This is a genomic window from Mycobacterium sp. ABE4_509, from assembly GCF_056160785.1.
Genome location: NZ_JBSWXU010000020.1, coordinates 1 through 55,420, shown reverse-complemented (window position 1 = coordinate 55,420; position 55,420 = coordinate 1). Strand labels below are relative to the sequence as shown.

Genomic DNA, 55,420 nt, shown 5'->3' with positions numbered 1-55,420 from the left:
GGGTGCGATGTACGAGCCGCCGAGCATCTCCGGGTCGGTCGCGGCGCGCAGCATGGCCCAGGCTCCCTCGATCGGCGGCTTACCGATCAGAGCACCGATGACGCGAAACACGCTGCGCCACAGTGCACCGCGACCTTCGTTCGCCCCGCCGAGCAGCACGTTGGTCGGCGAGTAGCCGCCCGGGACCGCGACGAGGCTGCGCAGCGGACTGCCGTGCAGTGCCGCCCGCCGCTGCAGCTCACGACCGAAGTAGAGGTTCGCCTTCTTCGATCGCCAGTAGGGGGCGGCCGGGTTGTAGCGGTATCCGGTGTTGAGTTTGTCGAAGTCGAGGTCGACGAAGTGGTGCCCTTCGCTGGTCACCGTCACCACGCGGGGCTCCGGCGCCGAGAGCAGATGGGGAAGCAACCGGCCGGTGAGGGCGAACGTACCGAGATGGTTGACGCCGAAGTCGGATTCGAACCCATCGCGTGTCTGCCGGTAGGGGCCCAGCGCAATGCCGGCGTTGTTGATCAGCACGTCGATCGGGCCTGCGTCCCAATCGGCGGCGAACGCCTCGATCGTCGACAGGTCGCCCAGGTCGAGGCATCGAATCTCGAGTGCGGCGGCGGGAATCTCGGTCAGGATCTGCGCCTTGGCCGCCGCGGCCTTGCACGCGGAGCGGCACGCCATCACAACCGTGGCGCCGCGGCGCGCCAGTTCGCGGGCGCTGAGCAGGCCCAGACCGCTGTTGGCGCCGGTGACCACCACGGTCTTGCCGGTGAGGTCGGGGATGTCGTCGAGCGTCCAAGCTTGTTCGGGCGTAGGGGACACGTCGATACTCCATTCCGTACAACGTACGATTATCTGATGTCGTACAATGTACGAAATTGAGTCGCGTAGGTCAAGGGAGCGCGGAGTGGCGGCGCGGAGGAAGTTCACGGTCGACGAGTTGGAGTCGGCGGCACTGCGGATCGTCGACGGCGACGGGTTGGCGGCGCTGACGATGCGGTCGCTCGCGGCCGCCCTCGGCACCGCGCCGATGACGCTGTACGGCTACGTCGACGGGCGCGACGGCCTCGAGGAACTCCTGGTGCGGGCGGTCATGGGAAGGGTGGAACTTCCTGAACCCGACCCGGCGGACTGGCGCCGGGAAGTCCGCGCCATCGTCACGGCCAGCTGGCGCGCGGTCAGGGAACACCCACACGTCATCCCGCTGGTGCTGTCCCGCAGGACGATCGACGCCGTGACCCTGGACTGGGCCGAGGCACTGCTGACCGCGCTGGCCCGCAGCGGACGGTCGGGGCTGGAACTCTACGCGGCCTTTCGAACGCTCTCGGGCCTGGTGACGGCCTACGCGCAGGCCGAGTTGGCGGCCTCGCCGCGGGCAGAATCGGCTACCGGCACCGACAACGCGCTACAGCGGGCGTTGTCGCTGCCGGCCGACCACAACCCGAGGATGACCGAAATAGCCATGGCCGCAGCGATGTCCAGCCCGGCGGACGCCTTCGGCGCCGGACTGGACATCGTCATGGCCGGGTTGGACGCCGACCTGCGATAGTGCCGGTGGCGCAGCCGCGAAAGTGAGACGCTGATTCTGTGAGTACGGAGCGCCGCACCATTCCGATGGGCAGGGTCGAGGCTTTCTCCGACGGTGTGTACGCGATCGTCATCACGCTGCTCGTGCTGGAACTCGCGGTGCCCGAAGACTCACGCCGACTGGTCGAGGACCTGCTCGAGGCGTGGCCGGCATTCCTCGGGTACCTGATCAGTTTCGTGTTCATCGGCGCCTCCTGGATCTCGCATACGAAACTGACGCCGTCACTGTCGGCCTGCGACGACCTGTTCGTCGGGCTCAATCTGCTCAAGCTGCTGTTCGTCAGCTTCCTGCCGTTCACCAGCAGCCTGCTGGCCACCCACCTCGGCGACGATGCCCAGCGGGTGGCTGCAGTGGTGTTCGGGGCGAACCTGACCCTGGCCACGGCGATGAGCGCCGTGCTCTACGGGTTCGCAGTCCGCAACGAACAGCTGCTCCGCGACGGCGAGCGCCCGCATCTGCAGGCACGCACCCGCGAGCTGTGGCATTCCGCGGCGCTGCTGCTCGCAGCGACCGTCGTCGCCGCGTTCTTCCCAGGCGTGGCGGTGGGCTTCTACCTGGCGATCTCGGCGTTGATGCTCGTCCGGCCGCTGGTCCGCTGGAGTGGCCTGGGCAGGCGAAACCGCCGGGAGCGCAGCGCCCGATAGCCGACCGTGGCAGGCCGGCGGATCAGGTCGCGTCCGATGCGGCGGTGCCCAGGTGATCGAGGATGGCGTCGATGGCATTGAGGACGAACTGGTCGGCGTCGGGGTCGGATGACACGGGCTGGGACGATTGCTTGACGACCGCGACTCCGCGCCGGCGGTCGACATAGATCCATTGACCGTGAACACCGATGGCGGAGAAGGCTTCCCGGCCGGGTGTGTGGCGGATCCACCACTGCGCCCGGTAGCTCCAGTCGCCGCCGGCCATCATGGCGACCGCCTCCGGCCCCCGCGAGAACGCCGCGCGGTCCCCGCCGCCCGCGATCGTGTCGATGACGGTCACCGGGACGATCTGCCGGTCGCCGACCTTGCCGTCGTTGAGCATCGCCATGGCGAACCGGGCCAGATCATGGGGCGCGGCATTGAGCCCACCGCCGGCGACCAGGGTGCCGTTGCGATCCAGCAGCACATAGGCTTCGGCGTCGGTGCCCAGCTTCGACCACAACCGCTCCGACATGTGGTCCTGGAAGGATCTGCCCGTGACGCGGTTGGTGACCCAGTTGACGACGTCGGTCTTGGGAGTCTGGTAGTTGAACACCTCACCGTGTGGGCGTTGCGGATCCATTTGCAGGGTGACCAGGAAGTCATACAGGTTGTCCGGCGCCGGTTCGTCCGGCGGGGCGGGCATCCAGCCCAGGGCTCGTCCGTAACGGACGATCCCGGAGTCCGGACCCGTTCAGATACGTCTCGTACACCAACCGGTCCGGCGTCACCACCAGCAGCGCGTCGGTGTAGGTCTCGCGCAGGAAAGCGGCGAAGTCGGCGGGGCTGCCGTCGGGTCGGGGCACCGTCAACCCGGCGATGGTGCGATCCGCCTCGACGTCGACGGGGCGGGCGGTTTCGCTGGCGCGCAGCGGCGCCGACGGATACACCGTCCGCATGTTCTGGTAGGACCACCTGTTGAACGGAGGTGTCATCAGTGCGTTGGACACGTTGACCCGCTTGTCCGGCGGAGGCGGGAAGCCCTGCATCAGGCCCAGTTCCTGCGCGGTCGCATACGGGTCCTCGACCATCACGCCATCGTAGAAGTGGCGACGGGCCTCGTTCCCGATTCTCGCGAACCGGGAGGCAGCCCAGCGCCGGAGCTACGTGGCCTCCGGCAGCGGTTGTGCGGCCGACCGAGATTTCGAGGCCCTTGCTGCCCACGGGCTGTCCTATCAGCCGTAGCGCGGGACGAACTCCGCCAGAACCACGTCGAGGCCCAGACCCTCGCCGCTTCCCAGGAGGGCCGGCGTGCCCGCCTGCTGCTGTGGGTCGAGGACATAGGGAATCCGCAACTGGCCCAGTGAGGTTGCCACATGAGCCGTCGACCCGACAACAGAGACACCGGCGACCTCGACGTCGGCGGGCACGGCGTCTCGCACGCCGGTACCGCGCGCCTGGACGGCGGTAGGGCGGGTGTGTTGCTCACCGTCGACGGTGAATTCCAGACCTGCCGAGGTGCGGCCTTCCACGATCGCCCGGATGAACTCCGCGACCAGGACCGGGTCGGCGATGCCGTCATACACCCACCGCCGGCCCAGGACCGAATGGGTCATGGTGGTCAACAGCGCCTGTTCGGCGCCGTGCAGAGGCGCCTCGCGGTAGGTCAGCGGAACCTGGATCAGCCGATCCCGATCGCGGACCACCATCGACTCGATGCCGACCTCGCCTGCAGGGTCGTCGAACCGATAGGAGAAGCGGAACGGAGCTTCGACGAGGTCAGCATCGCCGTCGAACCACGCTGCGGCGGAGAGCCAGGCGCACGCCAGTTCCGCCTTGGTCGGGCTGATGGAGGCCTCGGGATGGACCTGGGCCATGCGCTCCCCTCCGTCGGGCGGCGCTCAGACCGTCATCTCGAGGATCTTGTCGCCCGCCACGTTGCCCTCGAAGTATCCCAGACCGTAGTCGCCCTTGATGGTGGTGCGATGCATGATGCGGGCCTCGTCCGGATCGTGACCGGTCACCGCGTGCAGCATCCGGATGTTGTCCCAGATGACCATGTCGGTGGGGCGCCACGTGTGGGTGTAGGCGGTGATCTTGGCCAGGATCTCCTTGCACACAGCCTCGAGCAACTCGTCACCTCCGGGTGTCTCGTCGCCCTCCACGCCTTCGGCCATCCACGGGGAGACGTGCAGGACCTTCTCTCCGGTGGGGCGGGTCCACACCGCGGGATGGACGGCGCGCGGCAGCTTCTTGCCGTAGTCGATGGTCTCCTGCAGCGCGGCATGCGGTTGGACCTCGCGGAATCCATCGGTCAGACCGAAGCGCATGTCCCGGAAGCGCAGGTTCAGGCTGTAGAGGATGTTGCGGTCCTCGATCTGCTGGCGCAGTTGTGGGGACAACGCCCGGTAGAGGTCGATCCCGTCGGCGAACTGGGTTTCGCCGCCCTCGCTGACGCCGGTCACGCAGCGCAGCACGCCGGCCCGGTTCAATTCGCTGTTGTAGCAGTGGTCGAAGTGCCACGGCAGCCAGGAGGTGACCTCCTTGCCGTCGACCATCACGATGTTGCCCTGGCGGGGGGCCTGGCCGATCTCGACGACACCGGGGTGCAGGGCGCCCTCGGCGCGCGGCACGGTGGGCACCGGGTGGTCCTTCAGCGGACCGAACACCTTGCTGAGCTCGACCTGCAGCCTGCCGTCGGGTTCGACGCCTTCGAACAGGATCATGCCGCGCTCGTCGAAGGCCTGCCGCAGCTGGTCGCGGACCTGCTGGTCCTCGAGTGTGTTGAGGGTGACCCCGGTGACCCGCGCGCCGAACGAGAGGTCGTCACGGAGCGGACTGACGTGGATGGATGACATGGCTGCAACCTCCCGGCTCGCCGAACGAATGCGTTGACTCTGTATCAATAACTGATACAGTAAATCACTATTTAACACTAAATGAGGTTGCAGATGGCCGTCAAGGGCAGTTCCACCGCTGCGCGCGTGCTCGTCGTGTTCGAAGCGGTCGCTGCGCACCAGCCGGTCGGCGTCGCGGCGTTGTCGCGAATGCTGGACATGGACAAGAGCGCGGTGCAGCGCGCCCTGGTGACGCTCGCCGAGCAGGGCTGGATCCAGGCGCGCGAAGACCAGATGACCCGGTGGGAGACCACCGTGCGCATTTTCAACATCGCGCACAGCTCGCGCGCCAAATCCGATCTGCGCCACTCCATCCAGCTGGCGCTCGACCAGCTGGCCGGCCAGACCGGTGAGACCGCGATCTTCAGCGAGCCCGACGGTGCCCAGCTGGTGGTGTCGCTGGTGGCCGAAAGCCGCCAGCCGCTGCGCATGGTGCCGCGCGTCGGCACGATCGTCCCCGCCCGCGACAGCGCCACCGGCCGCGTCCTGCTGCCCCTTCTCAGCGCCAAGCGGCGGGCCGAGTTTCTCGGCGAACAGCCCGACGCCGCGTTCCTCGCTCTCCTCGATGCCTGTCGCGCGCGCGGATATGCCGCCAGCAGCGATGTCACCGCCCCCACCACGACCATCGCCGCGCCGGTATTCGAAGCGGACGGCCGACCGATCGGCGCGGTGGCGATCAGCGGCCCGACCGAGCGTATGCCGCCCGAGAGCCACCCTCGACTTGCCGAGCTGGTGTGCCAGGCCGCCGGCCAGTTGTCGCGTGGCGCACCACGCACCGCCGATTCGTGACACCTGGTCCGGACGCGCGCCGCGTTCCCCGGGCCGCCCGCAGTTACGGTGAGGGGATGGCCGACAACGAGGTGATGGACTTCGACGGCGATGCGCAGCGCGGGTCGCGTTCCCCGCGCGGCGTGTACGACGTGGGCCGCGAACCCGACCCCCTCTACACCCTGGCCAACGAGCGCACCTACCTGTCGTGGCTGCGGCTGGCCGTGACATTGCTCGCGGGCGCGGTCGCCATCGACCGGTTGTTCCTCGAGCACCGCTGGCTGGGCAGCGAGATCATGGCCCTCGGTCTCGTCGCGCTCGCCTTCGCGACCTGCGGGCTCGGCGTGCGGCGGTGGTGGCTCACCGAGCGCGCAATCCGGTTGCGCCAGCCGTTGCCGGGCTTCGGCGCTCCGCTGCTGAGCATCCTGGCCATCCTGCTCGCGGGGGCCGGCGTCCTCGTCATCGTCCTGACACCGCGGGGCTGAGTGCCGATGCGATCCGAGCCCGGCAACCTGTGGGGCGACCAGTACCCGTTCGAGCGAAACCACTTGCAGCGCACGATGACGCTGACCGCGCTGGCCGGCTTGTTCGTCGTCACCGCCATCCTGCTGGTCCGCACCGACGTCACCGCCGTGGCGGGGATCGCGTTGATCTGCGCCGGTGCGGTATCCGCCCTGGCCGCCGCGTCGCGACATCGCTACGTGCAGGAGAGCCGCCTCGGTTTCGTGATCCTGCGAACCCGGGGCGGGCGGTTCGTGTTCGGCTCAGCGGCCGCAGTGGCCGTCGTCGGGGTGCTCGTGACCCTGCTCATCGTGCTGCCGTGACCGTCCGCGCCGTCGCGCGCAGATCGGCGCAGGTGCAGACATAATCGGCTGATCCGAGTACGAGGAGATGCCCATGACGGCGCCGCCGATCGAGTTCACCGAACAGATGCTGCGGCGGCGGCCCATCATCGGGGCGCCGGTCGCCCACGGTGCGTCCCAACGCCTCGAACGCACCATCGGCACCTTCCAGCTGACCATGTTCGGCGTCGGATCCACCGTCGGCACGGGCATCTTCTTCGTGCTCTCCGAGGCGGTCCCGCAAGCCGGGCCCGGCGTCGTCGTCTCGTTCCTGATCGCCGGCATCGCGGCCGGGCTGGCTGCGCTGTGCTATGCCGAACTGGCCTCAGCGGTACCGGTTTCGGGGTCGACCTACTCCTACGCCTACACCACCCTCGGTGAACTCGTGGCCATGGGTGTCGCCGCGTGCCTGCTTCTGGAGTACGGGGTGTCCACCGCGGCGGTGTCCGTCGGCTGGAGCCAGTACGTCAACAAGTTGCTCGACAACTTCTTCGGTGGTCATCTGCCGCAGGCACTCTCGGCCGCGCCCTGGGATTCCGCGCCGGGCGTGATCAACCTGCCCGCCATCGTCCTGGTCACGCTGTGCGCACTGCTGCTGATCCGGGGCGCCAGCGAGTCCGCCACCATCAACACCGTCATGGTGCTGATCAAGCTCGGAGTCCTGGCCATGTTCGCGGTCATCGCGTTCACCGCCTTCGACGCCGACCGGTTCGCCGAGTTCGCGCCGTTCGGAGCCGCCGGGATCGGCGCCGCCGCCGGGACGATCTTCTTCTCCTACATCGGCCTGGACGCCGTCTCGACCGCGGGCGACGAGGTGAAGAACCCGCAGAAGACGATGCCGCGCGCCCTCATCGCCGCGCTGTTGACCGTCACCCTGGTCTACATCGTCGTCACGGTGGCTGCGCTGGGAACCCAGCCATGGACCGACTTCGGCGACCAGGAAGCCGGTCTGGCGGTGATCCTCGACAAGGTCACCGGTTCGAACTACTGGGGCACCGTGCTGGCCGCCGGCGCGGTGATCTCCATCTTCTCGGTGACGCTGGTGACGATGTACGGCCAGACCCGGATCCTGTTCGCGATGGGCCGGGACGGCCTGCTGCCGTCGATGTTCGCCAAGGTCAGCCCGCGCAGCATGACCCCGGTCAACAACACCGTCGTCGTCGCGGTGATCGTCGGCGTGCTCGCCGGGTTCGTCCCGCTGAACTACCTGGCCGACATGGTGTCCATCGGTACCCTCGTAGCCTTCATCACCGTCTCGGTGGGTGTCATCATCCTGCGGGTCCGCGAACCCGATCTGCCGCGGGGTTTCAAGGTCCCGGGCTACCCGGTCACACCGGTCCTGTCGGTGCTCGCGTGCGGCTACATCCTGGCCAGCCTGCACTGGTACACCTGGCTGGCCTTCTCCAGCTGGGTGGCCGTCGTCGTGGCGTTCTACCTCATCTGGGGACGACACCACAGCGCTCTGAACGCCGCGACGCACTAGTGGGCGAAAGCCCGCAGCACTGGCCGCTCAGGTCGAGATGCCGAAGACCCACACCCCCAACGTCGTGGTGGCGATGCTGATCAGCAGGATGGCGATCAGATTGAGCCAGATGCCGCCCTTGACCATGCTGCCGATGGTGACGTAACCGGTACCGAAGACGATCGCGTTGGGCGGGGTGGCCACCGGGAGCATGAACGCCGAGGTGGCCGCCAGGGCGACCGGGATCGTCAGCAGCAGCGGATCCTGGCCGATGCCGACGGCGACCCCACCGATCACCGGGAGGAACGTGGCCGCGGTGGCGGTGTTGCTGGTCAACTCGGTTAGGAAGATCACCGCAGTCGTGACGACCCCCACCAGCAGCAGGATCGACAGCCCCTTGAGGCTCTGTGCCTGGGTGCCGATCCACTCGGTCAGCCCGGAGGCCCCGAACTGCGACGACAGTGCCAGGCCGCCGCCGAACAGCAGCAGCACACCCCAGGGAAGCTGCACCGCCGTGGCCCAGTCGAGCAGCCGCACACCCAGCTTCGACCCGGCCGGCAGGACGAACAACAGCAGGCCCGCCGCGATCGCGATGCCGGCATCCGAGATCGGCGGATCCTCCCAGATCAGCGGAAACGAGATCCAGCTGACCGCGGCGAGCACGAAGATCACCGCCACCCGCCGTTCCCCGGCGGACGGGCGCCCGAGCTTGCGTAGCTCGGTGTCGAAAAGCTTCCTGCCGCCGGGAATCTCGTCGAGTTCCGGTTTGAAGATCAACTTGGCCAGCAGCACCCAGGTCAGCACCAGCAGGACGGCGGCCAGGGGGAGGCCCAGCAGCATCCACTGGCCGAAGGTGATGTTGATGCCCTGCTCGTCCTGCAGATAGCCGACCAGCAACGTGTTCGGCGGCGTGCCGATGATCGTGGCCAGCGAACCGACCGAGGCGGCGTAGGCGATACCCAGCATCAGCGCCGTGCCGAAGTTGGACTGCCGGACCTGTTCTCTGACTTCGCTCTCGCCGGTCTCCTCCGAGCCGCCCGACACGGTGCCGGCCAGCATCAGCACCGACACCCCGATCGGCACCATCATCACCGCGGTCGCGGTGTTGGACACCCACATGCTCAGGAACCCGGTGGCGAGCATGAAACCTGCGATCACCCGGGTGGAACTGGTGCCCATCGCCCGCACCGTCAGCAGCGCGATCCGCCGGTGCAGATTCCAGCGCTGCATCGCCAGAGCGATCAGGAACCCGCCCATGAACAGGAAGATGATGCTGCTGCCGTAGTTCGCGCCGACATCGGAGACCCCCACATCGTCGACCAGAATCGGGAAGGCGACCAGCGGCAACAGCGCGGTGGCCGGGATCGGGATCGCCTCGGTCATCCACCACAGGCCCATCAGCACCGCTATCGCCGCGGTGACCTTCGCGGGATGGGCCAGGTCGGCGGGCAGCACCAGATAGACCAGCACCGCCAGCAGCAATCCGCCGCCGAAGCCGATCCAGCGCCGCCGGAACGTGGACGGGCTCTCGGCCGGCTCCCGTTCACCGGCCGAGAGCCCGGCGACTTCGTCGTCGCCGTGCGGGTCCCGCTCGTCGCGGTGGAGATCCTGTCGAGCTCCCTGGTCACCGGACATCGGTCAGTACCCCCGTATCGCTCGCCGCCCGCCGTTGGACGAGAGGCCCGGATTGGTGATGCGCGCCACAATAGGGTTCTACCCGGTGGGCGCGGAGTCGGAACGCCCGGTGTGGCGCAGCGGTGCTCGCGGCGATGGCAACCGGACGGGTGAAGGTCGGGGTGGCACCCTGCGCGCATAACCTCGGCAACGATGCCGACCAGACCCGACGGCCTTACCGTGCGTGTTACGGTTGGCCATGCCATACCGGGTGGTGCACTGTGGCACCGGCAACATCGGCGCGGTCGCGCTCCGGACGATCATCGAGCATCCCGATCTCGAACTGGTCGGGCATTTCGTCAGCTCGGCCGACAAGGCCGGACGGGACTCGGGTGAACTGGTGGGGCTGGGGCCCACCGGCGTCGTCGCGAGCGACGACTGGGCCCCACTGCTCGAACTCGGGGCCGACTGCCTGACCTACTTCGGCAACAGCATCGGCCGCGAGGCCGACGCCATCAACGACGCGATTCCGTTTCTGGAGCGGGGTACCAACGTGGTCACCTTCTCGGGATTCGCCATCGCACATCCCGATTCGGCTCCTCCGGAGTTCCGCGACCCCATCGAGGCCGCCTGCCGCCGGGGCTCGAGCACCTGCTACTTCACCGGCATCGATCCCGGCTGGGCCACCACCGATCTGGCCATCGCCTCGCTGGCTGTCGCCAATCGCATCGACTGTGTTCGGGTGATGGAGCTCGGGTGGTGGGGTGACTACACCGCGGAGTTCGTCTGCCGGGAGTACTTCGGCTTCGGCACGCCACCCGGCTTCCAGCCCCTCCTGGTCACCGGCGGATTCATCGAGACGATGTGGGAGCCCACCCTGCAACAGCTTGCCGAGGTGCTCGGTGTCGAGATCGAGGAAACCCGGGTGCTCTACGAAACCGATTGCCTGGACCACGATGTCCAGACCGGGTTCGGCACCGTCGCCGCGGGTACCGCGTCGGTGGTCCACTTCGAGTACCAGGCCCTCTCCGGCGGGAAACCGTTCGCCGTCGTCGAGCATGTGGACTGTGTCGCCCGCGACGTCGGCACGCAGTGGAAGCAACCCCATGGACCCGTCGATCTCGCGTTTCGGGTCGAGGTCGAGGGCGACCCCAGCTACTCGGTGGAGTTGTGCCTGGGCGAGTGCGGCGACGTTCTCACCGCGATGCCGGTGATCAACGCGGTCCCGGCCGTCTGCGCTGCGCGCCCCGGTCTGCTGGGACCGCTGGACATTCCGCGGTACTGGGGGAAGAACACCCGTGCGGGGCAGCCGGCTCCGCGCGTGGCGACCTGACAGCCACACCGACATCGGAAGAAGGTGAGGAGGTGGCGACGGCCCCATCGTTGAGCGAGGAGTTGCGCTCGGCGTTCACCCTGACCGAGACGGGGCGCGGCACCTGGCGTGCCCCGTACTTCACCGAGCGTCGCGGCGTGGTGTTCGGGGGCCAGATGGTGGGCCAGGCGGTGGTCGCGGCAGCCGCGGCACTGCCCGGTAAGTCGGTCCGCACAGTGCAGACCGTGTTCGCCAAGGCCGCGTTGCTGTCCGACCCGGTGGACATCGAGGTCGAGCCGATGCACCAGGGCCGCAGCGTCGGCAGCGCCACGGTGTCCTTCGTCCAGGACGGGCGGCTGTGCGCACGGGCGCTGGTTCTGCTCGATGCCGACGAGCCGGATCTGGTTCGCCACCAGATCCCCGCGCCGCAGGTTCGACCGCCGGACCCGCGCCGGGCGCGGCCGCACTGGCTGGCCGCCCCGGAAACCATCGTCGTCGGCGACGTCGACATCGACGATCCGGCCCAGGTCGGTCCGCCCACCCTGCAGCTGTGGGTGCGGTTCCCCGCCACCGAGGGCTGCGGCCAGGCATTCGCCCGGGCGCTGCTGGCCCATGCCACCGACGGGTGGCTCATCGGCACCGCGATGCGCCCGCACCCAGGACTGGGACAGTCAATGGCCCATCGCGCGGTGTCCACCGGAGTCCTGGCCCACGACATCACTTTTCACCGGGACGTCGACGCCGCGGACTGGCTGCTGATCGATCACGAGTCGCAGAGCACCGGCGGCGGACGCGCATACGGCCGGGGGCACGTCTTCGATCGGCAGGGGCACTTGGTGGCGTCGTTCGTCCAGCAGTCGTTGTTGCGGGCGATGGCCGGCACCCGCCCCGGCGCGGCAGAACACGACACCGTTCTCTAGGAGCGGCCGATCCCCGGTAGCCCAGCCGACAGGCGTCTGGCGGTCAGGCAGACTTCCACCCATGGACAGCGTCGACACAGACCGTGCGGAAGGCTCCGATCCCGGATCACAGCCGATGTCAGTGCTGATCCGGCGGGCAGGTGTGGCGAGCTGGTCGGTGCTGGGCGTCATCGCCCTGGCCGTCGTGGTGTTCACGGCGCTCAGTGCGGTCAGCGGGGTCCTGGTTCCACTGGTGATCGCGGTCGTCCTCGGCGTGGTGCTCGAACCGGTGTCGGCTGCCCTGCAGCGAGTGGGTCTGCCGGCAGCGTTGGCCACGGTCGCCACGCTGGTGGCGGCGCTGGCCGTGGCGGCGGGCGCGATCGCGATCGTGGTGGGCGGCTTCCTGCAACAGTGGCCCGAGGTCTACCGGCAGCTGGTGCTCGGGTGGACGCAGCTGATGGCATGGGTCGACGGATTCGACGTCGACACCCAATGGATGGCCCATGTCCGGTCGGCGTTCGAGGGGCATGCGCCACAACTCGGGCAGGGCGTTCTCGGGGCGGTCACCAGCACCTTCTACGGGGCGGTGTCCCTGTTCATGGGGACCTTCCTGGCGGTGTTCTTCCTGTTCTTCGCGCTACGCGACTCGAGCCGGTTCCCGGCCTGGTTCGCGCGGATCACCACGCTGAACGTCGCCGAGGTCGACACCGTCATCGTGCTGAGCAGGCAGTCGGTCCTCGGCTATTTCAAGGGCACCGCCGTCACCGCGCTGGCCACCGCGCCGATCTTCATGGTGCCGCTGCTGCTGCTCGGGATACCGCTGGCGATCCCCATCTTCATCCTGTACTTCGTGCTGTCGTTCATTCCGTTCCTGGGTGCATGGATCGCCGGAGTGTTCACCGTTCTCATCGCCTTCGGTTCGGGCGGCCCCACCGCGGCGCTGATCATCGGGGTGACGTTCGTGATCTCCAACGGCACCGTCCAGAGTGCGGTCAGCTCATGGGCTCTGGGTTCGTCCCTGCGGCTGCACCCGGTGGCCGTGCTGTTGTCGACGATGATCGGCGGCACCGTGGCCGGCCTGCTCGGGATGGTGCTCGGAGCTCCGGTGGTGGCGGCAGCGGTCAAGTCGGTGGCCGCGGTGCGGAGCCTGCGGGGCAGGCCAGCCTGACCGACGGACTCATCGAGGGCTTGGCCGCTGTGACGGGGGCTGTGCCGCGGCTGCGGCAGCGACCGCCTCGGCGGTGGCGAACACGAAATGCAGCGCCGTGGTCAACCAGCCCATCCACACCACGTCGCCGATCACGAACAGGTCCCAGAACACGATGTTCGCGGTACCCAACAGCAGGTGCGTCGCGGTCGCGGCAACGTGCCAGGACCGGTCGGGCACCGTGCGTGATGCGTGAAGAAACAAGGCGGCCAGGATGATCGCCAGGCCGTGTGCCTCGATGAACCCGATCGCCGCGGACGGTGCGGCGTCGATGATCGCGCCGGCGGCACCCACCTGGCAGCACGCCGCGGGGATGTCCAGCACCGTCAGACCGAGCAGACCGAAGCCGCCCAGGAACAGTGCGTTGACCCGCAACAGGAGTTTCCGCAGCGTTGCGCTCATGTCTGCGGCAGGTCGTAGACCAGTTCCAGCGCGAAGCGGCCGGCCATCTCGCCGTCGGTGCTGAATCGCTGCAGCCAACTCAGCTCTCGGAAGGTTCCCCAGATGCCGTCGAATTCGCCGGAACCGCCGGTGATCTGGCCGGTACCGTCGGCGTTGGGTCCGACCGTGGTGACGAAGTAGAACGGTTCGTCACCTGCCTCGAACTCCTGACCGCCGGCGAGTGCTGGAATGACCGCCGTGCGGGCGAATTCACTTCCGTCCTCGACCTGATACAGGAAGATGGTGCCCCGACCGGGAAGCGTCACCGTCCACGACGTGTACATCCGCATCCTGCCCTGCAGTATCGACGAGTCGGCGGTCACCTCCTCCTGCTCGACCGCGAAGCCGACGACGTTGCTGTCCGCGTCGCGCACCGTGGTCACCAGTACGAAACCGTTGCCCAGAACGTCGGCGTCGAAGGTCGCAATGCCCTCGGGGTAGGGCGGCACCGGCTTGCTGCCGTCGTGGGTGACGGCCACCATGTCCGCGGGCCCGTCGAAGTAGAAGGTCTCCAGGCGCTTTCCGTCCGGGGTCTCGGTGAGCTGCGGCGCCGCCGCGGGCGCGGGGCCGGCGAACGGCCGGAACACCGACCAGCCCAACGTGCCCGCGGCTCCGACGGCGATGCCGATCAGCAGGATCGCAGCGGTGCTGAGGATTCGTTTCATGGGACCCTCCTAGACTTGGTCCAGGCCGGTGGTGCGCAGGATGATCCGGTCGAACCATCGATCGGGCAGTATCCGTCTGAGGAACATCAGCCGCGCCGAGCCGGCGCCGGCGGCGTAGCGGGTTCTGGGTCTGCGGCTGGTCAGTGCGTGCAGGATCGCTTCGGCGACCACCTCGGGCGGTGAGCCGTGCTCGGCCTCCCCTCTGATCTGTTCGGCCAGCTTGGCCAGCTGAGGCTGGTACACCTCGCGGCGTTCGGCGGGCATCGATTCCAGAATCTCCGCGGTGTCGGTTTCGAGTTTTCCGCCCATCGGTGTCGCGATGAATCCGGGCTCGATCACCGAGACGCCGACGCCGAGGCGACGGAACTCCAGGCGCATCACGTCGCTGAGCCCCTCCAGACCGTGCTTGGCGGTGACATAGGGCGCCATCAGCGGTATCGCGGCCTTACCGGCCCCCGAGCTCACGTTGACGACTCTGCCCCTGCCGCTGCGCAGGATCGGGAGCAGGGCCTGCGTGACGGCGAGCGGACCGACGAGGTTGACCTCGAGTTGCCGGCGGAACGTGTCCAGCGACAGGTACTCGACCGGACCGGGCACGGTGGTGCCGGCGTTGTTCACCAGTCCGGCCAATCCGGCGGCGCCGACATCGTCGGAAACGTCCTGCGCCGCAGCTGCTATCGACGCCGCGTCGGTGACGTCGAGGTGGATCGGGCGCATCCGCGCCCCGCCCGCGTCTTTCAGCGCCTCGGCGTCGGCGGGCTTGCGCACGCCGGCGTAGACGGTGAAACCCCGTTTGGAGAGTGTCAGTGCGGCGGCACGACCGATACCGCTCGAGGCCCCGGTCACGACGACGGTGCTCATGACCGCAGCCTCGCATCGGCGGGCGTGTCCACCGAGTCACCGCCAGGCGTGGTGCCCGCAGCCGGGCGCAGCGAGACGAAGAAACCGATCATCGCGACGTAGACGACCATGATCAGCAGGCTGAACCACCACGGGAACACGTCGAAGTACGCGGTGTTTCCGGTGATCAGGAAGAGTAGGTGGCCGGGCAGGCTGGCGGTCACGTAGACGGTGATGATCCAGTAGCCGATCCGGCGCGGCAGCCCCGTCATGTCGAAGGTGGCGAACACGGCCCTGTGTCGGGCGATCAGCGCCACCGAACAGAACAGCATCAGCGCGAACAGACAGAAGTCCACCGGCCGGCTGAGTATGTCGGCGACGTCCGAGCCGCCGGTCAGCAGATAGCGCGACGCGTTGATCAGGTGGATGGTGAACCCAGCCGTCATCAGCATCGGGACGAACGTCTCGAGTTTCCAGGTATTGCTCATCGCGGGTCCTCCTCGGGGTCGTGTCGCAGCGAGGCGAGCGCTGCGGCGATGCCTTCCATGGCCGGACCGGGAAGTTCGGCGGCGGTCGCGATCGCCATGTCGACCCGCTGGGCGCTGGTCTCGTCGATCAGGTCGCGGCCGGCCTCGGTGAGGGTGAGCGTGCGGCTTCGCCGGTCCTCGGGATCTTCGGTGCGCAGCACCAGGCCGTGGTCGACCAGCGTGGAGACCGCACGGCTGGCCGCCACCAGCGCGATATCCAGCAGCGTGGCGATGTCGCCCACCCGCAGGGTGCCGTGCTTGTCGATCAGGTGCAGGGCCGCCAGCTCGGCGATGCTGAGCTGCAGGTCCTTCAGCGAACGCGACAGTCCCACGATCAGCGAGGTGAACATCGCCCGCATGAACGTCTCGATGTTCGTAACCGGCGGCCCGGTATCAGCCATGGTGGTTACACTAGCGAAAACATTTCAATAATGCAATAATCTCAAGTATGAAACTAGATTCCCTCCATCAGGCGGAATCCACCTGCCGCAGGGAGCGCCGATGACGAATGTCCAGGCGGCCGTGTACTGGTCTCACAAGGTCGTCACCACGGGCGTCCTGCTCACCGGCACCTACCTGAACGTGACGGCGCTTTTCTTCGGTATGGACCTGGTGGCCTCGACCTTCTTCACCACCACCGGCGAGATCGTGCTCACGGCGATGTTCTTCACTGCCTTCGTGCTGGGTCTGCTGGCCGAGCGCTACGTGGCGGCCGAACCGCGTTGGCGCCGGGTGACCCGTCGGGTGATGACCGGCTACATGCTGGCGCTGACGATCGCGCACGGCGTCAACAATCTGCTGTTGCACAACCAGGAGGGCTACGCGGAGGTGTTCAGCGGACCCTTCTACACGTATCCGGCCATCGCAGTGCTCGGCACGCTGGCCATCGTGATCGCCTCGACGCCGGCACCGATACGACCGGAGGCCGTTCGGCCACAGGTGTTCTCCGGCGCCGAGTAGCGACGGCCCGCCGATGCCCTTGCGCTGTCACCCGTGTCGCGGCGCCCGCAACCCCAGAGTGCGCCGGCCGGCGGGGATAAGCTCAGCCTGCAGTGAGCCCTCGGCGAGGCCGCCGTAGTCCCCGCCGACGGCTGCCGCGATACCCGACATGACGAGCGCGGCTCTGACCCGGCCGCCGGCCCCCGGCTCGGCCCCGGCGAGCAGGTCGGTCTGGCGCTGCACGACAGTGCCCAACTCGGGGCGCTCGCGCAGGAGTTCGGCGACGCTGGGATCTCCGGTCAGGACAGGTAACAGGCTGCGGTGAGCGACCGCGAGCCCGACGTAGCCGGTCAGCATGGCATCGGCCCGTGCCCGGGCACCCCGATGCGACTCGGTGGATTCGACGAGACCGGCCAGCTGCCCGATGACGGGTTCGACGATCGCCGCGAGTAGCTCATCGCGGGTGTGGAAGTGTTGGTAGATAGCAGATTTCGTGAGCCCCAGCTCGTCGGAGATCATCTGCAGCGAGGTGGTGGTCGTCGTCGGCACCGGGCAGCTGCCGGGGGCCGGCGTGGGCAACGGCCGGGCCACGGCGGTGCTGGCCGCGCGGCATGGCGCCGAGGTGGTCGCGGTCGACCGCAACCTCGACTCGGCGCAGGAGACGGTCGACATCATCTCCGGCGCAGGAGGCAACGCGTATGACGTGCGCGCCGATGTCGCCGAGAAGGACGACTGCCAGCGCATCTTCGATACGGTCATGCAGCGCAGCGGCCGCGTCGACGGCATGGTCTACAGCGTGGCGACCAACCCGCCGTTCAGCCGGGAATCGAACTCGATGTCCACCGAGAACTTCAACGGGGCATCAACGTCAACATGCTGGGGTGCTTCCACTGCAATCTCTTCGCCGCCCAATGCATGGAGAAGAACGTGGGGGACACCACCGGCAGCATCGTCAACGTCTCGTCGATCGCCAGCATCAAGAACGAGGTCGGGCTCAACATCGGGATCATGCCCTACGCCCTGGGCAAGTGCGGGCTGAACTACATCACCGAGCTGACCGCCGTCCAGTACGGCGGCGCCGGGGTGCGCGCCAACACGCTGATGCTGGGCCCGATCGACACGCCGCTGGGGAACAAGGATTCGCAGTCGCTGTTCGGGTTGCAGCCCGACGAGGTCGAGGATGCCTTCACCGATGTCTCGAAGCTGAAGATGGGGCGGGCCACCGCATGGGAAACCGGCTATGCCGCGCTGTATCTGCTGGCCGACGAGTCACGATTCATGACCGGCCAGCAACTTCGCCTCGACGGGGGCGCGACCCTGGTGCGCTGAGCGGCCAGCGCAGCCGCCGGAGGCGACGTAGGTTCTCCGGTGATGGCTTCCGGCACCCAGCTGCAGAAGACCCTGGGCCTGCGCTCTGCGGTGCTGTTCGGGCTGGCCTACATGACACCGATCATCGTCCTCGGGATTTTCGGGGTCATCGCCGAACGGTCCCGCGGTGCCAGCGCCGGCGCCTATCTGTTGGCCACGGTGGCGATGCTGTTCACCGCGCTCAGCTACGGCGTCATGGCGCGGCATTTCCCGGTCGCCGGGTCGGCCTACACCTACGTGCGCAAGGCGATGGATGCCCGGCTGGGTTTCCTGGTCGGGTGGGCGATCCTGCTGGACTACCTGTTCCTGCCTCTGGTGATCTGGCTGATCGGGGGTGCGTACCTGCAGGAGGAGTTCCCGGGCGTACCGCACTGGGTGTGGATCGTCGCGTTCATCGTCGCGACGACGATGCTCAACGTCGTCGGCCTCAAGGTGGCCGACCGCGCCAACTTCGTGCTGATGAGTTTTCAGCTGTTGATCGTGACGCTGTTCGTGGCGCTGACGGTGGCCCATCTGACCGGCCGCTCCGGCGCCGGTGTCTCGGCGCTGCTGTCGGTGCAACCGTTCGTCGGTGACGGCGGTTTCTCGGCGATCGCCGCGGGTGCGGCGGTGGCCGCCTACTCGTTTCTGGGCTTCGACGCGATCAGCACGCTGACCGAGGAGATCCACGACGCGTCGCGCACCGTTCCGAAGGCGATCGTGCTGGTGGCGCTCATCGGCGGCGGCATCTTCGTGGTGGTCGCCTACACCGTCAGCCTGGTCGCGCCGGGAGCCGACTTCGCCGACGCGAACTCGTTGGCCGAGGACATCGCCTACACCGTCGGCGGGTCGTTGTTCGGCGCCGTGTTCCTGGCCGCACTGGTGGTCGGGCAGTTCACCTCCGGGCTGGCCGCTCAGGCGGCGGTGTCGCGGTTGCTGTTCGCGATGGGGCGCGACGGTGTGCTGCCGCGCCGCGTGTTCGGGATGGTCTCGGCCCGCTTCCGGACCCCGGTGTTCAACATCGTGCTCACCGGGGCGATCGGGTCGGCGGCGCTGTTGCTGACCGTCGCGTCGTCGACGTCGTTCATCAACTTCGGTGCGTTCACCGCCTTCTCCCTGGTCAACCTCGCCGTGGTGGCCTACTTCGTGCGCAACCGGGGGCAATCGCTGCCGCTGTGGCGCTACGTGCTGTTGCCGTTGGTGGGCGCTGCCGTGGACATCTACCTGCTGACCCACCTCGACGCCGACGCGCTCGTGGTCGGCGGATCCTGGGCGCTGATCGGTGCGGTGTACCTGGCGTGGTTGACCCGTGGATTCACCCGGCCACCCCCCGAGATGACCGGGATGACCGAGGTGCACTGAGGCCTACTGTGCTGCGCCGTCAGCGGCGAAGGTCTGCCGAACCGTCGGCAGCAGCAACAGACCGGCGAGCAGCCACGCCGTGACCGGCAGCCACAGCAGCGCCTGCATTTGCGCGCCGCCGCCGCCGAGATGACCGGCCACCACCGCGATGCGGACCAGCGCGGCCATTGCCAGCACCGAGTACATCGCCCCGACCGCCCGGCCCTCCCTGCCCGCGTGGCCCCAGCGCAGCGCCGCGGCGACGGCGCTCATGGTGACCGCACCCGAGCAACTGCCGCAGACGAACTGGGCGATGCCGAGTACCAGCACGTCGCCGGCCAGCCAGGCCACCGTCGCCGCCGCGGCGGCCAGCAGCGCCCCGGTCGCCATGACGGGCAGGCCACCGAACCTCTTGGTCAGCAACGACGCAGGCAGCATCGCCACGCTGAAGCCGATCCAGAACAGCGAGAGCAGGTTCTGCAGCTCGGGCGGACCGACGAATCGGAGGAACAGCGGCCCGGAATTGATGAAGGCGTGCACCTGGTAGGCCATGCCGAGCAGCAGGACCGCGACCAGGAACCGGGTGAAGGGGGCCGGCGGTAGCGGGGGCGCCGACTCGGCCGACGGTGCGGTGCGGGCCAGCGTGCGTTCGGCCCACACGATGGACCCGGTCACCACGAGGACCGATACGGCCGACGCGGCGAACATGATTCGGGGGTCGTAGGCGGTGGCCCACATCCCCAGAAACGGTGCGGCGGCGCTGGAGAGGCCCAGACCGAGCAGGAACAGCGAGCCGAGCCGGGGCTGCTGATCGGGTGGGGTGTAGCGGCCGATCAACGTCAGCGGCGGTGCCCGCAGGGCCGAGGAGGTGACCGCCCACGTCGCGACCAACACCAGGAACAGGCCCGGACCGAGGTCGGTGACCAGGGGGAGCAGCAGGTATGCCAGCGCCGACACCGCGGTCACCGCGGCGACGATCTTGCCCAGTCGGCCGACGACGCCGGCGACGGTGTCCGAGGCCAGCCCGGTCGCCCAGTCGCACAGCACGAAGATCAGCTGGTCGGCCACCAGGATCCACGGCACCCACGACGCGTCGATGCCGGCCTGGGCGGCCAGTTGGGGCAGATAGATGACGTAGATGACCCAACTCAGGTTGAACACCAGTTGCAGCAGACCGAAGTACGCGCCAACCCGGGACGACACCGGACGCCCGCCCGAGAGGCCGGCGCGTTCGTCGCTGCGATGCGTGGTCACACCCGGGTCGGGCTTCGCTGGAGCCGGATCGCGCGGCGCTGTTCGGCGGAATCCCCGAGTCGCACTACCTGCCTCCTCGGGTCGCGCCTGCCGGTGACGACTCCAGGGCCGCTGAACAGGGAGTCTATGCGCTCTGCGCTCGGGGGCGTGGACGTCGCGACGCGGTGGCAATCCTGTTGGGAAGCCGGGTCAATCGGCGATACGGAGGGGGAGGTAACACCTCCATAACGAGCTCTTGTCATGACTGACAGTTTTCCATATCGTGTCAGTCATGACAGAATTGTGGAGGCGGATACCGCGGCACCTCCTGATCCGTGCGGCCTACCTCGCTGCCGGACTCAAGATCGGATCGCTGTGGCTGGTTCAGGGTGACGGGTCACCGATCGAGCACGCGGTGCGCCTCATCGCACTGCTGGCCGTGGTGATGCTGATCGCCGAACTGATACGCCGGGCGGCCGCACGGCGCGGCCGGCGGGTCGCGCACCACCCGATCGGCCGGTTCCTGCTGGCCAAAGTCGCACTGGTCGGCCTCGCACTCGCCGCCGGACTCGCTCTCGATGGCGTGCTCGCACACGCCGAACTGTGGGTCGGCGTCGGACTGATGCTGTTCGTCGCGCTGGTGGGGCCCCGCATCCACCCGTGGCTCATGAAGGCCGACCAACCACCCAGAGCCGACAGCCCCAGCGAACTCACCGACCAACCCGCCCTCGCGGCGCTCTAGCAGAATCAAGGACGACAGCATGGAATTTCAGGGAACGGTCAACCAGGACATCCGCAACTCGGTGCCCGACTGGGCGCCCTACCGGGCGCCGAGCGCACCCGACGGGGCGCCCAATGTGCTGTACCTGTTGTGGGACGACATCGGGATCGCGACGTGGGACTGCTTCGGCGGTCTGGTCGACATGCCCAACATGAAGCGCATCGCCGACCGCGGGATCCGGTTGTCGCAGTTCCACACCACCGCGCTGTGCTCACCGACCCGGGCAGCGTTGTTGACCGGCCGCAACGCCACCTCGGTGGGGGTTTCTTCGGTGGTGAACATGGCGCAGGGCTATCCCGGGCACAGTGGACGCATCCCGTCCGACACCGCGCTGCTGCCGGAGGTACTCGCCGAACAGGGTTGGTCGACATACGCGGTGGGCAAGTGGCATCTCACCCCGCCCGAGGACTGTCACGCGGCCGGCTCGCGGCGGTACTGGCCGCTGAGCCGGGGTTTCGACAGGTTCTACGGCTTCCTCGACGGGATGACCGACCAGTGGTATCCGAGCCTGGTCAGCGACAGCCGCCCGATCGACCCGCCGGCCAGCCCCGAGCAGGGCTATCACCTGTCGAAAGACCTCGCCGACAACGCGATCGGGTTCCTGCGCGAGCACCGGTCGGCGGCGCCGGACAAGCCGTGGTTCATGTATCTGTGCCCCGGCGCCGGGCACTCGCCGCACCAGGTCGACGCCGAGTGGGCCGACCGGTACAAGGGCCGCTTCGACATGGGCTATGAGCGCTACCGCGACATCGTGCTCGACAATCAGAAGGACCTCGGACTGCTGCCCGAGAGCACCGAACTGTCGCCGATGAACCCCTACGCCGAGGCCACCAGTGCCGAGGGACTGCCGTGGCCCGAACACGACACCGTCACCCCGTGGGACTCGCTCTCGGAGGACCAGAAGCGGGTCTCGAGCCGGATGTGTGAGGTGTTCGCCGGCTTCCTGAGCTACACCGACGCCCAGATCGGCCGCATCCTCGACCATCTCGAGGCGACCGGCCAGCTGGACAACACCATCATCGTCGTGATGTCCGACAACGGCGCCAGCGGCGAGGGCGGGCCCACCGGTACCCTCGACGAGTTCGTGCCGCTGCGCGGAGGGATGTCCGCCGAGCCCACGCCGGACAGGATCGACGAATTCGGCGGCCCGGGAACGAAGATGAACTACTCCAACGGCTGGGCGATGGCGTTCAACACGCCCTACAAGCTGTTCAAGCGGTTCGCCTCGCACGAAGGCGGCATCGCCGACCCGTGCATCGTCTCGTGGCCCGCCGGCCTGCCCGCACGCGGCGAGGTGCGGGAGCACTACGCCCACGTCAGCGACGTCACCCCGACGGTCTACGAGCTGCTGGGCCTGCCCACCGCCGGCACGGTCAAAGGCATCGCCCAGCGCCCACTCGAAGGAGTCAGTTTCGCTGCGGCGCTTCGTGACCCGGACACCGACCGGGCCAAGCGCACCCAGTTCTACTCGATGATGGGCACCCGGGGAATCTGGCACGACGGCTGGTTCGCCAGCGCCGTGCACCCGCCGACCTCGGCCGTCCCGGGACGGCCCGGCTGGTCGCGGTTCTCGCAGGACCGCTGGGAACTGTTCCACATCGACACCGACCGCAGCCAGATGCACGACCTGGCCGACGAATACCCCGACAAACTCACAGAACTCAAATCGCTGTGGCGCCAAGAGGCGGCTCGGCACAGCGCCTACCCGCTCAACGATCTCAGTGTGTTCGAGCTCATCGAACGCGGGCTGGTCGACCTGGCGGGCTCAGCGTCGCAGGCGGTCTTCTACCCCGACACCCCGGCGGCGCAGACACCGATGAGCGGACTGGTGCGCGGGCGGTCGTTCGTGCTGCGCGCAACCGTCTCGATCACCGACCCGGAGCCGACAGGGGTGGTGTTCTCCCAGGGCAGCAGGTCCGGCGGCCACGTGCTCTACCTCGCCGAGGGCCGGCTGCGTTACGTCTGCAACCACGACGGGACGGAGCAGGCCGTCTGCTCGTCCGAACCGATCACCCCCGGCCGGCACGAAATCACCGTGCGATTCACCCGGACCGGCACGGGGACAGGCATGTTCGACGTGGTGGGCGACGTGGAACTGCTGATCGACGGACGCGCGGCCGGTGCGATGGAGCGGATGCAGATGTCCGGGTTCGACCCGATGCAGCCGGTCACCGCCGGACGCAGTGTGGCGTACTCGGTGTCAGCCGACTACACCTCGCCGAACCCGTTGTGTGGCGCGGACCTGGACCGCGTCACAGTCGACTTCATCGAGCAGGGCGACCAATTCCACGAGGCGGTGGTGGCGGCCGGATTCGCCGCCGAGTGAGGTCAGCCGAAGCGCATCTGCATGGTCGCGAGCCCGAAGATCTTGCGGGTCCCCGACTTCGCGGTGACGATGACCACGCCCGAGCGGGTGGCCGGGTCCAGCGACTTGATCCGGCCACCGAATTCGATGTCGGCGCCCTCGGCGGCCGACACGATCGCCGGGGCGGACAGCCGCACCGCATAGCGGGTGACCGCGCCGGGGTCGCCTGACCACGACGAGGCGAACCCCGCGCCCAGGCCCATGGTCAGCATCCCGTGGGCGATCACGTCGGGTAGCCCGGCCAGCTTGGCGATCCCCTCGTCCCAGTGGATCGGGTTGGCGTCGCCGGCCACGCCGGCGTAGTTGACCAGGTCGCCGCGGGACAGCCGGGTGTGGTGGGCGGGCAACTCGTGACCCACCTTGACGTCCTCGAACAACGGCGTACCCGGGGTGCGGGTGGCGCCGGCCTCGGCGATGCGGACCTCGCCCTCGGGACGGACCGTCTTCTGGTAGGCGGCGTCGGACGCCCCGACGCTCATGATGTCGACGTCGTGCATCATCGCGCGGTGTACGGCCGCCTTGATCGCCGGGTCGACGTCCTCGGCGGTGACACCGACGACGGTGGTGTGCAGCGTGTGCACCCGCTCGCCCACGGTGTCGGTGAAGGTGTTGGTGACCGTGATCAGGTCCCGGCCGGCGATCTTGCGCACCGAGGTGAGTTCGACGTCGATGCGCAGTTCGTCGCCGGCGACGATCGGACGATGCTGTTCGAAGACCTCTTCGGTCTGCATGTAGGTGTCGTATCCGACCACCACTTCTTCGAACATCCGGCGATTGCAGGTCATGCCCGGGACGGAGGTGAACGTCACCGGGGCCACCAGACCCGAATACCCCTGCTTCTCGGCGGCGGCGACATCCCAGTGGACCGGGTGGTAGTCCTGCACGGCTCGGGCGTACTCGCGGACCTTCTCGCGGCCGACCAGGTAGGGGTCGTCCATCTGGTAGTAGTGGCCCACCCGCGCTTCGAGTGCCGACGGTTCGGTCATGGATTCGTCCAACTTTTCTGCCGGCTGGTTGCGGAGGCCGACCACAGCACACTAACCCGCCCGCCGGGCGGCCCCGGACGCCGATACCCGCCGCGGTGTCGGCCTGGCCGGCACCGTCGCACGCCGAGGGGTGCTAGGAGCGCGGCTGCTGCGCGGCGTGGCGCGCAGCCAGGTAGCCGAAGACCAGCCCCTGGCCGATCGTCGCCCCGGCACCCGGATACGTGGTCCCGAATGCGTTCGCCGCGGTGTTGCCGGCCGCATACAGTCCCTCGATGACGCTGCCGTCCTCACGCAGCACCCGCGCCTGTGCGTCGGCGCGCAGCCCACCGCAGGTCCCCAAATCGCTGAGCACCGCCCGAACCGCGTAGAACGGGCCGTGCTGCACCGGGCGCAGATTGGGGTTCGGTCTGTTGGTCGGGTCACCGTAGTACCAGTCGTAGGCGCTGCGCCCCCGGGCGAAGTCGGGGTCCTCACCCGCGGCCGCCTGACGGTTGAAGCGCGCCATCGTGGCGGCGAACGTCTCGGCCGGCAGCCCGATCTGTGCTGCGAGGCCGGCCAGATCATGGCTCCGGTAGGCGATGCCGGCCTGATACCACGACTTCGGGATGGGCATGCGCGGGAACAGTTCTCCGGCCATCAGATAACTGTTGCGGTACTTCTGGTCGAAGATCAGCCACATCTGTTCGATCGGGTTGCCCATCCGGCCGGCCGCCAGGACGCGCTGGCCGAAGGACATGTAGTCGCACGCCTCGTTGACGAAGCGAGAACCGTTCTGATCGACGATGAGCGAACCCGGCAGCGACCGCTCGGCGAGCATCATGGGCGGCTCGGCACCCGGGAGCGGGGCGAACGCCGGGAACCACCACGCCTGGTCCATCAGCGCGATGTCGGCCCCGACGTCCTGGGCGACGCGGATCGCGTCGCCGGTGTTCCCCTCGGCCCCGAGGCTGAGCCCCGCACCGACTTCCTCGGACTGGTACTTGTGCCGCCACTCCATCTTGTGGTCGAAGCCGCCCGCGGCCAGCAGGACCCCGCGGCGTGCGGTCACCGTCACCGAATGTCCCTGTCGCGTCAACACGGCGCCGGTGACGCGCCCCCCGTCGACGACGAGTTCGTCGAGCCCGGTCTCGGTCCACACCGGGATGCCGGCCCGCAGCGCCCCGGCATACATACCAGCTGCCAGTGCCTGACCCGCCGCCACGTAGCGGCGGCCCACCAGGAGCCCTCCGACGCCCTGGAATACACGTAACAGCATGCGCGGCAGCGCTTTCTGCGGGTAGCTGGTCAGCAGATTCATCAGGCGGTAGTCGGCACCGGTGACGGGCATCGGGATCGGTGGCTTCAAGATCCCGGGGCGAAGCGTCTTGCGGTGTCTCCCGAGCACCGAGGCATTGAACGGGCGGCACTCACAGGTCCGTCCGACCACGGTGCCTCCGGGCAGCTCCGGGTGGTAGTCGGAATAGCCTTTGGCCCAGCTGAACTTCATCGGGGTGGTGCGGTCGAGCATCTCGATGGTCGCGGAGCCGTGCGTCAGGAAGCTCTCGAACCGTTCTCGCGGTGCGGCGTCACCGACCAGGGTGCTCAGATAGCGGCCCGCGTCGGCGAGGGTGTCGGTGGATCCGGATCGCTCGAGCACCGGGTTGGCGGGCACCCAGAACGCTCCGCCGGACTTCGCGGTCGAACCGCCCACGTATCGCGTCTTCTCGACCACCAGCGTCGACATGCCGAGTTCGCTCGCCGCCAGCGCGGCCGCCATTCCGGTGCCGGATCCGATTACCAGGAGATCGACGGTGTGCGTGCGCGTGCTTGTCGTCATCAGGTTTCCTCCGCCGCTGGACCGGGGCCGACTCTATTGGTCGGCGGGCCAACGCGAATCGGACCGTCCAGTGAGCGGAACACGAGTCCGGCTCGCGGCGTCTTCGGCCGGCACCGGCGCCGGGCGACTCAGGCCTGCGGGTAGGGCGCCCAGCGTCGGTCGTAGCCCGCCTTGCGGGCGGCCAACTGTGCCGCTCGCTGTTCCGGGGTGTAGTACACCGTGCCGGCGGGCAGGTGCTCGTCGAGATCCTCGAGTTTGACCACCACCGACGCAACCGTGGGCATCTCGGGAGAATCGGGGTCCAGGTTCTGGAATCGCATCGAGATGATCCCCTGATGCAGCCCGCCGGTGGAAATCCAGTTCGCCACACCGGGATCGGCGATCGAGACCACCAGGGTGTAGGTGCCGTCCGGGTTGGCCAGTGCCTGATCGTCGTTCAGGCTGGCCTGCTCGTTCCAGTAGTCGTCGGTGATCGTCCAGTCGTTGTAGACGGGAACGGTGAAGAACCCGGCGTTTCCCTCGTCGATGGTCAGCACCAGCGCCTCGTCGTCGGCGAGCTGGAAGTAACCGTTGCTCTGCAACTGGTTGGCCAGGAACTCCGCGTTGCTGGCCGGCTGGGTCATCACGTTGGGTGGCCGCAGCTCACCGGTCTCGGTGTCGGTCGTCGCCAGCGCCATGTACTTGGCCTGCTCGGATCCCCGGACCAGCATGAGCAGGGCGGTCAGCGTGCCGCGCACGGGGCGTGACTCGGCGATGCCCAGCGGCGGGATCAGCGACAGCACCGAAGCCAGCCCAGGATTGTCGTTGACCAGTGAGCCGAGCAGGACGAAACCGCCGAGCTGGGCGAACAGGCTGTTGGGCGGCCCGCCGACCCGGTGCACGGCGAGCTCCATCGGCTCCTCGACATCCCAGTCGCCCAGCGTGTTGCGGGCTGCCACCAGCGTCGAGGTCGAGGTCAGCTGGAGATGATTGGTCTGTCCGGGGGCCGCGGGAGCGCCGCTGACGGTGATGACGAAGGTGCCGTCGTCGCTGACCTCGAGATCCTGCAGGGACAGGATCGTCGAGGTCGTGCCGGCGGTGCCCTCGAGCACGCTGAAGGTGGTGTCGGCGGGGATGCCCTCGTAGATGCGGCCGGTGAGCACGTACTCGGCGGTCTTGTTCACCGGGATGAACCGGTAGATGGTGTCGGGGTTGTCGTAGAGCAGCCGTGAGCCGCCGACGTCGATCCCGTACCAGCTGTGCGGCGGTGCGACCTGGGTGACCACCGCCGGATCCATCGGGTTGAGGATCTGCTGCTGGAAGGACGCCGCCAGGGCGTATTCGTCGATCGCGTTGTCCAGCGCGGCCCGATTCGCCGCGTCCGGGCCGCCGACCAGGGCGAACTGGTGCTGCGCCGCCGACAGGAAGCCGAACCGCAGGGCGAACTTCACCAACGCCACCGGCAGTGACCGCGAGGTCTGCATCGCGATCTTCTCCCGGGCGATCTGCTCCGGGGTGCCCAGCGGGCTGACCTGGTTGCTCAACGTGGTCTGCGGATGGGTGGTCTCGGTGACGGCCACGCTCTGCGCGGCGGCGGCTTGCGGTGTGCTCTCGGCGTCGGTGTGGCGGCGGCTGTAGGCCACCAGCCCCCAGTCCGCGGGCGAGGTGACCGGGGCCGCCGGGTCGTCGGCCTCGGCGGGGGCGAACGTGGCCACCGCCGGCGCCTCGACCGTGACGGTCGCCGACGTCTCGGTGCCGCCGGGGGTGGCCTCCGGGGAATCGGACTCCGACTCCGACAGCAGGTCCTCGCCGTCCTCGGTGTCACCGGCATCCTCGGTGTCCGCGGTGACAGGGTTCAGCTGGTCGTCCGGCGCATCGTCGATATCGATGTCGTCGGCGGTGTCGGTGTCGTCGGTGTCGCGGGCCGCCTCGGCGGGGTCGTCGGTGGCTGCGGACCGGGGTGTCCGCGCCGTGTAGCTGGACCTGCGGGAGTCGGCCTTGGACGGTTGCGTCGACGCGGTGGAGTCAGCGGTCGACGCGTCGCTCGCCGCCTCCGAGGACGCCGCCGACGAGGAGGATGCCGACGAGGACGACTCTGCGGACTCCGACGACGAGCCGTCGGTGTCGGCGTGGGCGGTGCCGGGCACGCCGAGCACGGATCCGACGCCCAGGAACAGCGCGAGGGCGCCCACTCGGCCGATGAACTTCGCGTACCCCGCCGCGGGCCGTGACTCTCCCGGGTCTGATGGACGACTCATGCCGCCTCCCGCCTGATGTGTGATAGATCACTCTGATCCACAAGGTGTAGCAGGAGTCACAGCAGAGAGCAACAACTAGTTGAGTCCGTCTCGCAGATGAGACAGATCAGTGAGTTTGTCGTGCCGGTGGGTGGAGGCGTCCGGCCCGATCCCGGTCAGGCGGTCATCAGGTAGTCGGCGCCGCCGAGGTAGACCACGCCCGGGGCGGGTGTGGCCGTCGCGGCGTTGACGATCGCCGCGGCGAACTCGTCGACGGCCGGAAGCGGAGTCTGCGCCCGGCGCACGTCCACCACCTCGGGATCGCGGCGCTGCAACAGCCGCACCATGGTGGTGCTGTCGATCATGTCGCCGGAGACCACGGTGAAGTGGATACCGGACCGCTCGAACTCCGGCCGCATCGCGTAGAGCGCGGTCTCGCCGGCGCGCTTGCTCACGGCGACCGCGGCGTAGCCCTTCGGCACCGCTTTGTCGGGGAAGAAGTGCGCCTGGTGGCTGGTGACGAACACGATGCGCGCACCGATCGGCATCAGCGGCAACGCGAGCGTCGCGAGTCGCTTGGTCGCGTCGCGGTTGAGCCGCATCGCGTAGCCGGGGTCGGCATCCACGTCCAGGCCCCCGGGTGCGTTGAGGACCAGGGTGTCGAGCCGGCCGAATCGGGTGCCGATGGCCTCGATCATCCTCGCGACCTCGGCGTCGTCGCAGAGGTCGGCCGCGATGGTCGAGGCATGGCCGCCGAGGCTGCGGATCGTGTCGGCAATGGACTCCGCGTGCCGGGATTTCTCGCGGTAGTTGACGATGACGTGCGTACCGGGGTCGGCGAACTGCGACGCGACCTCGGCGCCGATGCCCCGTGACGCCGCGGTGACGAGGACGATCTGTTCGGGTGTGAGTGCCATGGCGACTCCTTCCGTTTCGACGGCCGGACCCGGGACTCCACGGGCGGCCGGTCTTCGCCACCCTACACCCATTTTTAAGAAAAATAAGGGGAAAATAAGGTCACGGTAAGGCCATGAAACGGTCGCGCTCCGGGCCGCGCACCCGCCCGGGGATCAGGCCGACCACGGCTTGTCGTCGCGGTCCCGGCCGCTGTCGGCCGCAGCGGAGTCTGCTGATTCTTCGGTGTCCGGCTTCTTGCCGCTGAGCCGGCGCAGCCCCGACGAGAGCCGGAACAGGGTTCGAGACGGCGTCGTCGGTTCTCCGTCGTTGCGGCGTTGCAGGAACCGGGCCAGCTTCCTCAGCACCAGCGCCACCGCCGGCACCAGCAGCGCCGTCAGCACCCAGCGACGAACGGGCGAACTCAGCAGTGCGAGCATGCGGCCTCCTCGGCGAACTCCGGTGTTGACCGGGGCATACCCGTGACCAGGCCCAGGCCAAACGATGCGCGGGCGATGCCGGGGGCGGCAGCCAGAACGAGCGTTTGGCGATCACTGCGAAGCCGCACTACGTTTCCTGACGTGACGTTCTCAGCTGCTCGCGCGGTCGCGCGGTGGATCGCCCCTTTCCTGACCGTGGCGGTGGTGGCCGCACTGGGCGCCGCCGTGGCCCCGGTCCGCTCTGGTGACGCGCCGGCGGTGCGCCTGGCAAGTGAAGCGAACCCGCTGGTGGGGCTGCCCTTCTACGTCAACCCCCACTCGAAGGGGATGCGCGCGGCCGGCAGCAACCCCGATCCGCTGCTGGCCGCTGTGGTGAACACCCCGACCGCGTACTGGATGGACCACATCTCGACACCGGCGGTGGACGCGAAGTACATCGCGACCGCTCAGGCGGCCGGCACCATGCCGGTCCTGGCGCTGTACGGCATCCCCAACCGCGACTGCGGCAGCTACGCGGCGGGCGGGTTCGGCTCGGGCGGCGCCTACCGGGCGTGGATCGACGGTGTCGCCGCAGCGATCGGCACGGGTCCGGCCGCGGTGATCCTCGAACCCGACGCGCTGGCCATGGCCGACTGCCTGTCTCCGGCGCAGCAACAGGAGCGCTTCGACCTCATCGCCTATGCCGTCGACACCCTCACCCGCAATCCGGCCACGGCGGTCTACGTCGACGGGGGGCACTCCCGCTGGGTCGCCGCCGACGTGATGGCGGACCGGCTCAACCGGGTCGGCGTGGCCAAGGCCCGCGGCTTCAGCCTCAACACCGCGAACTTCTTCACCACCGAGGAGTCCATGGGCTACGGCCAGGCGATTTCGGGCATGACCAACGGATCGCACTACGTGATCGACACCTCGCGCAACGGCGCCGGCCCCGTCGAGGGTGACGACCTGTACTGGTGCAACCCCAGCGGCCGGGCCCTCGGCGTGCGCCCCACCACCGATACCGGGAACCCGACGGTCGACGCCTTCCTGTGGGTCAAGCGACCCGGTGAGTCCGACGGGGCGTGCCGGGGCGCGCCCAGCGCCGGCACCTTCGTCAGCCAGTACGCCATCGACCTGGCCCGCAACGCGGGCTGGTAGGAGTCGTCGGTGGGCCGGCGCGGATGGCCGACCGGATGAGCGGCAACTGGTTCAGCGGTGACGGTTTCGCGCTGCGCACCCCCGCCGACCCCGCCACCCTGCACGCCGGCGGTGCCGCGTTTCTCACCGAGGCCTTTCACGAGTTCGGCGTGCTGGCCGCCGACAACGCCGTCACCCGGATCACCGGCTACCGGGAAGTCGGCGGCGGGAGCACCGGCCGCAAAGCGCTCCTCGACGTCGGATACCGCCGCCCGCAGGCCGGGTTGTGCACCGAGCTGTTCGTCAAGTTCTCCCGCGACTTCGACGATCCTCTGCGGGACCGCGGCCGAACCCAGATGGCCTCCGAGGTGACCTTCGCCGCGTTGTCGACGGCGCCGGAGTTCCCGATCGCCGTGCCGCGCAACCAGTTCGCCGACTACCACCGGGAGTCCGGAACCGGCATCCTGATCAGCGAGCGAATCAGCTACGGCAGCAACGGAATCGAGCCGCAGTACCACAAGTGCCTGGACTACGAGATGCCCGACCCGGTGCAGCACTACCGGGCGATCTTCACCGCGCTGGGCCGGCTGGCCGGCACCCACCGGGCCGGCCGGCTGCCGCCGCACCTGACCGCGCAGTTCCCGGTCGACCTGCGCAACGCCACCGTCGGCGAGCCGCCCACGATCACCCCGGAGCAGCTGGGGCGCCGGGTGGGTCGCCTCATCGAGTTCGTCGGCGACCGCCCGGCTCTGCTGCCCGCCCCGGTCCGGGCCCCGGCATTCCTGAAACGGTTCGGCGAGCAGGCACCGCAGGTACTCGCCCGGGCTGAGGCCATCTGGCAGGACCTGGAGTCCGCCGACGAGCACATCGCGCTGTGCCACTGGAACGCCAACGTCGACAACGCCTGGTTCTGGACCGAGCACGGCGAGCTGCGCTGCGGCCTGATGGACTGGGGCTGTGTGAGCCAGATGAACGTCGCGATGGCGGTCTGGGGCGCCTTGTCGGCCGCCGGCGACGAGGTGTTGGCCGGCCGTTTCGAGGAACTGCTGGAGCTGTTCTGCGCCGAGTTCCACGCCGCCGGAGGGCCCGACCTGGACCGCGGACTGCTGGCACGGCAGGTCCTGCTCTACACCTCGCTGATGGGGGTGATCTGGTTGCTCGACGTGCCCGCGCGGATCTCCGGCAGGCTGTCGGCGCCCGAACAGGTGACCGACCGGCGCCACCCGGACATCCGCGACCACGAGAGTGTCCGTGCGCCACTGCAGATGCTGACCAACGTGCTGAGCCTGTGGGAGTCACGCGATGTCGGCGCCGCGCTGGCGGGGCTGCCGACGTAACCGGCCCGGTGACCTCTCAGTCCGGCGAGCCGGTGGCGCGCCGGACATGGTCGACGATGCGCGAATAGGTTCGATCGGTCTGCTCGACCGCGTCACCGCGCAGGTTGTAGCCGTGGTCGGCGCCCGCAACCACGTGATACCCGGCCAACGCCCCGACCTGTTCGAGCGCGCGTGCGTACTGGCGGGCTTCGTCGCGGAGCCGGTCGTATTCGGCGGCGATGATCAGTGCGGGTGCGATCCCGGCGATGCCGGCGGCGTTGTCCGCCCAGGCCGGCGACGCGAGCGGATCCCGGCGCCGGGACCGGGTGGGGATGTAGGCGGTGTCGAACGCCTCACCCATCCACGGCGTGAGCACCGCCCGGCGACCGCGAGGTGACGGCTTGTCCCACGTGGAGGTCACCAGGTCGAGGGGGGCGTAGTGCAGCACCTGCAGCGCGACGCGCGGGCCGCCGTTCTCGTGCGCCAGCCGGGCGGCGGCGGCACTGAGGTTCCCGCCCGCGCTCTGACCGCCCACGCACAGCCGGTCGCCGTCCCAGTCACGACCGGAACCGGCTGCCCAGCAGACGATGTCGTAGACCTGATGGCATGCTGCCGGGAACCGGTGACGTGGGGTCAGCACATAGTCGGGATTGATCACCACCACACCGGCGTTCGCGGCGAGATAGCGGCACCACGGATCGTCCTGCTCCGGGTGGCCGACCGCGAAGCCGCCGCCGTGCAGGTTGACGTACACCGGTGGGTGAGGCGTGCCGGTGGGCGGACGGTAGACGGTGGCCGCCGCGTCACCGTGCCGGGTGGGGATGGTGACCTGGGTTGTGTCGCCGGGGATGTCGGGTAACCGGACGGCCGCGGCGGGTGCGGTGTCGACGGTGGCGGCGAACGCGCGTACGAGCGCGTCGGCCACCGCCGCCGGCATGGTCAGAATCGGCACCGTCGACGGCGTCCGTGTGCGGGTGACGCCTGCGCAGCCACGAGCCCACCCTACTGATCCGCCACCATCCCCTCGCCGAGGCGCCGAGGTCCTCGTCGGTGAGGGCAGTGCGGGGGTGCCTGTCCGAAGTCATCGCGCTCCTCGTCTCGTCGTCGAAGTCCCGTCATCGAACTCCACTCGCTTCATGACGCCGCCGACGCAGGTACTCCCCGGAATATCTGCGCCGCGCCCGGTGTCGCTGCTGGGGCGGCGCCGTTGCGACATTCGGACCCGCCACCGATCGGAGGTCATGGAGTGCACCTGCTCACCGTCTACGCACACCCTTTCGGCGATCGGTACCCGGCCGCGGTGATGGACGCGTTCCACCGACCGTTCCGCGACGGCGGCCATTCCCTCGACGTGCTCGACCTGCACGCCGAGGGATTCGACCCCCGGTTCACCCGCGAGGACCATGCTCACTTCTGGGGCGGGCCCCTCCCCGATGAGATCGCGGCCATGCATCGCCGGGTGGAACGGGCCGACCGGTTGGCCTTCGCCTACTGCGGCATCACCGATGTGGCCAGCCACCTCATCGTCGACGTCGAGGGCGACCACAACGCACCCGCCCGCGACGGTCTGCGCCGGGCCGTCGAGATCGGGCAGGCCTTCCTGGCTCCGGATCGCATCGTCGGCAACGCCAAAGAGGAGCATCTGCGCAGCCACAGGAGTTGACCCGGCACGCTATGTTGACCGCCGTGGATTCAGAACACGGCGGGCCGGTACTCGTCACAGGTGGTTGCGGCTTCATCGGCCAGGCGGTGGTACGGGCGCTCATCGACCGGGAGATCCCGGTGACCATCGTGGATCGCGAGGTCCCCACGAACCGGCTCGACGGCGTGCGATACGTCGACGGCGAGCTCGGCTACCCCGGGATTGCCGCCACTGCCGTGACGACCGGAACGCAGGCTGTCATCCATCTGGCTGCCGCCACGTCGGTGTTGCGGTCGGTGCAACGCCCCGTCCAGACCTATGCCGATAACGTCGCGGTCACCCAGGAGCTGCTCGAGCTGGCGCGCACCCGAGACGTCGGCCAGTTCCTGCTGGCCTCGACGAACGCGGTGGTCGGCGACGTGGGGGAGGCGACGATCACCGAACAGCTGCCGTTGCGGCCGCTGACTCCCTACGGCGCGACCAAGGCCGCCTGCGAGATGCTGCTGTCCGGCTACGCCGGGGCCTACGGGATGACGACCTGCGCGCTGCGGTTCAGCAACGTCTACGGACCGGGTATGGCGCTCAAGGACAGCTTCGTGCCGCGGTTGATGCGCGCGGCGCTGGACGGCGCGACCGTCACGATCTACGGCGACGGCACCCAGCGCCGGGACCTGGTCCACGTCGACGACGTCGCCCGGGCGGTGCTGCTCGGCCGGGACAGCCGCTACACCGGCACCGCGATCGTCGGCGCGGGACGGTCGGTGTCGGTGCTCGAGCTCGTCGACACCGTCCGCGCGGTCACCGGGCGGCCGTTGCCCGCCCGGCACGTCGCGGCCCAGCAGGGCGAGATGCCCGCCGTGGTGGTCGACGTCTCGCACAGCGCGGAGGCGATCGGCTACCGGCCGACGGTGGAGCTCGCCGACGGACTGGAGAGCACCTGGCGCTACTTCCTCGACCACGTCGCCGGTTCATGACCCGGCTGGCCGACTACCCCGACGACGTCGATGCTCGCGCCGTCGCGGAGTTCGACGAGCGCTATCCGGGGCTGGCCCTGGCCGAATTGGTGGTCGTCATCGCGGCCTACAACGAAGCCGACGGCATCGGTGCGGTGCTGGCCGAACTGCCGGACCGCTGTTGTGGCATGTCGGTGGACGTCCTCGTCGTCGACGACGGGTGCAGCGACGGCACCGCCGAGGTCGCCTGCGGGCACGGCGCCTACACCTGCGTGGCACCGCGCAACCGTGGCCAGGGCGCGGCGTTGCGGCTGGGCTACCGGCTCGCCGCCCGGGGCGGCGCGCGGTTCGTGGTGACCACCGACGCCGACGGCCAGTACGACGGCGCCGAACTGGACAGGCTGGTGGCGCCGCTGATCGAGGACCGGGCCGACTTCGTCACCGGGTCGCGGCGGCTGGGCCGGCATGACTCCGACAGCCGGTTCCGCTGGCTGGGGGTGCGGTTCTTCGCGGTGCTGGCCAGCCTGCTGACCTGGCGGCACATCACCGACACCTCGTTCGGGTTCCGGGCGATGCGCGCCGAGTTGGCCGGGACGGTCACGCTCACCGAGCCGCAGTACCAGTCCTCGGAACTGCTGCTCGGAGTCACCGCCCGGGGCGCGCGGGTGCTCGAGGTGCCGATGACGATGCGCCGCCGGGCACACGGCGGCAGCAAGAAGGGCGTCGACGTGATCTACGGCGCGCACTACGCCCGGGTCATGACGCAGACGTGGTTCCGGGAGTACGTGCTGTCCGGTCGACGAAGATGAACCGGTCGAAGAGCACGAACTTCAGCACGAACATCGCGCCGTAGGTACCCAGGAACGACGCTCCCACCAGGACGACCTGCCAGGCGTGCGAGTCGATGTGGCCGCGCACCCAGTTGTCGGCGGCCGTGGTGACCGCGATCGCGGTGATCGCGGTGATCACCACGATCACCGCGTAGGGCAGCACTTCCCTGCGGTGGTGCGGCCGGCCGCGACGCTGCCACGCCCAGTACCGGTTCATCAGGTAGTTCGGGACCGCGCCGGCCACGAAGGCCAGCACGCTGGCCAGCACGGGCAATGCCCACAGCCAGTAGGTGAGCAGGAAGACCGCCTCGCTGATCAACCCGGCGATCACCGAGGCGCCCGCGTAGCGGCCCCACAGCAGGAACCGGGGACGGAGCGGGCCCGATCTCACGGCTGGACCGGGGTCCGTGCCACGCACAGCACCGACTGGCCGAACGGCACCCGCACCACCCGCTCCAGCGCCCGCGTCACCGGTACCACGAAGCGGTCGAAGACCGACACCAGCTTCGAGTTGGGCGAGGTCGAACCACCTCGCCGCACCGTCAGCCACCATGCGATGCCGCCGAGCATGTTGACCGGCTTGACCAATTCGACGTCCAGCCCCGCCCGGCGCACCGCGCCGGCCAGCGTGTCCGGCGTGTACCGGCGCACATGGCCGACCTGGCGGTCGAACTCCCCGTACAGCTGCTGATAGCCGGGCACCCACAGCACGATGCTGCCGCCGGGTCGCACCGCGGTGGCCAGCGATCGCAGCGCGCCCGCGTCGTCGTCGATGTGTTCGAGCACGTTGATCGCGACGACCGAGTCCACCGGCTCGGCGAGCTCCGGAGCGACACCCAGCGCCAACGTCCTGGTCTCGACCTCGGTCCGACCGCTGAACCGCTGCGCCATCATCGCCACCGCCTCGGGGTCGACGTCGGTGAGGATCAGCCGGTCGACGTCGTCGAACTGCTCGGCGAACTCGCCCAGGCCGGCGCCGACCTCGAGGATCGTGGCGCCGCAGTGCGGTGCGATCAGGTCGAACTGATAGCGGCGGTACCGGGGTTTGTCGCGGCCGGCTGCCTCGAGCTGACGCCCGGTGGCAGCCGTGAACGCGCCCCGATCGTCGGTCATGTCTTCCTCCAGCCTTCGGTACGCGTCCTGCCGCAATTGTGCACGCGATTGTCACCGTGTCTTACGCTCATGGTCACACCACCGGCGAAGGGATGCAGTTTTGCGAGTTCTCGTGCTCGGCGGAGACGGATATCTCGGATGGCCCACCGCGCTGCACCTGTCCGATCGCGGACATGACGTCGCGGTGCTCGACAACTTCGCCCGGCGTGGCTACGACGACGAGCTGGGCGTGTGCAGTTTGGTGCCGATCGAAGACCTGGACGTGCGCGTCGCGGCCTGGCAGGAGGTCTCGGGCAAGCAGATCGGCGTCGACTCCGGAGATTTGCTCGATGCCGATTTCGTGTACGCGACGCTGCGCGAGTTCAAGCCGGAAGCGGTCGTGCATTTCGCCGAGCAGCGCGCCGCGCCCTACTCGATGATCGACCGTGCGCACGCGGTGTACACCCAGCACAACAACGTCATCGGCACCCTGAACCTGCTGTACGCGATCGGCGAGCTGGACCGCGACATCCACCTGGTCAAGCTGGGCACGATGGGGGAGTACGGAACGCCCAACGTCGACATCGAAGAGGGCTGGCTCGACCTCGAACACAACGGGCGCAAGGACCGCGTGCTGTTCCCGAAGCGGCCGGGTTCGTTCTATCACCTCAGCAAGGTGCACGACTCGCACAACATGGAGTTCACCTGCCGCGCCTGGGGCCTGCGGGTCACCGACCTCAACCAGGGTGTGGTCTACGGGCAGAAGACACCGCAGACCGCGCTCGACCCGCGGCTGGCCACCCGGTTCGACTACGACAGCGTGTTCGGCACGGTGCTCAACCGCTTCGTCATCCAGGCGGTGCTCGGTGAGCCGCTGACCGTCTACGGCACCGGCAATCAGATCAGGGGCCTGATCGACATCCGCGACACCGTCGAATGCATCCGGCTGGCTGTCGAAAGCCCGGCCGAGCGCGGTGAGTTCCGGGTGTTCAACCAGATGACCGAGTCGATGTCGGTCCGTCAGATCGCCGACGTCGTGGCCGATCAGTTCCCCGGCCCGGTGCAGATCGAGCACCTGACCAACCCGCGCATCGAGTTGCAGGAGCACTACTACAACGTCAAGCACACCGGTTTGGTCGGGCTCGGCCTCGACCCGCACCTGCTCTCCGACGTCCTGATCGAGTCGATGTTCGGCATCGTCGAGCAGAACAAGCATCGCGTGGACGCCGAGAAGCTGTATCCGACGGTGCAGTGGACGAGCTCCGGTAACAGCTGAGCGGCGTGGTCGCCGTCCTGCGCAGTGCCGGCAGGTTGATCGGCCGGCACTGGCTGCTGAGCGCGCTGGTCCTGGCCGGTGTCGTGCTGCGGGTGCTGGCCTGGTTCGCCTATCAGCCCGCGCTGCTGTTCGTCGACTCGTTCCGCTACCTGGGCAACCTCGACGACTTCGACCCCAGCGGTCTGAACCCGATCGGATACGAGCTGTTCGTGCTGACGCCGGTCCTGGCGGTGGGCGGGCTGGAGCTGGTCACCGCGATCCAGCACCTGGCCGGTGTGCTCTCGGCCGTCGCGCTCGCCGCGCTGGCGCTGCGCCACGGCGTGAACCGGTGGTGGGCGGCGGTCGCGGCGGCCCCGCTGCTGCTCGACGGCTACCAGATCCAGATCGAGCAGCTGATCATGTCCGACGCCTGGCAGCAGGTGCTGCTCGTCGCGCTGCTGTGGGTGCTGCTGGGTACCGGCGCCCCCAACCCGCGCCGCGCCGCGCTGGCCGGGCTGCTGGTGGGGATGGCGGTGATGTTGCGGCTGGTCGCGTTGGCGCTGGTCGTTCCGATCCTGGGGTATCTGCTGATCGCCGGCGGGGCGTGGCGGCTGCTGCGCACCCGGGTGGGATGGCGCACGGTCGGCGCCCGCACGGCCGCTTTCGTGCTGGCGTGCGCCGCGGTGCTGATGGGTTACGCGACCTACTTCCAGGCCGAGACCGGGCAGTGGGGGCTGACCCGCACCACCAGCCAGGTGCTCTACGGTCGCGCCGCGGTGATCGCCGACTGCGACACCCTCGAACTGGACGACCTGCTGGAACGGGCCTGCCCCACCGAACCGCTGGACGAGCGACGCCGCCTCGACGACTACGCCCACATTCAGCGGGAGAAGGGCTTCCGGGTCCGCTTCCCGCGCGGCACCGATCTCTACGAGGTGCAGCGGGAGTTCGGCTGGACCGTGATCGCCCAGCAGCCACGGGATTTCGCCGCCGCGGTGGCGGTCGACTTCGGCAAGGGTTTCCGCCCAGCCCGCACCGACGCCGACGGCGACGTGCCGGTCAGCCGGTGGCAGTTCCAGCTCGAATACCCCAACGCCGACAAGGACCTGACCAAACGGGTCACCCGGGAGTTCAGCGGGCAGGACCCCGAGACCGTTTCCGGGCTGGCGTCGTTCCTGCGCGGCTACCAACTCAGCGCCGGCTACACCCCGGGCCCGCTGTTGGCGGTGTTCGGCATCATCGCGCTGCTGGCCGGGCTGGGAGTCGGCCGGGCCCGCCGCAGCGGCATCCGGTCGGCGATCCTGCTGGCGGTGGGGATGGCGCTGACGATGCTGATCCTGTCGGCGGCCTTCGAGTTCTCCTGGCGCTACCAGTTGCCGGCGCTGGTGCTGCTGCCGTTCGCCGGGGTGCTCGGGATCACCGCGATCTGGCGGCGGCCCCCCGCGGCGCCGCCGCCCGGCGCGCAGGACTGGCTGTGGAGCAGGCCGTTCTCCTGGAGCGGCGGCCCGGTCAGCCGGCGACGATCTGGTCGCCGTTGACCGCGATCGGCCGGACCGCCAACGATTGTGCCGCCGGGCCGTTGGCGACGCTGCCGTCGAGGTTGAACCTGGAGCCGTGGCAGCGACAGTTGATGGTTCCCTCAGAGACGTCGGCCAGTGTGCAGCCGGCGTGGGTGCACACCGCGGAGAAGCCGCGGAACGTGCCTGCGCTCGGCTGGGTGATGACGACGTCGTCGACGATCACCCCGGACCCCACCGGCACATCGGCCGTGGTGGCGAGGGCCGCAGCCGCGCCGCCGGGGGAAACCGGTTCGGCTGCAGCGGTGTCCGTCGCCGCGGGCTGCTGCCCGTAGGCGCTGCACGCCGAGACGCCGACCGCGACGCCGCCGAGACCCGCGGTGACGAGGAACTGTTGCCGGGTGAGTCCGAACTGCTTGTCGTGCATGCGAATACCTTCGGGTCGCGGGCTCACAGCGTGAGCCCGTTGAGTTGGAAGAACCACAGCGCCGAGGTCAACCACACGTAGACCAGGGCGAAGAACAACACGCCGCCGGCGACCGGGATGACCCAGCCGGCCAGGCCGCGCCGGGTCAGCAGCAGCATCTTGGTGACGAACGCCCCGTAGAACAGGCACCCGAACAGCGAGTGGAACAGCACCCGGTTGTCGGTGCCGGCGAAGCCGAGCGCGTAGAGGCAATGCACCGCCACCGGCACGGTGGCCAGCACCGCCAGCCGGCCGGACCAGACATGGGCGGGCGCGACCCAGGCCGGGATGCGCGTGCGCGGCACCAGCCGGTACATCGCCAGTGCCGAGCCCAGCTGGAAGAGCGCCAGCACCATCGCCAGCGTGGCCAACCAGGACTTGACCGCGACCGGGCTGGAGAAGCCGGCCACGTTGATCGCGAAGAACTGCGGCTCGTGGATCCTGCCGAAGACGCCGAGGCCGACGGCGACCAGTGCGCCGATGGCCACCGCCGAAGCCAGTCCGACACCGGCGCGACCGGACTGCACCGGCAGGCGGGTCGTGGGCGCCTCGCTGAAATCAGTACCCATCAATCAGTACCCGTCGCCGGTCCCGACCTGCACGGCCTCGAAGTCCCAGCTGCGTTCACCGATCCACAGAGTTCCGGTCACCGTGCCGTCGTCGAGCTCACCTTCCAGCCGGTCGGCTCCGGTCGAGTCGGCCAGCCGTACGACGCCGTCCCACGCCGGGCCGCTCAGCCAGCTCTCGATGCCGACGTTGTCACAGGCGTACGCCTTGGCGCTCTGCCCGTCGACGGTCAGTTCGATCGTCAGGACCCGGCCCTGCAGCGGGATGTCGGCGACGTATTCGGCCCAGGCCGGGAAGTCCTCCGGAGCCGGTTCGGCGGCCGGAGCCGGTGCCGGCGGGGCCGCCGGGGCGGCCACCGCGGTGGCCGCCGGAGCGGGCACCTGGGCAGGCGGGTTCGGGTTCTGGAAGTCGTTGACCATCCACCACCCGGCGCCGATCGCGCCGACGGCGGCGACGGTGGTGAGGGGGCCGAACAATCTGCGTGTGCTCATGCACCGATGATGTCCAGCCTGCGAGCGGGGGACTTGGAGCGTTGCTGGAGATTGCGTGGAGACTTGCCGCAGGCCTCAAGCGGGCGTACGCAGCTGGGGAGCGAACATCCTGATGATGCTCCACCCGATCAGAATGCCCAGCGCGATGGCCAGGACGGCCGCTCCGGTGCTCTGCACGGTGCTGAACGACGGGGTCTCACCGGTGGCCCGTTCGGTGAATCGGATGAAACTCAGTGCGCCGGGAACCAGACCCCAGAACACGGTGAGCACCATCACCATCGGCGGGGGTGCGGTCTTGAACCCGGCGGCGAACACGGCGAAGATCACCGCGACGATGGCGCCCAGTCCGCCGGCCATGGACTGCTCGAGGAACAGCAGCCCGACCTGCTGACCGACCAGGGCCACGCCCAGCCCCACGATCAGCCAGATCAACGAACCCCGCGGGGCCGACAGATACCAGTACAAGCCGATCGCCATCACCAGCACCGCCACATAGAACGACCACCCGCCCATCGGCTCCGATGTCCCGGTGGGTTGCGCGGACCCGGCGACGCGCAGTCCCACCACCACGCCGGCGGTCAGCAGCGCCAGCTGCGCGATGCCGTGGATCAACCGGGAAGCGCCGGCGACCCGCTGGCCGCTGGCCAACTCGATGGCCCCGGTGGTGAGCGCGAAGCCCGGCAGTACCGCGATCAGCGGCGGCGCGACCATGCGCAGCAGGTCCTCGTCCGACGCGCCGACGGCGAACCACACGGCCAGCACCGTGACCAGGAAGGCCGCGACGGTCGCCTGGATCGGCACCAGCGGTGGGAACCGCCGTCCGACGACGAGGACCACGCCGGCGACGGCGCCCAGGACCACGTATGCGGGCAACGCCTGCCAGGTCGGATTGAGCATCATCCCGAACCCGACGGTGGCCAGCACGTATCCGCAGGTCGTCAGCGCAGCACCGAAGCGTGGCGGCATCTCGCGCATGGCGCTGACCGCGGCCACCGCGTCCCGGGGGGCTATCGCCCCGACCGCGGCCCGAGTCGCGATGTCGGCGATCGCGTTGGCCTGATCCAGCCGAACCGTAGCCCGGGTGGTCTCGTCCACATCGGTGACCTGCGCGTCGTCGATGTGCACGATGATCGTGGCCGGCAGCACCGCCAACCGCACCGCGCTCGTCGTGTAGGCCGAGGCGATGGCCAGCAACCTCTCGTTGACCAGGTTGGTCGGATGCCCGACCTCGAGCATCGCGATGCCGAGGCTGCGCAGCATGGCCGCGATCTCGACCGCCGGGTAGGTCCCCGGTGGTGTGCGGTCCGCGGTGGGCGCCGTCTTGCGCACCGCGCTCCACAGGCGCTGTGGCCACTGGCCGGCTTCGACGGTTGCCATGCGGTGTTCTCTCCTCGTGTTCATCCCTGCCCGGTGGGCGCACTCGATCTTCGGGGGCCGGCCGCGGCTGCGCAAGGCGCCCGCGCCGACCCTGACTAGGGTGGATTCGAAGTCGTGCGAAGGGCGTAACCGTGGCAATCACCGGAAGACAGCACCTCCAGGCCCCGACGGGGTCTGCCGGTTCGGCCCGCAGGGTCGGCGAGGACGAGCACTACATCCCGTTCCGCCGGGCGGCGATCGTGGACCTGCTGGCCCAGCGGCTGCCCACCGCCGATCGCCAGTCGTTCCGGGAGTTCACCGAGGTGCTGTCCGCGCTGATGCACCATCGTTTTCGGCAGCGAATCGAGGTGATCAAGGACACCTACCACACGCTGAGCCCGTCGCCGGATGTGCGGCGGGTCATGCATTTCGACGATGCGGCCCGCCGCGATGCTTCCGGGCGTCTGCAACACGAACTGGTCGAGCTCGCCGAACGGGCCAACTTCACCCGGATCAGCGACGAGGAGCTCGCCCGGGCGTTCGACGAGGAGGGCATGATCAAGGTTCGCCTCGAGATCGACACCGCCGACATCGACAACGCGATGTTCTTCCGTCGCGGGGAGCTGCACCGGCAGCGCACCGACAAGCAGCTGCTGGGCTTGCGCCGCAAGACCGTGGTGTTTCGCAGCTATGCGAAAGTCCTGGTCTACGTCAGGTTCAAGGACGAGCAGCACTTCGGCGACCGCGACCTCGACTCGCTTCCCTTCACGCCCGGCTCGACGATCATCAAACTGTTCGGGAACGTGCCCTGCCGTGACGTCGAGATGTTGTATCCGAACGTGCATGTCGCGATGCGGCCGATCGACAAGCTGCTCATCGGGGTGCCGGCCGCGATCTCCGGAGTGGTGGTGATCGCCACCAAGCTCGTCGCGTCGATGGGTGTGCTGCTGTTGCTGATCGCGTTCTATCTGGGACTTCGTGACGAACCGGTGGAACTCGACCAGGGCACGCTGCTGACGATCGGGGCGGGCATGGCGGCCTTCGGCGGGTATCTGGTCCGGCAGTTCAGCAAGTTCAAGAACCGAAAAATCCAGTTCGTCAAGGCTCTTTCGGAGAACCTGTACTTCCGCAACCTGGACAACGACGCAGGTGTGTTCTTCCATCTGCTCGATGCCGCCGAGGAGGCCGAAGTGAAGGAGGCGGTGCTGGCCTATCACTTCCTGCGCAGCTCGCCGACCCCGCTGGCCGAACACGAACTGGACGGGCGGATCGAGTCGTGGTTCGGCGAGGAACTCGATTCGCGTTTCGATTTCGAGGTGTCCGACGGCGTGCGCAAGCTGCGGGAGTTCGCTCTCGTCGACGACTGCGGGGGCAGGCTGGCCGCCGTCGAACTGGGTGAGGCCACCCGCCGGCTCATCGCTGCGTGGGACCGGGTGTTCGAGCACGCCCAGCCGCCGGTGCCGACCTACCCGGCCCAGACGTCCTCGACGTAGCGGTCGTCGGCCACCAGGTCGTCGAGCCATTCCCGGGCGGCGTCCTCGTCGGCCCCGCTGCGCGACCGGTAGATGTCCAGGAAAGCCCGGCGCACGGCCGGCGCCATCCGGGCTCCGTCGCCGCATACGTACACGTAGGCGTTCTTGGCCGGGTCGCCGAGCATGTCCCAGACCTCGTCGGCGTCGGCGGTGATGCGGTCCTGGACGTAGCGCACCCCGTCCTGCGCCGCTCGTGAGAACGCGGGCCGCATCCGCACGACGCCGAGTTCCTCGCCCTCCTCGAACTCGTCGCGGAAGATGTAGTCGATCTCGGGGTCGCGCACGCCGAAGAAGCACAGCGCCGGCGCGAACGGCTCGCCGGCCTGCTGGGCCGCCAGCCGGTCGAGGAGGAAGCCGCAGAACGGCGCGACGCCGGTCCCGGCACTGACCAGGATCACGTTTCGGGTGGGTTCGGCTCCGGCCCGGAAGGCCTGCCGTGCGGGGTCGACCCGGGCCCGGATGAGCTGTCCGGGTTTGATGGTGGCCAGGTGGTTGGAGGCGACCCCCTGGAACAGGCCGCGCCCCGAGCGTGCGGGGGCATCGAGCACGCTGACGACCAGCCCGACGACCTGCGGCGAAAGCCGTGACGAGGTGGCGATCGAATAGTGCCGCGGCGTCATGGGATCCAGCAGCTCGAGCAGCTCGCCGCCGCTGAGGTCGCAGGCGGGGAACTCCAGCAGGCATTCCAGCGGGCTGAGCACGGTGGGCTCGGTCGCCGCGGCGAGCTCCTCGAGGCGCTGTCGCTCGGGCACACAGGGATTGGCTGCGGCGAGACGCTTCAACTGGCTCGGTGTGGCCGGCTTGCGCAGCTCGATGAAATGGGTCAGCAGCTCGCGGGCACTGACTTCGCGGTCGAGGGCGATCAGCCGGCGCGAGTTGCGCCGCGGGTTGATCGACAGCCGCAGGTCCGGCTCGATCTCCAACAGCTGCAGCACCGTGTCCACCAGCTCGGGCGGGTTGTCCGCCAGCACGGTCAGGTGGTCCCCGGTGTGGTAGTCGACACCTTGTGGGAGAGCCACGCGGACATAGCGTTTGGCTTGCCCGAAGGCCTGGTCGCTGACGAGCTCGGTGTTCTCCAGAACGGTCATCGGGGTCACGGCGAAGCGCGTGTCGATCGCGCTGGTCACCGGGCCTTCGATGGTGCGCAGCTCGTAGAGCGGTTCGTCGGCGTCGCTGACCGGGGCGGCGTCGGGGTCGCCGAAGCGCTGGGTCAGCGCCGCCCAGAAGGTCGTCGCGAACTCCTCGACCGTTCCGGTGAGGTCCCCCGAAGTGTCCGCCGATGCGCGGGGAACCAGCGCGGTGCCGCCGAGCTCGGTGAGGCGCTCGTCGATGCGCTTGGGGATGGCCTGGTAGGTGTCGGCCCAGTTGTGGTCGCCGACCCCGAGCACCGCGAACAGCGGCGAGCCGTCCAGCGTGGCCTCGGATCCGTTGAGCCAGGCCATGAACGCGCGGGCATCGTCGGTGGGCTGTCCGTTGTAGGAGGAGGCGATGATCACCGTGACGTCGGCCTCCGGCATGCCGTCGGCCGCGGCATCGAGCGGTGCCACACTGGTCTGGCAACCGTTGTCGGAGGCTTCTTCGGCGAGCTGGCTGGCCAGCGCCCGGCAGGTGCCGAGGTTGGAGCCGTGCAGCACCGCCAGCGTGGTCCCGGCCTTGACGACCGCGGCGGAACCGCCCCCGCCCGCGGTGCCGGGGGACTCGGCGGGGGCGACGCGAACCTGCCGGTCCTCGGGGCTGCGCCGGATGAGGTCGAGGTGGAAGTCCGCCGGGCGGCGACTGGTCGGCCCGTCGAACTGCACCGAATAGTGTTGTGAGTCGATCAGCCGGTAGCGATGGATCACCCGGGCGAGCGCCAGCGATGCTTCGTGCAGGGCGAACTGACGGCCGATGCAGGAGCGTGCGCCGGTGCCGAACGGTTTGAACAGACTGGCCGAGCGGCCTTCGGAGCGTTCGGGGGAGAATCGTTCCGGGTCGAAGAGTTCGACGTTGTCACCCCACTGCGGCTGCCGGTGCAGCGCACCGATCAGGACGCTGACCGCCTCACCCTTCTTGACCGGGTACTGTCCCCCGATGACGGTGTCCGACAACGCCATCCGGTCGAATTCCAGCACCGGTGGCGACAGCCGCAACGTCTCGTTGATCACCTGGCGCAGGTAGTTGAACTTGCCGATGTCGTCGTAGGTGGGCAGGTAGTCGTCGTCGGCGCCGAACACGGTGTCGACTTCGGTGCGCACCCGCGCCAGCACCGCGGGGTGGTGCACGATGTGGTACAGCGCGTTGGGCATCAGCTCCGACGTGGTCACCTGGCCCGCGATCAGGAACGTCATGATCTGGTTCTTGATGTTGTCGTTGGTCAGCAGCGGGGCGCCGTTGGCGTCGTGTCCGAGCATCACCGACAACAGGTCGTTCATCTCGTCGGCCGAGCCGGACTCGTGGGCGGCGATCAGGTCGTCGAAGTACGCGTGCAGCGTCGCCCGCTCCGCGGTGAACGTCGGGGTCACGCCTTCCTGAAGGGCCTCCACGATGGCGGTGGTGAAGCTTGCCGGGATCGGGGACAGGCCGTCGAAGTCGAAGGATTCGAACCGCGCGCCGAAGCCGGCCAACGCGACGGTGTCCATCGCCAGCTTCTGCAGGTCGGTGGACACGTCGACGGGTTCGTTACCGGCGCGGGCATCCCAGCGGTCGATGAGCTGGCAGTTGATGTCGAGCATCGGGGCGTGGTAGTTGCGCAGCCCGGCGTAGCTGAACCCAGGCAGCAGCACGTCGTGCGCCTTCTGCCAGTTGGATTCGCCGTAGTAGCTGGTGAACAGCCCGTCACCGGCCAGCGGCCGGACGCGCTCCAGCGATCCGGTGATGTTCTTGGCGAAGCGGGTCTCGTCGCACAGCTCTTCGACCAGCGCCGCCGAGCAGACGTAGAGCTTGCGCACCCCGTCGAAATCGGCGTAGAACACCGGGCCGTGCAGCTCGCCCAGCAGGTCGATCGGTAGTGCGTGCGGCCGGCCGCGCAGTTGTTCCGGGCCCGGAAGTGGGCCCTCGGCTGAGGGGATTCCATTCAGCTCAGGGGATGAGGAAGGTCCGGGCTCCATACAGTGAAGTGTAGTCGGGCTATGTTTCCGTCGCTCGGGATCGGGGATGGCGATCTCGGGCCCGCAGCCGGGCGTTTCGTTGTGTGGACAATGGTGGAAATGGCTCAGGGTGAAAGGATTCCGACCGATGACCCTCCCCGCGATCTCGCCGAGCGTGCGGGCTCTGGAGGCGGTGCTCGGAACCGCCTCCGATGCGCTGTCGCCGCTGCTGCGCCTGTACCGCCCGTACGTCCGCGGGCTGGAGAACCTGCCCGCCGACGGCCGATTCCTGCTCGTGGGCAACCACACCCAGAACTCCGCGGAGGTTCTGCTCATCCCGTACTTCGTCCGCAGGACGGTCGGAGCGCGGGTGCGACCACTGGCCGACCGGCAGTTCGGGCGGATGCGCGGACTGCAGGCCGATCTGGTCACCGCCTTCGGCGCGGTGATCGGTTCTCCGGACGCGGCGCACCGCCTGATGGACGACGGCGAGACCATCCTGGTCTTCCCCGGCGGCGCCCGCGAGATCGGCAAGTACAAGGGCGAGGAGTACACGCTGAGCTGGCAGAACCGGGATGGTTTCGCGCGCATCGCGATCGAGCACGACTATCCGATCGTGACGGCCGCGCTGGTGGGCGGCGACGACGTGTATACGTCGATGGTGCGCCGGGACAGCGCGCTCGGGCGGGCCAGCACCTGGTTGAGCCGGCGTCTCAGCGGCCGGTCCGACATCGGCATGCCACTGATGCGTGGCATCGGTCCGACGATGATCCCGCGGCCACAACGCATGTACCTGTCGTTCGGACCGCCGATCGACACGCGCCGCCCGTCGGGGGTGTCCGGCCAGGCGTGGACGGCGCAGGTCAAAGACCGGGTCCAGGGCGAACTGGAGACGGCGATGCGGGAGCTGCTGGACATCCGTGAATCGGACCCCTACCGGCAGCTGAACCCGTTGGCCTGGCCGCTGGCGACCGTGTCTACCGGCTGAGCGCCGGTCAGGCGGGGTCGATCAGCGAGGTCAGCAGCGGTGCGATCAGCCGCAGGACGTCGTCGATGTCGGCGTCGACCAGGTCGGGCATCTGCAGGATGAACCGCTGGCTGGCGATGCCCATCAGCAGGGCGCCGGCCAGCGCGGCGCGCAGCCGGGCGTCGGGCGAATCGATGGTGGCCGCCATGGCGTCGACCGCCTGCCCGGTGATGTGGTCGCGCAGGATATCGGCCGCGTCGGTGCTGGTCATGCTGGTACGCAGCAGCACGGACATCGGGCTGTTGGGCTCGGCGGCCCAGGCTGTCAGCATCGCCCGCGCCAGGTTCTCCGCGGTCTTTGACGCATCGTCTTCGGTCAGCTCGGCGACCGGGATCTCCCAGTGGACGGCTTCGCGGAACAGCGCCTGTTTGGTGCCGAAATATTTGATGATCGACGACTTGTCGACGTCGGCGGCCGCGGCGATGCCGCGGATGGTGGCCCGTTCGTAGCCGACCTCGGCGAAGACCGCGCGGGCCCGTTCGAGGATCCGCCGGCGGGTCCGCTGCCCCTTGCGTTCCGTCGCCAGCGTGTCCCCGGGGTCGGGCATCGACTCCGCTGAGCTCACCAGTGTCTCCGATCGTCGCGGACGTGACCGATCATGCTACTCAGCATGAAAGTAGACAAGCGGTGCGAAAAGCGGCACAGTGGTGGGTGCGACCCGGCAGAGCACTGCCCGGCGCCTCGACGAGGAGGGAACACCTGGTGACAGACCAGCGGATGGACTGGGACAGCGCCTACCGGCAGGACGTTCGGCCGCCGTGGAGCATCGGAGCGCCGCAGCCCGAGCTTGCCGCGTTGATCGAGCAGGGCAGGGTCCGCAGCGAGGTCCTCGACGCCGGATGCGGGGAAGCCGAGCTCGCACTGGCACTGGCTCAGCAGGGCTACACCGTGGTGGGGCTCGACGGCAGCGAAGTGGCGGTGGCCGCCGCTACCGCCACCGCAGCCGAGCGGGGCCTGCGCACAGCCAGTTTCGCGGTGGCCGACGTCACCGACTTCGGCGGCTACGACGGCCGGTTCGCCACGGTGCTGGACAGCGGGTTGCTGCATGCGCTGCCGGTGCACCGCCGCCAGGCCTACGTCGAGGCCATTCACCGGGCCGCAGCGCCCGGAGCCGGACTGTTCATCCTGGCGTTCGCCGAGCGTGCCTACGGCGGCGGGGGCCCCGGCCCCAACGGCTTCAGCGCAGCTGAGCTGCGCGACACCGTCGCCACCCGGTGGACCGTCGACGAGGTGCGCCCGGCCAAGCTCTACGCCAACGACGTCGCGCTCTCGGGCGGTCCGGCGCCGGGCCCCGAGGTCGAGCATGACGACCGGGGCCGGCTGATGTTCCCCGGCTTCCTGCTCTCCGCGCACAAACAATGACCGGTCCGGGCCTGCCGGCCAGAGTCGTGGTGTTCGGGGCGAGCGGCCCGACGGGCCTGCTCCTGGTGGGCATGCTCGCCGCCGCCGGTCGCGACGTCGTCGCCGTCACCCGCCGCCCGGACGAGTTCCCCAACCTCGGGCCCGGCGCCGACCGGGTGTGCGTGGCCGGCGCCGACACCTTCGACCGGCAGTCCGTGTCGGCCGCGATGGACGGGGCCGGCGCCGTTGTGTCGGTGCTCGGTGTGCCGTTCACCCGCCGGCCGGTGACCACCTTCTCGGCGGGGACGGCCAACATCGTCGCCGCCATGGCTGAGGGCGGCGTCCGGCGGTTGGCGGTGGTCAGCTCCACCGGTGCGCATCACTATCGCGATCGCCGCGACGCTCCGCTGAGTCTGCGCCTGGCCGAACCCATCATCAGCAGAACCATCGGCAAGACGGTCTATGCCGACATGCGCCGGATGGAGGATGTCGTCGGAGGAAGCGACCTGGACTGGACCATCGTGCGGCCTTCGGTGCTGTTCGACGGCCAGCGGGTCAGTGACTACATCGCCGGCGACGTGCCGCCGGTGGGTGCGTTCACCGCGCGCATCGACCTCGCGGACTATCTGGCCTCGCTCGTCGACGACCGGTCGAGCATCGGCACCACACCGATCGTGTCGACGACACAGGGTGCGCCGACCTTTCTGCAGAACGTCAGACGTGAGGCGTTCTCGAAGTGAGAACTCACCGGGGCTGGTGTGAGTCGAGGTCCTGGAACTGGTCGCGGGCGGACTCGAGTTCGTCGCACAGTCTCTGGGCGTCGGTGTAGAGGGGCCCGAAGAACGCCCACTGGTTGGGGATGTCGAGGTCGCCGCCGGTGGCTGCCGCGGTGCTCAGATCGTCGAGGGCCGAGCGGGCCGCGTCGACACCGTCGGACAGCCCGGTGCTGTCCCGCAGGTCGGCCATGCTGTGGATGGCCGCGGTGCCGGCGACCGCATCGCGGAGTGCGCGCAGCAACTCGGCGTACCGGCGGAAGAAGTCGTCGCGTGCGCTGCGGCGCGCCCGCTCCGGGTCGCGGTCGGCCGAGGCGAACTGGAACAGGCCGGCGGTGACGAAGACCAGCTGCTGGGCGATCCGCTCGCTGGTGTACACCGTCACCCGGTGTGCGGCGAATGCGACGGTCTTGCGGGCCAGCAGCCGGCGCGGGTTGAACTTGGTCGTCTGGTAGGCGTGGTCGATCGTGCTGCGGGGTTGGACGCCTTGGTTGGACAACTCGGTGGCCCGCCGGCGCCAGTCGCGCACCGCGTTGGTGTCGGGCATCCCAGCGGTCAGCCCGGAGGCCATGTCGTCGATCAGCTGGGCCACCGACTCGGTGTAGGTGCTGACGGCGCTCTGTGCGCTGCGGTAGCGCAGGGGTGGGGCTATGAGCAGGTTCGTCGCGACGGCGATGCCCGCCCCGAGCAGAACCATGGCGACCAGGTCTGCGATGAGTTGCAGTGGCGAGCGCCCCTCCTGGGGCATCGCGACCACGCCGTAGGCGAAGATCGCGGTCACGGTGACGTTGAAGCCCTGGCTGCCCAGCCGGTACCAGCGCCCCACCAGCAGGCTCACCAGCAGGATGGCCGGGAAGAGAACGAGGTGCACGCCCCACGGCACGGTCACCACGCCGACGAGCGCGACTCCGACGAGCACTGCTGCGGTGTAGTGCAGCGCCTTCTGCACGGATTCGGCGATGGTGTGATGCATGAGCAGCATCGCGGTGTAGGCGGCGAACGTCGCGTTGTTGGCGTGGAACACCTCGGTCGCCAGCAGCCACGCGAGCGTGCCAGCGATGACGGCCTTGCCGAGCATCAGGGCGGTGTCGGCGTCCATGCTCACGCCGGGGAACGCCGACTCCAGACGCCGCGCCGCAGCGCGGACCCGATCGCGAATCACATTCCCATCTCCTGTGCCGGCGTGCTCTGCGCCGCTGGGTTTCCCGCACCGCGCAGTCTCGAAACTGGCGGGCTCGGTCAGCCCATCAGGTGTTTGGGGTGCACGAACCACGGCATCAGCTGCAGCAGGGTGTAGCGGAAGGCGCCGTCGAACCAGTTGTCGACGGGCTCGGAGTACAGGTCGGCCAGTGCGGTGGAGGTGCTGTGCGGGCCGACGATGCGGTAACACGAGGGATTGAAGCTGCCGAACCAGAGCTGGATGAACAGCTTCGGGTTCAGCATCATCCGCCGCATCGGGACAAGACAGCCCAGTTCGCGCGCCAGCGCGTCGAGGTAGAGGATCTGTGAGGGGTGGGACTCGGTCTGGCGCGGACTCAGCGACGTCCAGTGCTCCTCCCACTGCTTGTCGCGCGCGATCTTCTCGTCGAGGTCGGCGGGCAGGGGAAGTTCGCCACTGCACACGCGCGCGAAGTAGCGGGCCTGCATCTCCGCGCACACCGGGATGCCGCCGGAGAACGGCCGGATGAAACCGATGAACGCCGCGGTCCCGTCGTGATCCGGGTGCAGGAAGTGCCGGTACAGATTTCGGACGTTTCCGTCCTCGATCTGCAGATCGCCGAGCGAGTACTGCGCGGTGCTGAACCCGGTGCACAGCACGATGGTGTCGAATTCGCCGCAGCTCGCGTCGCCGAAGCGGACAGTGTTGCCGTCGGCTCCGTCGATTCCGGTGTCGTTCAGCACCACTCGCCCAGCTACCAGAGCCGGAACGAAGCTGACGTTCTTGCAGAAGATGCCGCGTTGGCTCCAGCTCCCGTCGGAATGGGAGCGACGGTTCCAGGACCGGATCAGGTTCCAGTTCCGCTCGTCGTCGAGCGTGTCCACATCGATCTTGGCGGGGGGGATCGGCTCGCCCAGCGGATTGACCCCGGTTCCGGCGGCGCGCTTCGCGCCTACGGCACGGCGCGTGATGCCGTGTACCGCGGTGATGACGCCGCACAGCAGCGACATTGCGATGAACAGGACCTTCGCGACAAGGCTGCTGCCCCAGAATGATTCGAGGTGAAAGGGGTGGGTGGTGGCCCGGCGGTACATCTCGTGGTGGTGCGCCCGCACGGTGCCGTGGTCGGTCGTCCTGTCCCGGTTGGACACTCTCGGCAGCAGGAACGTGTACGACCGGATCGACAGCGTGCAGGTGGCTGCGACATCGGCGATCTCGCGCACGATGTCGGCGCCGGATTCGGCCAGCCCCACGATCAGGACCCGCTTGCCGCGGAACGGTTCGTTGTTGCGGTACTCCGAGGAGTGCACGACCTCCCCGGTGAACGCCCGGAGCTCGGCGATGGACCGGTTGGGTGTCTTGAAAGGCCCGGTGCACATCGCGATCGCGCCGAACTCCTGCTGGAACTCGGCGCCGTCGCGGCGGACGGTGACGGTCCAGGTGTTCCCCGACCGCACGATGTCGGTGACCTCGCTGCCGAACTGGATGTGCTCAGCGAGCCGGAAGCGGGCGGCGTAGTCGGTCAGGTAGTCGAAGTACTGCTGGCGGGAATAGAACACCCGCTTGTTCCGGAAGGGGTGGTCGGAATAGGCCATCAGCTTCATCGAGATGGTCAGGTAGAGGTTGTCGTAGGCTTTCATCTCGGCGCTGACGCTGTCGCTGCCGTGGCGAAGCCAGATGCCGCCGATGTCGGCGTTCTTGTCGAAGCACACGACCTCGTGTCCCTCGTCGAGAAGCTGCTTCACCGTGGTCAGGCCGCACGGCCCCGCACCAACCACGCACACCTTCATGTCGTGTCCCTCCGCAGTGAGAACGCTAGTGAGTAAGGAGAGGCTAACCTCTATTAGGTGCGCTTGCTAAATCTGTGAGCTGGCTGGGAGACGGCTGTGAGGGGTGCGGCCGGCCGAATCGGGGGGAGTGCAATACTCGACCGAAACGGCTGGCGGGAGTGTTGATGGACGACATGACGGTGCTGCTGGAGACCGAAGCGATCAAGCAACTCAAAGCCCGCTACTGCCGACTGCTCGACACCAAACAGTGGGACGCGTGGCGGCAGCTGTTCGCCGACGACTTCGTCAGCGACACTTCGCAGTCCGGCGGAAGCGTGATCACCGGTGCCGGTGAGTTCGTTGCGTTCGTCCGCAAGAACCTCGGCAGGCAGCCCACCGTGCACCAGGTGCACGCGCCCGAGATCGAGGTCACCGGCCCGGACACGGCCAACGGCGTATGGGCCCTCAACGACGTGGTGCGGCTGGCGCCGGCGGTGAACCTAAGCGGGTACGGCCACTACCAGGAGACCTACGTCAAGATCGACGGACAGTGGCGGTTCAAGACCTCGACGCTGACCCGGCTGCGCGAAGACGTGTTCAACGGGTTGTTCTCGATTCGGGTGTCGCCCCGGCTGCGTGATGCGGCAGCGCGGTGGGCCCGCCGGTGACCGCGCCGCAGATCGTCGACAGCCTGCCCTTGGCCGACGAAATCCTGGAGTCCAACCGGCACCGGGCCCGCGGTGACGATGCCGGCTGGGACGCCTACCGCGCCCACGTCTATCGCGTGATCAACTTCGCCCGGGCGCTGAGTTCCGAGGCCCCGGACCGCGACGACAAGCTGGCGATCGCGGTGGCTTTCCACGACATCGCGGTGTTCGACACGCTGGACTATCTGGTGCCCTCGATCCAGGCGCAGGACAGCTGGCTGGCGCAGACGGGGCGCCAGGACTGGTCAGAAGAGTTGGCGTGCATGGTCGCCGAACACCACCGGCTGACCGGGTACCCCGCCACCCGCCCGCATGCGCCGCTGGTGGAGGCGGTTCGGCGGGCCGACCTGATCGACGTCAGCCAGGGGCTGATCCGTTTCGGTCTGCCCCGGGACTATGTCAGCGAGGTCCGCAACAGTTTCGACGCCGGCGCGTTCTTCACCCGGGTGATCCCGCTGGGAACCGTGCGCGCCCTGCGCACCCGCCAGCAGCCGGGCTTTCTGCGGCCCCGCAACGCTCTGCGCAGATCCGGCCACCGGTGAGGCCGGCGGGCTTCACCGCCCGCGCCAGCGCGGCGCGCGCTTCTCCCGCCACGCCGCGATGCCCTCGCCGACGTCTTCGGTGGCCCCGGCGACCTTGCGCATCGTCTCGCCGAAGCGCACCGACTCGATCCAGCCCATGTTCGCCGTCCGCCACGCCACCTCCTTGGTGGCGCGCTGCGCCAGCGGCGCCGCCTCGGTCAGGGTGCGCGCCCAGGCCCGCGCCTGGTCCTGTAACTCGCCGGGTTCCACCAGCCGCCACACCAGGCCCATCTCCTTGGCGCGCTGCGCGTCGACCGGCTTGCCGGTCAACAACAGCTCCATCGCGTCGGCCCAGCGCACCCGCTCGGGCAGCCGGATGGCGCCGACGATGGTGGGCACCCCGATCGACACCTCGGGGAACGAGAATGTCGCCGCCGTGGTCGCGATGACGAAGTCGCAGAACAGAACACCGGTCAGTCCGTAACCCACACAGGGGCCGTGCACCGCCGCGATGGTCGGCTTGAACAGCTCCATCCCGCTCTCGAACGAGTTGATCGTCGGTTTCTCCCAGAACGTCCCGCCGAACGTGCCGACCGATCCTTCGCCGTCTTTGAGGTCCCCGCCGGCGCAGAACACGTCACCGCTGGAGGTCAGGATTCCGACCCACGCGTCCTCGTCGGCTCGGAACCGTTCCCACGCCGCGTTGAGGTCCTGACGCAACTCGCCGTTGATGGCGTTGCGCGCCTCGGGCCGGTTGAGGGTGATGGTGGCGATGTGTTCGTCGCACTCATAGCTGACCAGGCTCATGTGTTTCTCCTATGTCAAGCCGCTGCCAGTTGGCAAGGCTCTTGACGGTTGTTGTGGTCTGTGTGGAGGTGGCCGAAGACGACTCGT

56 protein-coding genes and 1 pseudogene (1 of these 57 cut by a window edge) are annotated in these 55,420 nt (G+C 68.7%); 27 read left to right on the top strand and 30 right to left on the bottom strand.

Annotated elements, in window-relative coordinates; all coding sequences use genetic code 11:
• Positions 1-810 carry the 5' portion of an SDR family NAD(P)-dependent oxidoreductase gene (locus tag ACXAID_RS07115; RefSeq protein ID WP_475021492.1) on the bottom strand. It extends 180 nt beyond the left edge of the window, so 810 of the gene's 990 nt are visible here — the first part of the coding sequence; its start codon is at positions 808-810; its stop codon lies off the left edge, out of view.
• Positions 811-895: 85 nt separating this feature from the next.
• Here ACXAID_RS07115 and ACXAID_RS07110 point away from each other — a divergent pair, with 85 nt between their 5' ends.
• Both ACXAID_RS07110 and ACXAID_RS07105 read left to right on the top strand, forming a co-directional pair.
• The gene (locus ACXAID_RS07110) at positions 896-1,537 is read left to right on the top strand and encodes a TetR/AcrR family transcriptional regulator (protein ID WP_475021491.1); all 642 of its coding nucleotides are present in this window, start codon (positions 896-898) and stop codon (positions 1,535-1,537) included.
• 38 nt (positions 1,538-1,575) lie between these two features.
• Complete coding sequence (locus tag ACXAID_RS07105; RefSeq protein WP_475021490.1) at positions 1,576-2,220, top strand: TMEM175 family protein; 645 nt, start codon at positions 1,576-1,578, stop codon at positions 2,218-2,220.
• Positions 2,221-2,242: 22 nt separating this feature from the next.
• Here the strand turns inward: ACXAID_RS07105 and ACXAID_RS07100 are convergent, their stop codons facing one another.
• The 4 genes from ACXAID_RS07100 to ACXAID_RS07085 all read right to left on the bottom strand — a co-directional run bounded on the left by ACXAID_RS07100 (position 2,243) and on the right by ACXAID_RS07085 (position 5,057).
• Positions 2,243-2,905, bottom strand: a complete 663-nt coding sequence (locus ACXAID_RS07100) for a serine hydrolase (RefSeq protein WP_475021489.1) — start codon at positions 2,903-2,905, stop codon at positions 2,243-2,245.
• Positions 2,862-3,290 carry a hypothetical protein gene (locus ACXAID_RS07095; protein WP_475021488.1) on the bottom strand — a complete coding sequence of 143 codons (429 nt, stop codon included), beginning with the start codon at positions 3,288-3,290 and terminating at the stop codon, positions 2,862-2,864. The genes ACXAID_RS07100 and ACXAID_RS07095 overlap by 44 nt, the downstream gene beginning before the upstream one ends.
• 144 nt (positions 3,291-3,434) lie before the next feature.
• Positions 3,435-4,076: a maltokinase N-terminal cap-like domain-containing protein gene (locus ACXAID_RS07090; protein ID WP_475021487.1), complete on the bottom strand. Its 642-nt coding sequence runs from the start codon at positions 4,074-4,076 to the stop codon at positions 3,435-3,437.
• A gap of 24 nt (positions 4,077-4,100) precedes the next feature.
• Entirely contained in the window at positions 4,101-5,057 is a 957-nt protein-coding gene (locus tag ACXAID_RS07085; RefSeq protein WP_475021486.1) for a TauD/TfdA dioxygenase family protein, read from the bottom strand.
• Positions 5,058-5,150: 93 nt separating this feature from the next.
• On the opposite strand from ACXAID_RS07085, the gene ACXAID_RS07080 reads away from it, so the two are divergent.
• The 4 genes from ACXAID_RS07080 to ACXAID_RS07065 all read left to right on the top strand — a co-directional run bounded on the left by ACXAID_RS07080 (position 5,151) and on the right by ACXAID_RS07065 (position 8,189).
• Positions 5,151-5,885 carry an IclR family transcriptional regulator gene (locus ACXAID_RS07080; protein WP_475021485.1) on the top strand — a complete coding sequence of 245 codons (735 nt, stop codon included), beginning with the start codon at positions 5,151-5,153 and terminating at the stop codon, positions 5,883-5,885.
• Between the two features lie 56 nt (positions 5,886-5,941).
• On the top strand, positions 5,942-6,349 hold the full coding sequence (locus ACXAID_RS07075; RefSeq protein WP_475021484.1) for a YidH family protein: 408 nt from the start codon (positions 5,942-5,944) through the stop codon (positions 6,347-6,349).
• A gap of 6 nt (positions 6,350-6,355) precedes the next feature.
• Complete coding sequence (locus tag ACXAID_RS07070; RefSeq protein ID WP_475021483.1) at positions 6,356-6,688, top strand: hypothetical protein; 333 nt, start codon at positions 6,356-6,358, stop codon at positions 6,686-6,688.
• Between the two features lie 73 nt (positions 6,689-6,761).
• Positions 6,762-8,189: an amino acid permease gene (locus tag ACXAID_RS07065; RefSeq protein ID WP_475021482.1), complete on the top strand. Its 1,428-nt coding sequence runs from the start codon at positions 6,762-6,764 to the stop codon at positions 8,187-8,189.
• Positions 8,190-8,216: 27 nt separating this feature from the next.
• Here ACXAID_RS07065 and ACXAID_RS07060 read toward each other — a convergent pair whose 3' ends face one another.
• The gene (locus tag ACXAID_RS07060) at positions 8,217-9,803 is read right to left on the bottom strand and encodes an SLC13 family permease (protein WP_475021481.1); all 1,587 of its coding nucleotides are present in this window, start codon (positions 9,801-9,803) and stop codon (positions 8,217-8,219) included.
• A 238-nt stretch (positions 9,804-10,041) separates the two neighbouring features.
• Between ACXAID_RS07060 and ACXAID_RS07055 the strand changes: the two genes are divergently transcribed.
• From ACXAID_RS07055 to ACXAID_RS07045, 3 genes are all read left to right on the top strand, one after another.
• On the top strand, positions 10,042-11,115 hold the full coding sequence (locus ACXAID_RS07055; protein ID WP_475021480.1) for an NAD(P)H-dependent amine dehydrogenase family protein: 1,074 nt from the start codon (positions 10,042-10,044) through the stop codon (positions 11,113-11,115).
• 32 nt (positions 11,116-11,147) lie between these two features.
• Positions 11,148-12,014: an acyl-CoA thioesterase gene (locus tag ACXAID_RS07050; protein ID WP_475021479.1), complete on the top strand. Its 867-nt coding sequence runs from the start codon at positions 11,148-11,150 to the stop codon at positions 12,012-12,014.
• Between the two features lie 61 nt (positions 12,015-12,075).
• Complete coding sequence (locus ACXAID_RS07045) at positions 12,076-13,161, top strand: AI-2E family transporter (protein WP_475021478.1); 1,086 nt, start codon at positions 12,076-12,078, stop codon at positions 13,159-13,161.
• Positions 13,162-13,170: 9 nt separating this feature from the next.
• Here the strand turns inward: ACXAID_RS07045 and ACXAID_RS07040 are convergent, their stop codons facing one another.
• From ACXAID_RS07040 to ACXAID_RS07020, 5 genes are read right to left on the bottom strand one after another with little or no spacing between them, the layout of a single operon-like run.
• Positions 13,171-13,602, bottom strand: a complete 432-nt coding sequence (locus ACXAID_RS07040) for a hypothetical protein (RefSeq protein ID WP_475021477.1) — start codon at positions 13,600-13,602, stop codon at positions 13,171-13,173.
• Positions 13,599-14,306, bottom strand: a complete 708-nt coding sequence (locus ACXAID_RS07035) for a hypothetical protein (RefSeq protein ID WP_475021476.1) — start codon at positions 14,304-14,306, stop codon at positions 13,599-13,601. Before ACXAID_RS07035 ends, ACXAID_RS07040 begins: the two co-directional genes overlap by 4 nt.
• Before the next feature lie 9 nt (positions 14,307-14,315).
• Entirely contained in the window at positions 14,316-15,167 is an 852-nt protein-coding gene (locus ACXAID_RS07030) for an SDR family NAD(P)-dependent oxidoreductase (protein WP_475021475.1), read from the bottom strand.
• Entirely contained in the window at positions 15,164-15,634 is a 471-nt protein-coding gene (locus tag ACXAID_RS07025; protein WP_475021474.1) for a hypothetical protein, read from the bottom strand. The genes ACXAID_RS07030 and ACXAID_RS07025 overlap by 4 nt, the downstream gene beginning before the upstream one ends.
• On the bottom strand, positions 15,631-16,074 hold the full coding sequence (locus tag ACXAID_RS07020) for a MarR family winged helix-turn-helix transcriptional regulator (RefSeq protein ID WP_475021473.1): 444 nt from the start codon (positions 16,072-16,074) through the stop codon (positions 15,631-15,633). The genes ACXAID_RS07025 and ACXAID_RS07020 overlap by 4 nt, the downstream gene beginning before the upstream one ends.
• A gap of 100 nt (positions 16,075-16,174) precedes the next feature.
• Between ACXAID_RS07020 and ACXAID_RS07015 the strand changes: the two genes are divergently transcribed.
• Positions 16,175-16,633 carry a hypothetical protein gene (locus ACXAID_RS07015; protein WP_475021472.1) on the top strand — a complete coding sequence of 153 codons (459 nt, stop codon included), beginning with the start codon at positions 16,175-16,177 and terminating at the stop codon, positions 16,631-16,633.
• 27 nt (positions 16,634-16,660) lie between these two features.
• Here the strand turns inward: ACXAID_RS07015 and ACXAID_RS07010 are convergent, their stop codons facing one another.
• Positions 16,661-17,284, bottom strand: coding sequence for a TetR/AcrR family transcriptional regulator (locus ACXAID_RS07010; RefSeq protein ID WP_475021471.1), 624 nt, complete (start codon positions 17,282-17,284; stop codon positions 16,661-16,663).
• On the opposite strand from ACXAID_RS07010, the pseudogene ACXAID_RS07005 reads away from it, so the two are divergent.
• Together ACXAID_RS07005 and ACXAID_RS07000 are read left to right on the top strand one after the other, a co-directional pair.
• Positions 17,184-17,941: pseudogene (locus ACXAID_RS07005) on the top strand (SDR family NAD(P)-dependent oxidoreductase). The gene ACXAID_RS07010 and the pseudogene ACXAID_RS07005 overlap by 101 nt on opposite strands.
• Before the next feature lie 42 nt (positions 17,942-17,983).
• On the top strand, positions 17,984-19,321 hold the full coding sequence (locus ACXAID_RS07000; protein ID WP_475021470.1) for an APC family permease: 1,338 nt from the start codon (positions 17,984-17,986) through the stop codon (positions 19,319-19,321).
• Positions 19,322-19,324: 3 nt separating this feature from the next.
• Here the strand turns inward: ACXAID_RS07000 and ACXAID_RS06995 are convergent, their stop codons facing one another.
• The gene (locus ACXAID_RS06995; protein WP_475021469.1) at positions 19,325-20,554 is read right to left on the bottom strand and encodes a hypothetical protein; all 1,230 of its coding nucleotides are present in this window, start codon (positions 20,552-20,554) and stop codon (positions 19,325-19,327) included.
• 271 nt (positions 20,555-20,825) lie between these two features.
• Here ACXAID_RS06995 and ACXAID_RS06990 point away from each other — a divergent pair, with 271 nt between their 5' ends.
• Positions 20,826-21,275 carry a hypothetical protein gene (locus ACXAID_RS06990; protein WP_475021468.1) on the top strand — a complete coding sequence of 150 codons (450 nt, stop codon included), beginning with the start codon at positions 20,826-20,828 and terminating at the stop codon, positions 21,273-21,275.
• Between the two features lie 19 nt (positions 21,276-21,294).
• Entirely contained in the window at positions 21,295-23,640 is a 2,346-nt protein-coding gene (locus ACXAID_RS06985; protein WP_475021467.1) for an arylsulfatase, read from the top strand.
• Between the two features lie 2 nt (positions 23,641-23,642).
• Here the strand turns inward: ACXAID_RS06985 and ACXAID_RS06980 are convergent, their stop codons facing one another.
• The 5 genes from ACXAID_RS06980 to ACXAID_RS06960 all read right to left on the bottom strand — a co-directional run bounded on the left by ACXAID_RS06980 (position 23,643) and on the right by ACXAID_RS06960 (position 30,031).
• Entirely contained in the window at positions 23,643-24,665 is a 1,023-nt protein-coding gene (locus ACXAID_RS06980) for a fused (3R)-hydroxyacyl-ACP dehydratase subunits HadA/HadB (protein ID WP_475021466.1), read from the bottom strand.
• A 133-nt stretch (positions 24,666-24,798) separates the two neighbouring features.
• Positions 24,799-26,481, bottom strand: coding sequence for a 3-ketosteroid-delta-1-dehydrogenase (locus ACXAID_RS06975; RefSeq protein WP_475021465.1), 1,683 nt, complete (start codon positions 26,479-26,481; stop codon positions 24,799-24,801).
• A 128-nt stretch (positions 26,482-26,609) separates the two neighbouring features.
• On the bottom strand, positions 26,610-28,718 hold the full coding sequence (locus tag ACXAID_RS06970; RefSeq protein ID WP_475021464.1) for a hypothetical protein: 2,109 nt from the start codon (positions 28,716-28,718) through the stop codon (positions 26,610-26,612).
• 155 nt (positions 28,719-28,873) lie between these two features.
• The gene (locus ACXAID_RS06965; RefSeq protein WP_475021463.1) at positions 28,874-29,614 is read right to left on the bottom strand and encodes an SDR family oxidoreductase; all 741 of its coding nucleotides are present in this window, start codon (positions 29,612-29,614) and stop codon (positions 28,874-28,876) included.
• Positions 29,615-29,767: 153 nt separating this feature from the next.
• Positions 29,768-30,031 (bottom strand): hypothetical protein, encoded by a 264-nt coding sequence (locus tag ACXAID_RS06960; protein WP_475021462.1) that lies wholly within the window; start codon positions 30,029-30,031, stop codon positions 29,768-29,770.
• 75 nt (positions 30,032-30,106) lie between these two features.
• Between ACXAID_RS06960 and ACXAID_RS06955 the strand changes: the two genes are divergently transcribed.
• Both ACXAID_RS06955 and ACXAID_RS06950 read left to right on the top strand, forming a co-directional pair.
• Positions 30,107-31,168: a glycoside hydrolase family 6 protein gene (locus tag ACXAID_RS06955; protein WP_475021461.1), complete on the top strand. Its 1,062-nt coding sequence runs from the start codon at positions 30,107-30,109 to the stop codon at positions 31,166-31,168.
• Positions 31,169-31,203: 35 nt separating this feature from the next.
• Complete coding sequence (locus tag ACXAID_RS06950; protein ID WP_475021460.1) at positions 31,204-32,484, top strand: hypothetical protein; 1,281 nt, start codon at positions 31,204-31,206, stop codon at positions 32,482-32,484.
• 16 nt (positions 32,485-32,500) lie between these two features.
• Here ACXAID_RS06950 and ACXAID_RS06945 read toward each other — a convergent pair whose 3' ends face one another.
• The gene (locus ACXAID_RS06945) at positions 32,501-33,415 is read right to left on the bottom strand and encodes an alpha/beta hydrolase (RefSeq protein WP_475021459.1); all 915 of its coding nucleotides are present in this window, start codon (positions 33,413-33,415) and stop codon (positions 32,501-32,503) included.
• A gap of 294 nt (positions 33,416-33,709) precedes the next feature.
• Between ACXAID_RS06945 and ACXAID_RS06940 the strand changes: the two genes are divergently transcribed.
• From ACXAID_RS06940 to ACXAID_RS06930, 3 genes are read left to right on the top strand one after another with little or no spacing between them, the layout of a single operon-like run.
• Positions 33,710-34,126, top strand: a complete 417-nt coding sequence (locus ACXAID_RS06940) for an NAD(P)H-dependent oxidoreductase (protein ID WP_475021458.1) — start codon at positions 33,710-33,712, stop codon at positions 34,124-34,126.
• Between the two features lie 23 nt (positions 34,127-34,149).
• A complete protein-coding gene (locus ACXAID_RS06935; protein ID WP_475021457.1) occupies positions 34,150-35,079 on the top strand; it encodes an NAD-dependent epimerase/dehydratase family protein in 930 nt (309 codons plus the stop codon).
• On the top strand, positions 35,076-35,867 hold the full coding sequence (locus tag ACXAID_RS06930; RefSeq protein WP_475021456.1) for a glycosyltransferase family 2 protein: 792 nt from the start codon (positions 35,076-35,078) through the stop codon (positions 35,865-35,867). Before ACXAID_RS06935 ends, ACXAID_RS06930 begins: the two co-directional genes overlap by 4 nt.
• Here ACXAID_RS06930 and ACXAID_RS06925 read toward each other — a convergent pair.
• Positions 35,815-36,279, bottom strand: a complete 465-nt coding sequence (locus ACXAID_RS06925) for a GtrA family protein (protein WP_475021455.1) — start codon at positions 36,277-36,279, stop codon at positions 35,815-35,817. The two genes, ACXAID_RS06930 and ACXAID_RS06925, sit on opposite strands and share 53 nt — an antisense overlap.
• A complete protein-coding gene (locus ACXAID_RS06920) occupies positions 36,276-37,001 on the bottom strand; it encodes a class I SAM-dependent methyltransferase (protein ID WP_475021454.1) in 726 nt (241 codons plus the stop codon). The genes ACXAID_RS06925 and ACXAID_RS06920 overlap by 4 nt, the downstream gene beginning before the upstream one ends.
• A 100-nt stretch (positions 37,002-37,101) precedes the next feature.
• Between ACXAID_RS06920 and ACXAID_RS06915 the strand changes: the two genes are divergently transcribed.
• Positions 37,102-38,256: an NAD-dependent epimerase/dehydratase family protein gene (locus ACXAID_RS06915; RefSeq protein ID WP_475021453.1), complete on the top strand. Its 1,155-nt coding sequence runs from the start codon at positions 37,102-37,104 to the stop codon at positions 38,254-38,256.
• Between the two features lie 5 nt (positions 38,257-38,261).
• A complete protein-coding gene (locus ACXAID_RS06910; RefSeq protein WP_475021452.1) occupies positions 38,262-39,773 on the top strand; it encodes a hypothetical protein in 1,512 nt (503 codons plus the stop codon).
• On the opposite strand, the gene ACXAID_RS06905 is transcribed toward ACXAID_RS06910, so the two are convergent.
• The 4 genes from ACXAID_RS06905 to ACXAID_RS06890 all read right to left on the bottom strand — a co-directional run bounded on the left by ACXAID_RS06905 (position 39,745) and on the right by ACXAID_RS06890 (position 42,653).
• Positions 39,745-40,179 (bottom strand): QcrA and Rieske domain-containing protein, encoded by a 435-nt coding sequence (locus ACXAID_RS06905; RefSeq protein WP_475021451.1) that lies wholly within the window; start codon positions 40,177-40,179, stop codon positions 39,745-39,747. The two genes, ACXAID_RS06910 and ACXAID_RS06905, sit on opposite strands and share 29 nt — an antisense overlap.
• A gap of 23 nt (positions 40,180-40,202) precedes the next feature.
• A complete protein-coding gene (locus tag ACXAID_RS06900; RefSeq protein ID WP_475021450.1) occupies positions 40,203-40,787 on the bottom strand; it encodes a DUF6529 family protein in 585 nt (194 codons plus the stop codon).
• Between the two features lie 3 nt (positions 40,788-40,790).
• Positions 40,791-41,276, bottom strand: coding sequence for a hypothetical protein (locus tag ACXAID_RS06895; protein ID WP_475021449.1), 486 nt, complete (start codon positions 41,274-41,276; stop codon positions 40,791-40,793).
• Between the two features lie 75 nt (positions 41,277-41,351).
• Positions 41,352-42,653 (bottom strand): threonine/serine exporter family protein, encoded by a 1,302-nt coding sequence (locus tag ACXAID_RS06890; RefSeq protein WP_475021448.1) that lies wholly within the window; start codon positions 42,651-42,653, stop codon positions 41,352-41,354.
• A 131-nt stretch (positions 42,654-42,784) separates the two neighbouring features.
• Between ACXAID_RS06890 and ACXAID_RS06885 the strand changes: the two genes are divergently transcribed.
• Positions 42,785-44,125, top strand: a complete 1,341-nt coding sequence (locus tag ACXAID_RS06885) for a TMEM143 family protein (protein WP_475021447.1) — start codon at positions 42,785-42,787, stop codon at positions 44,123-44,125.
• On the opposite strand, the gene ACXAID_RS06880 is transcribed toward ACXAID_RS06885, so the two are convergent.
• Positions 44,098-47,250: a cytochrome P450 gene (locus ACXAID_RS06880; protein WP_475021446.1), complete on the bottom strand. Its 3,153-nt coding sequence runs from the start codon at positions 47,248-47,250 to the stop codon at positions 44,098-44,100. The genes ACXAID_RS06885 and ACXAID_RS06880 overlap by 28 nt on opposite strands.
• Positions 47,251-47,377: 127 nt before the next feature.
• Between ACXAID_RS06880 and ACXAID_RS06875 the strand changes: the two genes are divergently transcribed.
• A complete protein-coding gene (locus tag ACXAID_RS06875) occupies positions 47,378-48,217 on the top strand; it encodes a lysophospholipid acyltransferase family protein (protein ID WP_475021445.1) in 840 nt (279 codons plus the stop codon).
• Between the two features lie 7 nt (positions 48,218-48,224).
• On the opposite strand, the gene ACXAID_RS06870 is transcribed toward ACXAID_RS06875, so the two are convergent.
• On the bottom strand, positions 48,225-48,803 hold the full coding sequence (locus tag ACXAID_RS06870; protein ID WP_475021495.1) for a TetR/AcrR family transcriptional regulator: 579 nt from the start codon (positions 48,801-48,803) through the stop codon (positions 48,225-48,227).
• 155 nt (positions 48,804-48,958) lie between these two features.
• Here ACXAID_RS06870 and ACXAID_RS06865 point away from each other — a divergent pair, with 155 nt between their 5' ends.
• Together ACXAID_RS06865 and ACXAID_RS06860 are read left to right on the top strand one after the other, a co-directional pair.
• Positions 48,959-49,618 (top strand): class I SAM-dependent methyltransferase, encoded by a 660-nt coding sequence (locus ACXAID_RS06865; RefSeq protein WP_475021444.1) that lies wholly within the window; start codon positions 48,959-48,961, stop codon positions 49,616-49,618.
• Positions 49,615-50,337, top strand: a complete 723-nt coding sequence (locus tag ACXAID_RS06860) for an NAD(P)-dependent oxidoreductase (RefSeq protein WP_475021443.1) — start codon at positions 49,615-49,617, stop codon at positions 50,335-50,337. Before ACXAID_RS06865 ends, ACXAID_RS06860 begins: the two co-directional genes overlap by 4 nt.
• Positions 50,338-50,341: 4 nt before the next feature.
• On the opposite strand, the gene ACXAID_RS06855 is transcribed toward ACXAID_RS06860, so the two are convergent.
• Entirely contained in the window at positions 50,342-51,532 is a 1,191-nt protein-coding gene (locus tag ACXAID_RS06855; protein WP_475021442.1) for an FUSC family protein, read from the bottom strand.
• 77 nt (positions 51,533-51,609) lie between these two features.
• A complete protein-coding gene (locus ACXAID_RS06850; RefSeq protein ID WP_475021441.1) occupies positions 51,610-53,319 on the bottom strand; it encodes a flavin-containing monooxygenase in 1,710 nt (569 codons plus the stop codon).
• A gap of 164 nt (positions 53,320-53,483) precedes the next feature.
• Between ACXAID_RS06850 and ACXAID_RS06845 the strand changes: the two genes are divergently transcribed.
• Both ACXAID_RS06845 and ACXAID_RS06840 read left to right on the top strand, forming a co-directional pair.
• Positions 53,484-53,966, top strand: a complete 483-nt coding sequence (locus tag ACXAID_RS06845) for a nuclear transport factor 2 family protein (protein WP_475021440.1) — start codon at positions 53,484-53,486, stop codon at positions 53,964-53,966.
• Entirely contained in the window at positions 53,963-54,547 is a 585-nt protein-coding gene (locus ACXAID_RS06840) for an HD domain-containing protein (RefSeq protein WP_475021439.1), read from the top strand. Before ACXAID_RS06845 ends, ACXAID_RS06840 begins: the two co-directional genes overlap by 4 nt.
• Positions 54,548-54,559: 12 nt before the next feature.
• On the opposite strand, the gene ACXAID_RS06835 is transcribed toward ACXAID_RS06840, so the two are convergent.
• Positions 54,560-55,333 carry an enoyl-CoA hydratase/isomerase family protein gene (locus ACXAID_RS06835; protein ID WP_475021438.1) on the bottom strand — a complete coding sequence of 258 codons (774 nt, stop codon included), beginning with the start codon at positions 55,331-55,333 and terminating at the stop codon, positions 54,560-54,562.
• Positions 55,334-55,420 lie beyond the last annotated feature (87 nt).

Coding starts and splice junctions, on each gene's coding strand:
- ACXAID_RS07100 (WP_475021489.1), bottom strand. CDS start 2,905: ATGCCCGCCCCGCCGGACGAACCGGCGCCGGACAACCTGTATGACTTC.
- ACXAID_RS07095 (WP_475021488.1), bottom strand. CDS start 3,290: ATGGTCGAGGACCCGTATGCGACCGCGCAGGAACTGGGCCTGATGCAG.
- ACXAID_RS07090 (WP_475021487.1), bottom strand. CDS start 4,076: ATGGCCCAGGTCCATCCCGAGGCCTCCATCAGCCCGACCAAGGCGGAA.
- ACXAID_RS07085 (WP_475021486.1), bottom strand. CDS start 5,057: ATGTCATCCATCCACGTCAGTCCGCTCCGTGACGACCTCTCGTTCGGC.
- ACXAID_RS07080 (WP_475021485.1), top strand. CDS start 5,151: ATGGCCGTCAAGGGCAGTTCCACCGCTGCGCGCGTGCTCGTCGTGTTC.
- ACXAID_RS07075 (WP_475021484.1), top strand. CDS start 5,942: ATGGCCGACAACGAGGTGATGGACTTCGACGGCGATGCGCAGCGCGGG.
- ACXAID_RS07070 (WP_475021483.1), top strand. CDS start 6,356: ATGCGATCCGAGCCCGGCAACCTGTGGGGCGACCAGTACCCGTTCGAG.
- ACXAID_RS07065 (WP_475021482.1), top strand. CDS start 6,762: ATGACGGCGCCGCCGATCGAGTTCACCGAACAGATGCTGCGGCGGCGG.
- ACXAID_RS07060 (WP_475021481.1), bottom strand. CDS start 9,803: ATGTCCGGTGACCAGGGAGCTCGACAGGATCTCCACCGCGACGAGCGG.
- ACXAID_RS07055 (WP_475021480.1), top strand. CDS start 10,042: ATGCCATACCGGGTGGTGCACTGTGGCACCGGCAACATCGGCGCGGTC.
- ACXAID_RS07045 (WP_475021478.1), top strand. CDS start 12,076: ATGGACAGCGTCGACACAGACCGTGCGGAAGGCTCCGATCCCGGATCA.
- ACXAID_RS07040 (WP_475021477.1), bottom strand. CDS start 13,602: ATGAGCGCAACGCTGCGGAAACTCCTGTTGCGGGTCAACGCACTGTTC.
- ACXAID_RS07035 (WP_475021476.1), bottom strand. CDS start 14,306: ATGAAACGAATCCTCAGCACCGCTGCGATCCTGCTGATCGGCATCGCC.
- ACXAID_RS07030 (WP_475021475.1), bottom strand. CDS start 15,167: ATGAGCACCGTCGTCGTGACCGGGGCCTCGAGCGGTATCGGTCGTGCC.
- ACXAID_RS07025 (WP_475021474.1), bottom strand. CDS start 15,634: ATGAGCAATACCTGGAAACTCGAGACGTTCGTCCCGATGCTGATGACG.
- ACXAID_RS07020 (WP_475021473.1), bottom strand. CDS start 16,074: ATGGCTGATACCGGGCCGCCGGTTACGAACATCGAGACGTTCATGCGG.
- ACXAID_RS07015 (WP_475021472.1), top strand. CDS start 16,175: ATGACGAATGTCCAGGCGGCCGTGTACTGGTCTCACAAGGTCGTCACC.
- ACXAID_RS07010 (WP_475021471.1), bottom strand. CDS start 17,284: ATGTCGACCGTCTCCTGCGCCGAGTCGAGGTTGCGGTCGACCGCGACC.
- ACXAID_RS07000 (WP_475021470.1), top strand. CDS start 17,984: ATGGCTTCCGGCACCCAGCTGCAGAAGACCCTGGGCCTGCGCTCTGCG.
- ACXAID_RS06990 (WP_475021468.1), top strand. CDS start 20,826: ATGACAGAATTGTGGAGGCGGATACCGCGGCACCTCCTGATCCGTGCG.
- ACXAID_RS06985 (WP_475021467.1), top strand. CDS start 21,295: ATGGAATTTCAGGGAACGGTCAACCAGGACATCCGCAACTCGGTGCCC.
- ACXAID_RS06980 (WP_475021466.1), bottom strand. CDS start 24,665: ATGACCGAACCGTCGGCACTCGAAGCGCGGGTGGGCCACTACTACCAG.
- ACXAID_RS06975 (WP_475021465.1), bottom strand. CDS start 26,481: ATGACGACAAGCACGCGCACGCACACCGTCGATCTCCTGGTAATCGGA.
- ACXAID_RS06970 (WP_475021464.1), bottom strand. CDS start 28,718: ATGAGTCGTCCATCAGACCCGGGAGAGTCACGGCCCGCGGCGGGGTAC.
- ACXAID_RS06965 (WP_475021463.1), bottom strand. CDS start 29,614: ATGGCACTCACACCCGAACAGATCGTCCTCGTCACCGCGGCGTCACGG.
- ACXAID_RS06960 (WP_475021462.1), bottom strand. CDS start 30,031: ATGCTCGCACTGCTGAGTTCGCCCGTTCGTCGCTGGGTGCTGACGGCG.
- ACXAID_RS06955 (WP_475021461.1), top strand. CDS start 30,107: ATGCCGGGGGCGGCAGCCAGAACGAGCGTTTGGCGATCACTGCGAAGC.
- ACXAID_RS06950 (WP_475021460.1), top strand. CDS start 31,204: ATGAGCGGCAACTGGTTCAGCGGTGACGGTTTCGCGCTGCGCACCCCC.
- ACXAID_RS06930 (WP_475021456.1), top strand. CDS start 35,076: ATGACCCGGCTGGCCGACTACCCCGACGACGTCGATGCTCGCGCCGTC.
- ACXAID_RS06920 (WP_475021454.1), bottom strand. CDS start 37,001: ATGACCGACGATCGGGGCGCGTTCACGGCTGCCACCGGGCGTCAGCTC.
- ACXAID_RS06905 (WP_475021451.1), bottom strand. CDS start 40,179: ATGCACGACAAGCAGTTCGGACTCACCCGGCAACAGTTCCTCGTCACC.
- ACXAID_RS06900 (WP_475021450.1), bottom strand. CDS start 40,787: ATGGGTACTGATTTCAGCGAGGCGCCCACGACCCGCCTGCCGGTGCAG.
- ACXAID_RS06895 (WP_475021449.1), bottom strand. CDS start 41,276: ATGAGCACACGCAGATTGTTCGGCCCCCTCACCACCGTCGCCGCCGTC.
- ACXAID_RS06890 (WP_475021448.1), bottom strand. CDS start 42,653: ATGGCAACCGTCGAAGCCGGCCAGTGGCCACAGCGCCTGTGGAGCGCG.
- ACXAID_RS06880 (WP_475021446.1), bottom strand. CDS start 47,250: ATGGAGCCCGGACCTTCCTCATCCCCTGAGCTGAATGGAATCCCCTCA.
- ACXAID_RS06875 (WP_475021445.1), top strand. CDS start 47,378: ATGACCCTCCCCGCGATCTCGCCGAGCGTGCGGGCTCTGGAGGCGGTG.
- ACXAID_RS06870 (WP_475021495.1), bottom strand. CDS start 48,803: ATGCCCGACCCCGGGGACACGCTGGCGACGGAACGCAAGGGGCAGCGG.
- ACXAID_RS06860 (WP_475021443.1), top strand. CDS start 49,615: ATGACCGGTCCGGGCCTGCCGGCCAGAGTCGTGGTGTTCGGGGCGAGC.
- ACXAID_RS06850 (WP_475021441.1), bottom strand. CDS start 53,319: ATGAAGGTGTGCGTGGTTGGTGCGGGGCCGTGCGGCCTGACCACGGTG.
- ACXAID_RS06845 (WP_475021440.1), top strand. CDS start 53,484: ATGGACGACATGACGGTGCTGCTGGAGACCGAAGCGATCAAGCAACTC.
- ACXAID_RS06835 (WP_475021438.1), bottom strand. CDS start 55,333: ATGAGCCTGGTCAGCTATGAGTGCGACGAACACATCGCCACCATCACC.